Source organism: Nocardioides sp. GCM10028917 (assembly GCF_042666175.1).
Taxonomy (GTDB): Bacteria; Actinomycetota; Actinomycetes; order Propionibacteriales; family Nocardioidaceae; genus Nocardioides.
Genome location: NZ_JBHTFL010000004.1, coordinates 1 through 55,712, shown reverse-complemented (window position 1 = coordinate 55,712; position 55,712 = coordinate 1). Strand labels below are relative to the sequence as shown.

Below are 55,712 nucleotides of genomic sequence, written 5' to 3'. Positions count from 1 at the left end.
GCAGCGCCGTGTCGCCCGACTTCGCCTCGCCCTCGGCCATCATCCGGTCGAGCGCGAGGGGGACCGACGCGGCGGAGGAGTTGCCCTGGTCCGCGACGTCGCGGGCGATCTTCACCGAGGCCGGGAGCTTCATCGAGCGCGCCATGGCGTCGATGATGCGCATGTTGGCCTGGTGGGGCACGAAGACGTCGAGCTCGTCGAGCGAGACCCCGGCCGTGTCCAGCGCCTGCTGGCCGATCTTGGCCATCGCGAACGACGCCCAGCGGAAGACCGGGTTGCCCTGCATGGTGAGGTGCGGCATCACGCCGGAGCCCGGCTGGGTGTCGGTGCCGACGACGTCGCGCCAGTCCTCGCGCTGACGGATGAGGTCGAACTGCTCGCCGTCGGAGCCCCACACGACCGGGCCGATGCCGGGGGTGTCGCTGGGGCCGACGACGGCCGCCCCGGCTCCGTCGGCGAAGATGAAGGCGGTGCCGCGGTCGGTGAGGTCGAGGATGTCGGTGAGCCGCTCCACCCCGATGACGAGGACGTGGCGGGAGCTGCCCGCGCGGACGATGTCGGAGGCGAGGGCGATGCCGTGGCAGAACCCGGAGCAGGCCGCGGAGATGTCGAAGGCGGCCGCACCATCGGTGCCGAGCTCGTGCGCGACCGCGGTGGCCACTGCGGGCGTCTGGAGCAGGTGGCTCACGGTCGCCACCACCACGCAGTCGATCTGGCCGACGTCGAGCCCCGACCGCTCGATGGCGATCCGCGAGGCCTCGACGGACATCATCTGCACGGACTCCTCGGGACCGGCCCAGCGGCGCGTCTTGATCCCGGAGCGCTGCTGGATCCACTCGTCGCTGGAGTCGATGGCGTCGACGACCTCGGAGTTCGGGACGAGGCGGGTGGGGCGGTAGGCCCCGACGCCCATGATGCGCGCGTGCGGGGCGCCCGCGCCGCCGGTGATGGTGGCCATCAGAGGGTGGCCTCGGGGTGGAGGCGCAGGAGGGGCTGTCCGGGCGAGACGAGGTCGCCGTCCTCGACCAGCCACTCGACCACGGAGCCGCCGTGCGGCGCGGTGATGTCGGTGCGGTCGCGCAGGCTGGCCACGGCGCCGATGACGGCGCCGGGCGCGAGCAGGTGGAGCTGGGCCGCCTCGGCCGAGATGTGGAACGTGCCCTTCGCGGGGGAGACGACCATCCGCCACGTCGGCGTGGTCTCGATCATCGACGCCTCGCCGTGCTTGTCGCAGAACTCGCGGGCGTCGTCGAGCTGGTCGGGTGTCTTGAGCGCGAAGGTCTCGACGCCCTTGAGCGCACGCTTCGCGATGCCGGTGAGCGTGCCGGCGGGCGGCATCTCCAGGATGCCGGTGACGCCGAGGTCGCTCATGGTCTCGAGGCAGAGGTCCCAGCGGACGGGGTTGGAGATCTGCCCGACCATGCGGCGCAGCACGTCGCGGCCGTCGTGGACGACCTGGCCGTCGCGGTTGGAGATCACCGGGGTGCGCGGGTCGTGGGTGGAGACCGACCGGGCCAGCGAGGCGAGGCGGTCGACCGCGGGTGCCATGTGGACGGTGTGGAACGCGCCGGCGACGCTGAGCGGCATCAGGCGCGCCTTGGCGGGCGGGTCCTCGGCGAAGGCCGCGAGCTGCTCCGTCGTACCGGCTGCGACGACCTGGCCGGGGCCGTTGTCGTTGGCGGCGGTGAGGCCGTGGCGCTCGATGGCCGCGAGGACCTCGTCGCGGTCGCCACCGAGGACGGCGGTCATCCCGGTGGCGGTGGTGGCCGCCGCGTCCGCCATCGCGTTGCCGCGCTCGCGCACCAGCACCATCGCCTGCTCGGCGGTGATCACCCGGGCGCCTGCCGCGGCGGTCAGCTCGCCGACGCTGTGGCCGGCGACCGCACCGATGCGCGCGAACGCGTCGGCCGGGTGCGGGAAGAGGTCGAGCGCCGCGACCAGCCCGGTCGCGACCAGCAGCGGCTGGGCGATCTTGGTGTCGCGGATCGTGTCGGCGTCCGCCTCGGTGCCGTAGTGGGCGAGGTCGATGCCGGCGACGGTGGCCAGCCAGTCGAACCGCGCGGCGAAGGTCGGGTCCTCCAGCCAAGGCGCGAGGAAACCGGGGGTCTGGGCCCCTTGACCGGGGGCGACGATGACGAGCACACGTCCACTGTGACGGGTCGTGGCCCGTCGGCGCGGGTCCGGCGCCGACGAATCTGACCCCCAGATCTTTGTAGGGTTCCTACAGTTCCGTTCGACCCGACTGTCGCCCTAGGATCAGCGCCAGCTGGAGGGCGAACGCCTCGCGCGGGCGGGTCGGTGACCAGCCTGTGGCGTCGGAGATCTGGCGCAGCCGGTAGCGCACCGTGTTGGGGTGCACGAAGAGGGCGCGAGCCGTCGCCTCGATCGACGAGCCGTGCTCGAACCACGCCGACAGCGTCTCCAGCAGGGTGCCGCGGGCGGCCACCAGCGGGAGGTAGACCTCGTCGACGAGGTGGCGCCGCGCGTGGCCGTCGCCGGCGAGGGCGCGCTCGGGCAGCAGGTCGCGGCTCGCGACGGGGCGCGGGGCGTCCGGCCAGCCGCTGGCGGCCCGGTGGGCCGACAGGGCGGCGCGGGCGGACGCGTTGGCGTGGGCGAGGTCAGCGGTGACGGGCCCGACCACGACAGGCCCGTCGCCGAAGTGGTCCAGCAGCCGGGTCGCCGCCGGGAGCGGGTCGGAGACGCCGCCCAGCACGACGACGAGCCGGTCGCCCTGCGTGGCGCACAGCGCGTCCATCCCCCCGGCGCGCGCCGAGCGGCGTACGGACTCGAAGACGTCGAGCTCGGCCCGGTGCGGAGGCGTGGAGCCCAGCACCACGGCCACGTCGCCGTGGGCCCCCCAGCCCAGTGCGCTCGCGCGCGACAGCACGCTCTCGTCGGCCTCCGCGCGGACGACCGAGTCGACGACCAGTGCCTCGAGCCGGGCGTCCCACGCGCCGCGGGACTCGGCAGCGCGGGCGTAGACGGCCGCGGTGGCGAAGGCCACCTCCCGCGCGTAGAGCAGCACCGCGTCGTGCACCTCGCTGGCGTCCTCCGGGTCGAGGAGTGCATCGATCGTCGTCTCGACGACCCGGATGCTCAGCCGCACCAGCTCGACGGTCTGCTGCAGCGAGATGACGCCGGTCAGCTCGCGCGGCGCGGCGCCGAACACGACGACGTCGAGCGGGTCGTGGGCCGACGCCTCGACCTCGTGGTCGTACCAGTCCACGAAGCCACGGATGCCGGCCTGCACGATAAGGCCGACCCACGAGCGGTCCTGGGCGCTCAGGTCGTCGAACCACGGCAGGTCGGTCGACATCCGGCCCGTGGCAGCCGTGCTCAGCGCGCCCGTGGAGTTGCGCAGGGCCTCGGCTGCGCGACGACGGGACGGGGTCACGGGACGACTGTAGTGGGGTGCGTCACGTAGTGGGATTCCCACGAACCGATGCGCGTTCGAGTGAGGAGCGCCGGTCGACGCCGCAGGTCACGACTTGGCATCGTGCGGAGGCGCGTGGGGTACCGGGCAGCACGCTCTGGTTGAATCCCGAACAGTTCTCACCCCCGAGATCGAGGTGGAAGGTCGCGTGGCCCGTCGCAGCAGCCCCCAGGTCGAGCACGTGACCGTGCACGGGCACCGACGCACCTACGTCCGCGCCGGATCGGGGCCCGTCGTCCTCCTGCTGCACGGCCTGGGATGCGACCACACGACCTGGATGCCAGTCATCGACTCGCTCTCCCGGACGCACACCGTCATCGCGCCCGACCTGCTCGGGCACGGGTCGTCCGACAAGCCGCGCGCCGACTACAGCGTGGGCGGCTACGCCAACGGCATGCGGGACCTGCTGACCGTGCTGGGCATCGACACCGCGACGGTCGTCGGGCACAGCTTCGGCGGGGGAGTGGCGATGCAGTTCGCCTACCAGTACCCCGAGCGCACCGAGCGCCTCGTGCTCGTGGGCTCCGGCGGACTGGGGCCCGAGGTCAACCCCGTGATCCGCGCGATCACGACCCCGGGCTTCCACCAGGTGATGGGCGTGCTGGCGGCGCCGGGGCTGCGCCACGCGGCCACGACGACGATGCGGGTGCTCGCCCGGAGCGGGATCAGCCAGCTGCGCGACCTCGGCGAGGTCGCCACCATCTACGACTCGTTCAAGGACCCGCGTGCCCGCGCCGCCATCCGCCACGTGGTCCGTGCGGTCGTGGACTGGAAGGGCCAGATCGTGACGATGGCCGACCGGGCGTACCTCACCGAGGCCATGCCGATGTGCGTGATCTGGGGCGCCGACGACCTCGTCATCCCGGTCAGCCACGCGAGCAACGCCAGTGCCCTGGCCCCGACCGCGCGGGTCGAGATCATTCCCAACGCCGGCCACTTCCCGCACCGTGACCACCCCGAGCGCTTCGCCAAGATCGTGCGGGACTTCATCCGCAGCACCGAGCCGGCCTGCTACGACCGCGACCGCTGGCGCGACCTCCTCGACGAGGGGGCGCCGGTCCGTCCGGTCGAGGCGCGCGCCGGCGACGGACCGCTCGACCCGCTCGACGACGTACGACACGCAACACCCGCCTGACCCGGGCGGGTCAGGCGGGTGTCATCGCGTGGTGGCGCCGGTCAGGCGTCGCCGCCCTCCTGCTTGATGTCCTTGGTGGCGGTGGGGTCGTCGATCTTGTAGCGCTGCGCGGCCTCGACGACCTTCTCCACCGGGAAGTCGCCGGCGTCGGCCAGGGCCTGGAGGGCCTGGACGACGACGCTGACCGCGTCGATGTGGAAGAACCGGCGGGCGGCCGGGCGGGTGTCGGCGAAGCCGAACCCGTCGGCACCGAGCACGCGGTAGTCGGCCGGGACCCAGCGGGCGATCTGCAGCGGGACGGCCCGCATGTAGTCGGACACGGCGACGACCGGGCCTCGGGCGCCGGCCAGCTTGTCGCTGACGTAGGCCGTGCGGCGCTCCTCGCCCGGGTTGAGCAGGTTCCACTGCTCGGCGGCGGCACCGTCGCGGGCGAGCTCGTTCCACGAGGTCACCGACCACAGGTCGGCCTGGACGCCCCAGTCCTCGGCGAGCAGGCGGGCGGCCTCCTCGGCCCAGGGGAAGCCCACGCCGGACGCCATCAGCTGGACCCTCGGACCCTCGCCGTCGGCGGTGGCGACCTTGTGGATGCCCCGCAGGATGCCGTCGACGTCGACGTCGGCGGGCTCGGCCGGCATGGAGACCGGCTCGTTGTAGACGGTGAGGTAGAAGATGACGTCCTCGCCGGCGCCGTCGGGCCCGCCGGTGCCGTACATCCGCTCGAGGCCGTTCTGCATGATGTGGCTGATCTCGTAGGAGAACGCCGGGTCGTAGTGGACGATCGCCGGGTTCGTCGCGGCCAGCAGCGGCGAGTGACCGTCGGCGTGCTGGAGGCCCTCGCCCGTCAGCGTCGTGCGACCGGCCGTGGCGCCGATGAGGAAGCCGCGGGCCAGCTGGTCGGCCATCGCCCAGATGGAGTCGCCCGTGCGCTGGAAGCCGAACATCGAGTAGAAGATGTAGAACGGGATCATGTGCTCGCCGTGCGTGGAGTACGCCGACCCGGCGGCGGTGGCCGACGCCATCGCGCCCGCCTCGGAGATGCCCTCGTGGAGCATCTGGCCCTGCGCGGACTCCTTGTAGGACAGCAGCATCTTGCGGTCGACCGACTCGTACTGCTGGCCGCCCGGGTTGTAGACCTTGGCGCTCGGGAACATCGAGTCCATGCCGAACGTGCGGTACTCGTCGGGGGCGATCGGGACCAGGCGGTCACCGATCTCCGGGTCCTTCATCCAGTCGCGCAGCAGCCGGACGACGGCCATCGTGGTGGCGAACTTGTTCTTGCCCGACCCCTGCTTGAGCTCGGCGTACAGCTCGTCGCCGGGCAGCTTGAGGGCGGGGGCGCGGTTGACCCGGCGGGGGATCGAGCCGCCGAGGGCCGAGCGGCGCTCGAGCATGTACTCGATCTCCGGGGCGTCGGCGCCCGGGTGGAAGAACGGCGCACCGCCGGTCTTCTCGTAGGACTCCTCGAGGTCGCGGTCGCTGATCGGCAGGTAGAGCCGGTCGCGGAACTTCTTGAGGTCCGGGAGGGTCAGCTTCTTCATCTGGTGGGTGGCGTTCTTGCCCTCGAGGGCGTCGATCGTCCAGCCCTTGATGGTGTGGGCCAGGATCACCGTCGGCTGACCGGTGTGCTTGGACGCGGCGTCGAACGCGGCGAAGACCTTGCGGTAGTCGTGGCCGCCGCGGGGGAGCTTCTCGATCTGCGTGTCGGACATGTGCTCGACCATCTTGCGCAGGCGCGGGTCGCCGCCGAAGAAGTGCTCGCGGACGTAGGCGCCGTCCTCGGTCGAGTAGGTCTGGAAGGCTCCGTCGGGCGTGGAGTTCATCCGGTTGACCAGGACGCCGTCGACGTCGCGCGCCAGCAGGGCGTCCCACTCGCGGCCCCAGACGACCTTGATGACGTTCCACCCGGCGCCGCGGAAGTTGGCCTCGAGCTCCTGGATGATCTTGCCGTTGCCGGTGACCGGCCCGTCGAGCTGCTGCAGGTTGCAGTTGATGACCCAGGTGAGGTTGTCGAGCTCTTCGCGGGCGGCGACGCGGATCGCGCCCAGCGACTCGGGCTCGGCCATCTCGCCGTCACCCATGAAGGCCCACACGCGCTGCTGCTGGGTGTCCTTGATGCCGCGGTTGTCGAGGTAGCGGTTGAAGCGCGCCTGGTAGATCGAGCCGATGGCCGTGAGGCCCATCGACACGGTCGGGAACTCCCAGAAGTCGGGCATCAGGCGGGGGTGGGGGTACGACGGCAGGCCGGCGCCCTTGCCGTGCTGGACCTCCTGGCGGAAGCGGTAGAGCTGCTCCTCGCTGAGGCGACCCTCGAGGAACGCGCGGGCGTAGACACCCGGCGAGCCGTGGCCCTGGATGTAGATCTGGTCGCCGCCGCCCTCGTGGTCCTTGCCGCGGAAGAAGTGGTTGAAGCCGACCTCGTAGAGGCTCGCGGAGGACTGGTAGGTGGCGATGTGGCCGCCGACCTCGAGGCCCTTGCGGTTGGCCGACGAGACCATGACGGCGGCGTTCCAGCGGATGAACGCGCGGATGCGGCGCTCGACCTCCTCGTCGCCCGGGAACCACGGCTCGCGCTCCGGCGGGATCGTGTTGATGTAGTCGGTCGAGCGCAGCGCCGGGACGCCGACCTGCTTCTCGCGCGCGCGCTCGAGGAGGCGCAGCATCATGTAGCGGGCGCGGTCGCGGCCGCGGTCCTCGAGCATCGCGTCGAACGACGCGAGCCACTCCTGCGTCTCGTCCGGGTCGATGTCGGGCAGCTGGGTGGGAAGGCCCTCGTGGATCACCGACGCGATGGCCGGGTTCTTGCTGGTCTTCTCGTCGGACTTCTCGGCGTCACTCACCCGCTCATCGTGTCACGACCGTCGGCGCCACGAAATCTACCCGTGGGTAGTCCCACAGGCCGTACGGCGCCCGCGGCGACCGCGGTCCGCCACGGGCGCGCACGCGGACGGGGGGTGGACCGGGGTTGCGGCTCCTGCTGTGTTCCTGTGGACTGTGCGCATCGACGCCTGACCACCACCGGTCGGGCACCCGAACACAGGAGGCACTGCGTGAGCTCGACGGTGGGCGATTCTGCCCCGGTGACAGGAACGGGGGAGCGGCTCGGGCTCAAGCCCGGGATGGTCGTCCAGGAACTCGGCTGGGACAACGACACCGATGACGAGCTGCGCGTCGCGGTCGAGGACTGCATCGACGCCGACATGGTCGACGGCGACTACGGCAACGTGGTCGACGCCGTGCTGCTGTGGTGGCGCGCCGACGACGGTGACCTCGTCGACGGCCTCGTCGACGCCCTGACCGACCTCGTCGGCGGCGGGTCGATCTGGTTGCTCACGCCCAAGGTCGGTCGACCGGGCACGGTCGACGCGTCCGACGTCAGCGAGGCGGCGCCCGTCGCGGGCCTGTCGCAGACCACGACGGCGGCCGTCAGCAAGGACTGGCAGGCCACCCGGCTGGTCGCGCCGAAGACCCCCGCGTGACCGTTCGCGACCTCCCGTCCACGCTCGCCGCCCGGGCGTCGGGGGTCGCCACCACCGTCCGCGTGCTGGGTCGCGCGGGCGTGATCAGGCCCCACGCACCACGCACCCTGCTCGACATCGGCCGGCTGGTCGTGCGCTGGGGCACCGGACCGGCGGGCGGGTTCGCCACGTTGGCTGCCCGTGAGCCGCACCAGGTGGGCGTGGTGGACGAGCTCGGCGAGCTCACCTGGGGCGAGCTGCAGCGCCGCTCCAACTCCCTCGCGAGGGCCCTCGCGGAGCGCGGTGTCCGCGAGGGCGACTCGGTGGCGGTGATGTGCCGCAACCACCGCGGCTTCATCGACGCCACCATCGCGATCGCCAAGCTGGGCGCCGACATCCTCTACCTCAACACCGCCTTCGCGGGACCGCAGCTCGTCGACGTGCTCGAGCGGGAGGCGCCGAGCATGGTCATCCACGACGAGGAGTTCACCGGGCTGCTCGCCGGCGCCGACCTCGAGCGCCGGGTCCTGGCGTGGACCGACGGCAACCCCGGAGCCGACGGGACCCGGGACACCCTCGAGCGGCTCGTGTCGGCGTACGACGAGGGCGACCTGCAGCCGCCCGCCCGCCACGCCCGGATCGTGATCCTCACCTCGGGCACCACCGGCACGCCCAAGGGGGCACCGCGCAAGGAGGCCGGCATCGACGCTGCCGTGTCGCTGCTGTCGCGGATGCCGCTGCGTGCGGGGTGGCGCACCCACATCGCGGCGCCGCTGTTCCACACCTGGGGCTTCGCGCACCTGGCGCTGGCGATGCTGCTCGGCTCGACCGTGGTGCTGCGGCGCACGTTCGACCCGGTGGAGGCGCTGCGGACCACGCAGGCCGAGCGATGCCAGTCGATGGTCGTGATCCCGGTGATGCTCCAGCGCATCCTGGCGCTCGACCCCGGTGAGCTCGAGGGGATCGACCTCTCCCGCGTCGAGGTGGTCGCCTCGTCCGGGTCGGCGCTGCCGGCCACCCTGGCGCAGGCGTGGATGGACCGCTTCGGCGACAACCTCTACAACATCTACGGCTCGACCGAGGTGGCGTACGCCTCGATCGCCACGCCCGAGGACCTGCGGGCCGACCCGACGTCCGCGGGCAAGCCACCCCACGGCACCGTCGTGAAGATCCTCGGCGACGACGGGCACGAGCTGCCGCGCGGTGAGACGGGCCGGATCTTCGTGGGCAACGGGCTGCTCTTCGAGGGCTACACCAACGGCGGGTCCAAGGAGGTCGTCGAGGGGTTGATGTCCTCGGGTGACCTCGGCTGGTTCGACGAGGCCGGCCGCCTGCACGTCGCGGGCCGCGACGACGACATGATCGTCTCCGGCGGCGAGAACGTCTTCCCGCAGGAGGTCGAGGACTGCCTGGTCGCCCACGAGCGCGTGGGGGAGGTCGCTGCCGTCGGCGTCGTCGACGAGGACTATGGTCAACGCCTGCGCGCCTTCGTGGTGCGCACCGGCGAGGTGTCGGAGGACGACCTGCGCGAGCACGTGAAGGCCCACCTGGCCAGGTTCAAGGTGCCTCGCGAGATCGTGTTCCTCGACGAGCTGCCGCGCAACGCCACGGGCAAGGTGCTCAAGCGGGAGCTGGCCGGGTGGGACAGCAGGGACGACCAGAAGGACGGCGAGGGACCAGCGTGACGGGCAACGGACTGTGCATCGGTGACGAGGCACCCGACTTCACGCTCCGTGACCAGTTCGGCCAGGACGTCCGGCTCAGCGACTTCCGGGGCCGCAAGGCGGTCGCGCTGATGTTCTACCCGTTCGCCTTCACCGGGGTGTGCACCGGTGAGATGTCGGGGGTGCGCGACCGGCTCGACGAGTTCCTCACCTTCGACACCGAGGTGCTGGCCGTGTCGTGCGACTCGGTGTACGCCCTGCGCACGTTCGCGGAGACCGAGGGGCTCAACTTCCCGCTGCTCTCGGACTGGTGGCCCCACGGCGCCGTGTCGCGTGCCTACGAGGTGTTCGACGAGGTCAAGGGCGCGCCGCGCCGGTCGTCGTACGTCGTCGACCGGGAGGGCCGCCTGCGCTGGTCGGTGCACAACGCGAACCCCGACGGCCGCGACCTCGACGAGCACCTCCACGAGCTCCACGCGGCGCTCGAGACACACCTCGTGTGAGCCCTGGTCTAGACCGGTCCCGGGCAATTTCATGATTCGTCGCCCCTCCTTGGGGCCCGGTGTAATCTTGTGCTTGTTGAACCGCTGGTGACCCGAGACGCCAGCGGTTCAACTCATTTCCGGACCCGGTGTGCCGGCCCTGCAGGGGCTCGGCGAACGCTGGCCGACGGTTTGCCGGGCCGCGTGCGCGGTCCCGTAGTGTGTGCCCCTGCGCGTCGGTAGCTCAGCGGTAGAGCACTCGGTTTACACCCGAGCGGTCGGCGGTTCGAAACCGTCCCGACGCACCGTCTTCCACACGTCGGGGACCGCATGAGAGGCCTCTCATCCGCGCCTCACGGGCGGCTCACGCCGCCGCAGCACTCTTCTCGTGCACCGGGCCGAACCGGCCCCCGACGAGAGGAACCACGATGAGGAAGATCCTTCCCACCACCCTGCTGGGTGTCGCCGGCCTGACCGCCTTCGGCCTGATCGCCATGTCGACGCCCGTCGTGTCCGCCACACCGGACGAGGCCGCCAAGCGCGACGACGACGCGCCGTCGCTGGTCCTGGTCTCCGACGACGACGATGACGACACCTTCGACGACACCGACGACGACACGCGCACGAACAGCTCGTCGTACACCGGCCAGAGCCGCGACACCAACGACAACACCAACAGCCGGGTGACCGACGTCAGCCGTGACCGCGACAAGAGCCGCGGCGACAACACCCGCGACTGGACGCGCGACGGCGGCGACAAGACGCGCGACAAGACGGCCAACGGCACCAACGACCGCAGCCGCAACGACACCCGCGGCTGACCGCCGACGGCGAGGGAGGCGACATGGGCAGGAACGACGACCGCTGGCACCTCGACGAGGGCGAGCTCCTAGCGCCGGGCCTCAGCGCGCTGCGCCGCCTCGGTGGCGGGGCCGCCTACGAGGCCTGGCTGTGCTTCGACGAGGTGACCTGGTCGCCGGTCGTCGTCAAGGCGCTGCGTCCCTCGCAGCTCGAGCACGAGTCCTCCCGGCGTGGTCTGCGCCGGGAGGTCCTCGCCCTCGCCACGGTCAACCACCCGGTGGTCGTGCGCGGCCTCCGGGACGGGCAGGACGGCGACCGCCCGCACGTCGTCCTGGAGCACATCGACGGCCCGCGGCTCTCCAGCCTGGTCCGTCGCCACGGCCGCCTGCAGGAGCAGCAGTACCTGCCGCTGGCCATCGACGTCGCCGCCGCGCTGCACTACTTCCGCCACATCGGCTGGACCCACCTCGACGTCAAGCCCAGCAACGTCATCATGGGCGCCCCCGCGCGACTGATCGACCTGTCGGTGGCCCGCCCCGAGGAGGACGCCCGCCGCCTCCGCCACCCGATCGGCACCGACGCCTACATGTCACCCGAGCAGTGCGACCCGGGCGCCGCGCGCCACGGTGGCGGGCCTGTGCCGTCCTACGCCTCCGACGTGTGGGGACTGGGTGCGACGCTCTTCCACGCGGTCGCCGGCCGGCGCCCGTTCGAGCAGGGCGACCCCGACGCGGACGACGTACGCCGCCGCTTCCCGCAGCTCGTGGACACCCCCGCGGCGCTGCCGGACGACGTCCCGGCCGTGGTCGCCGAGACGGTGCACGCCTGCCTGCGCCGCGACCCGGACGACCGTCCCCTGCCCCACGAGGTGGCGGAGGCGCTCGAGCCGGTGCTGGCCGGGCTGCCGCGCGGCTCGCTGACGGCCTTCAACCCGAGGGCCTGAGCAGCATCAGGGGTTGAGCCGGTAGCCCACCCCGCGCACGGTCGCGATGGTGTCGGTGCCGAGCTTCTTGCGCAGGTAGCCGACGTAGACGTCCACCACGTTGGAGCCGGGGTCGAAGTCGTAGCCCCACACCAGGTCGAGCAGCTGCTCGCGGGTCAGGACCTGGCCGGGGTTGAGCAGGAAGATCTCGGCGAGCGCGAACTCGCGTGCGGAGAGCTCGGACTCACCCCGCGGCCCGGCGATGCGTCGCGTGCGCCGGTCGAGCCGCAGGCCGCCGACCACGAGGTCGTCCCCGGCCACCTGGGCGTCGGCCGGTACGAGCGCGCGGAGGCGCAGCCGGATGCGGGCCATCAGCTCGGCGAATCGGAACGGCTTGGCCATGTAGTCGTCGGCGCCGCTGTCGAGGGCGGTGACCGTGTCGGTCACCGAGTCGCGGGCGGTGAGGACGATGACGGGCATCCGGCTCCCCTGGGAGCGCAGCTGGTCGAGCACCTCGAAGCCGTCCATGCCGGGGAGCCCGATGTCGAGCACCATCAGGTCGAAGCGCCCCGACAGCGCCTCGTCGAGCCCGCTCGGACCGTCGCCCGCGACGGTCGGCTGGTGGCCCTCGGCGCGGAGGCCCTTGGCCACGAACGAGGCGATCCGCTCCTCGTCCTCCACGATCAGGATCTGGGCCATCGGGTGTCCTTCCTCGTCATATCGTCGGTCAGGTCGTGTGTCATCGCTCGATCTCCCGGTCGGGCAGGACGATCTCCACGTGCGCGCCGCGGGGCTCGGCGTCGGTGATGCATACGTCGCCCTCGTGCGCGTCGGCGATCGCGCGCACGATGCTGAGTCCGAGACCGAAACCGTCGTCCCCGGCACGCGCGTGGCTGCGGCCGAACCGCTCGAGGACGGCCTCGCGGTCCTCGGCCGGGATCCCGTCGCCGCAGTCGCGGACCCACAACCGCATCAGGCCGTCCTCGCGCGCCGAGCCGAGGGCCACGACCGTGCCGGGGTCGGTGTGCTTGACCGCGTTGTCGGCGAGCTGCAGGAGCGCCTGGGTGACCCGCTGCTCGTCGAGCACGGCGCGGCCGCCGGCGACGCCGTCGAGCTGCCACTCGCGGTCGCCGAGCGCGGTGGCCTTGGCCAGCACCGACTGGGTGAGCTCGGCGAGGTGCACCTCGCCCAGGACGAGGAAGTCGGGGCGGCGGCTCTTCGCGAGCAGGATGAGGTCCTGCACGAGTCGGGACATGCGGTCGACCTCGTCGAGGAGGAGCTCGCGGGTCTGGACCAGCTCGGCGGGGTCCTCGCCGTCCAGCAGCTCGAGGTGTCCGCGCAGGACGGTGAGGGGGGTCTTGAGCTCGTGGCCGGCGTCGTCGAGGAACTGCCGCTGTGCGGCGAAGCCGGAGTCGAGCCGCTCGAGCATGCTGTTGATCGTGCGGGTGAGTGCGGTGATGTCGTCGTTGCCGCGCTCCGGGATGCGGCGCGAGAGGTCGGTGGTGGTGATCTCGCGGGCGGTGCTCTCGAGGGTGCGCAGCGGCGCCAGGAGGCGCCCGGACTGGAAGGCGGCGATGGTGGTGATCAGCCCGAGCGAGAGCAGCGCGATGAGCGTGTAGGTCTGCAGCGTGCGGTCGAGCTCCTCGTGCTCGTCGCGCAGGAAGTTGACGATGACGAGCGAGCCCTCGCCCTGCGTGTTGGTGACGGGCACCAGCGTCACCCAGGTCTCGCCGAAGGTGGGCGACTCGATGACGCGGGTGCCGCCGACGCCGTCGAGGTCGGCGAGCGCGTCCTGGTAGGCGGGCTCGTCGAGGACCTCCTGGCCGTAGCGGTTGGCGGTGCGCTCCGGGGTCTCGCCGCGGACGTAGCCGACGAGCATCTCGTCGTCGTCAGGCACGTTGCGGGTCAGGAAGACGTTGAGCACGCGGCCGACGTCGTCGAACTCCTCGCCGGTGTTCGGGTCGATGCGGAGCGCGCGGAACTCGGCGATCTCCTGGCTGATCTGCGCGTTCACCTGGCGCTCGATGCGCGCCGACTCCAGCGCGTAGACCAGCAGCCCCGCGCCGGTCATCGCCACCGCCGTGAGGACCGCGATGACGACCGTGATGCGGGTGCGGACCGAGACGCGGGCGAAGCGTCGACGAGCACCGTCAGTCGTCCCCGTCGTCGTCCCGCTCGTCGGTGTCGTCATCGTCCGGCCCGTCGTCGTCCCACTCGTCGTCGTCATCCTCCCCGACCGGTGTCGGCTCCGGCGTCACCACCCGGGCCTCGCCACCAGCACCGCGCTGCGCGTCCTGTGCCGGGCCGTCGAGCGGTCCGTCCGGGTCCGGCCGGGGCGTGCGGGGGGACTGCCGGCCGGGCGGAGGAGCGGCCGGGTCGGCGGCCGGGTCGGTGGTCGGGTTGGTAGTCGGCGCGTCGGTCGGGGCGTCGCGCAGGATTACGGGACTGTGGTCGCCGGGCACCGGTGCTCCCGGCGAGGCGAGCGACCCGGCGACGTACGCCGTCACCGGCACCACAACCGCCAGGAGGAGGAGCACCCTGGTCACCTGTCCCATGGGCGTCATGGTGCGCAACCGGCGTGGCGGCAGCGTGAGACGTGGATGAGAGCCTTCTTAGAGTCGGCCGGCGGTCCGTTCGTCGACGCCCACGGGCCGTCCGTCGCACCCGCCGTCCGACCTCTCGCAGCGCCGCGTGACGCGTGCCACAGTGGGCGCATGATCGTCCCCTTCAGCGTCACCGACTTCATCGAGCGCGCTGCGGCCGTCTACGGCGAGCGCCCGGGGTTCATCGACGAGCCGGACCAGCCCGCCGCGTCGCTGGGCACCCTGACCTACGCCGAGGCGTACGAGCTGTCGCGCCGGCAGGCGGCCAGGCTGGACGAGCTGGAGCTGGAGGTCGGCGACCGCGTCGCGATCATCAGCCACAACTCTGCGCGCCTGCTCACGTCGTTCTTCGGCGTGTGCGGGTCGGGGCGGGTGCTGGTGCCGATCAACTTCCGGCTGCGGCCGGACGAGATCGCGTACATCGTGGCCCACTCCGGCGCGCGGGTGCTCTACGTCGACCCGGAGCTCGTGGACTCGCTGAAGGGCGTCGACGTCGAGCACACCTTCGTGCTCGGCGAGGACGGGTCGATGTTCGCCGAGCCCGGGGTCGAGCCCCGCGCGTGGGAGCCCGACGAGAACGCCACCGCCACGATCAACTACACCTCCGGCACGACCGCGCGGCCCAAGGGAGTGCAGCTCACCCACCGCAACCTCTGGACCAACGCGGTGACCTTCGGCCTCCACGCCGGGGTGAGCGACCGCGACGTCTACCTCCACACGCTGCCGATGTTCCACGCCAACGGCTGGGGGATGCCGTTCGCGATGACCGGCCTGGGCGTGCCGCAGGTGGTGCTCCGCAAGGTCGACGGGACGGAGATCCTGCGACGGGTCGAGCAGCACGGGGTGACCGTGATGTGCGCTGCCCCGGCCGTGGCCGCCGCGGTGCTGGAAGCCGCCCAGGACTGGGAGGGCGAGATCCCCGGTCGCGACCGCGTGCGCATCATCATGGCGGGCGCGCCGCCGCCCACCAAGACCGTCGTGCGGGTCGAGGAGGAGCTCGGCTGGGAGTTCGTGCAGATCTACGGCCTCACCGAGACCTCGCCGCTGCTGACCATCAACCGCAGCCGCGCCGAGTGGGACGACCTGCCGGCCGAGGAACGGGCGGCCCGGCTCGTGCGCGCCGGCGCACCCGCCATCGGCGTACGCCTGCGCACCGACGCCGAGGGGGAGGTGCTGGCGCGGTCCAACGTCATCCTCGAGGGCTACTGGGAGCGGCCCGACGAGACGGAGAAGGCGCTCGTCGACGGCTGGTTCCACACCGGCGACGGCGGGGTGATCGGCGACGACGGCTACCTCACGATCAGCGACCGCAAGAAGGACGTGATCATCACCGGAGGCGAGAACGTCTCGTCCATCGAGGTCGAGGACGTGCTCTTCTCGCACCCGGCGGTCGCCGAGGTCGCGGTCATCGGCGTGCCGAGCGACAAGTGGGGCGAGACCATCAAGGCGCTCGTCGTGCTGGCCGAGGGCGCGAGGACGGACGAGGCCGAGCTGATCGCGTGGTGCAAGGACAGGGCCGCCGGCTACAAGGCGCCGACGTCCATCGAGTTCCGCGACGAGCTCGCCCGCACGGCGACCGGCAAGCTGCAGAAGTTCAAGCTGCGCCAGCCGTACTGGGAGGGGCAGGCGCGGCAGGTCAACTAGCGCGGTCAACTAGCCTGCGCGCATGCCCAGCCTCGCCGACGTCGTCGACCTGCTGCACACCTGGTACCCGCCGGGCACCGCGGACTCCTGGGACGCCGTCGGGCTGGTGGCCGGGGACCCGTCCGCGGAGGTGGCGCGGGTGATGTTCGCCGTCGACCCGACGGTCGAGGTCGCCCGCGAGGCGGTGGAGTGGGGCGCCGACCTGCTCGTCGTGCACCACCCGCTGTTCCTCACGCCGGTCAGCTCGGTCGCCGCGGACACGCCCAAGGGGCGCACCCTCCACACGCTGACCGCTGGTGGCTGCGCGCTGCTGGCCGCCCACACCAACGCCGACCAGGCGGTCTCCGGCGTCTCGGAGTCGCTGGCCCTGGCGCTGGGACTCACCGACCTCGTGCCCATCCGGCCGCGACCGGCGGGACCGCTCGACAAGGTCGTGGTCTTCGTGCCGGTCGACTCGGCGGAGGCCGTCCGCACGGCCATGACCGACGCAGGCGCGGGTCGGCTCGGCGACTACGACTCGTGCACGTGGAGCGCGACGGGTGAGGGCCGGTTCCGCCCGCTCGACGGCGCGTCCCCCGCGATCGGTGCGGTCGGCGACCTCGAGGTGGTGGAGGAGGCCCGGGTCGAGGCGGTGGTGCCGCGCGGTCGTCGTACGGCGGTGGTGCGGGCGCTGCTGGCCGCCCATCCCTACGAGGAGCCCGCCTTCGACGTGGTCCCGCTCGCGGACCCGGGGCTGGCGTCCACAGGCACCGGACGGATCGGCACGGTCGAGGAGATGACGCTCGGGCAGCTCGCTGCCCGGGTCGCGGAGGCGTTGCCGGCGACGGCCCACGGCGTACGCGTGGCCGGCGACCCGCAGCGGCCGGTGCGGACGGTCGCGGTGTGCGGCGGGGCGGGGGACTTCCTGCTCGACGAGCTCGCCCACAGCGACGTCGACGTCTACGTCACGAGCGACCTCCGGCACCACCGGGCGGCCGAGTTCCTCGAGCACGACGGGCCGGCCCTGGTCGACGTCGCGCACTGGGCGGCCGAGTGGACCTGGCTGCCGGCGGTGGAGGCTCGGCTGCGCCGGGAGCTGGGCGATAGGGTCGACACCCGGGTCAGCACGCGGTGCACCGACCCGTGGACGTTCCGCCACTGAAAGCAGCAGGAGAGCCGTTGAAGGCCGATCCCACCCACCAGCACGCACTCCTCGACGTCGCCGAGCTCGACTCCCGTGCCGCCCAGCTCCGGCACCAGCGGGGCCACCTTCCCGAGACGGCCGAGATCAGCACGCTGGAGGCCGAACGGACCCAGCTGACCGACCAGGTGCGCGACGCGCGCATCGTCGTGGACGACCTCACCGTGGAGCAGGCCAAGGCCGACCGCGAGGTGGAGCAGGTCAAGGCCCGCCGTGAGCGCGACCGCACCCGGATGGACAGCGGGCAGATCACCAACCCCAAGGACCTCGAGCGGATGCAGCACGAGCTCGTGTCGCTCGAGCGCCGGATCTCGACGCTGGAGGACGCGGAGCTCGAGGTGATGGAGAAGCTCGAGGAGGCCCAGCAGCTGCTCGACGGCCTCGGCATCCGCGCCGAGGACATCGACGCCCGGCTGGGCGAGCTGGTCGCGGCGCGCGACGAGAAGCGCGTCGAGATCGACCGCTCGCTCGAGGAGGTGTCGGCCGCGCGCGGGCCGGCGACCGAGGGCATCCCCGAGGACCTGATGGCGCTCTACGAGCGGCTGCGCGAGCAGAAGGGCATCGGCGCCGCGCTGCTCCGGTCGCGCCAGTGCGGCGGCTGCAACATGACCCTCGACGCCTCCGAGCTGTCGCGGATCCGGTCCGCTCCGGCCGACGAGGTCATCCGTTGCGAGGAGTGCCAGCGCATCTTGGTGCGCACCGACGAGTCCGGCCTGTGAGGAGCTGACGCGTCGTGCGGTTCCCCGACGCGGAGGTCGTCGCCGAGCGCAGCCGCACGTCGCTGCGCGCCCGCGTGGCCCGGCTCCGGGCCAAGGGCTGGGTGATCGGCCAGTGCGCGATTGCCGCCGGCATCGCGTGGTGGCTGGCTGCCGACGTGTTCAACCACCGGCTGCCGTTCTTCGCGCCGATCGCGGCCGTGGTGTCCCTCGGGATGTCCTACGGCCAGCGACAGCGCCGCGTCGCGGAGGTGACCGTCGGCGTGGCGCTCGGCGTCTTCCTGGGCGACGCGGCCACCCATCTGATCGGTTCGGGTGGATGGCAGATCGCGGTGATCGTCGCCGCCGGCATGTCGATCGCGCTGCTGCTCGACGCGGGGCAGCTGATGGTCATCCAGGCCGCGGTGCAGGGGATCGTGGTCGCCGCTCTGGCGCCCGCCCCGGGCGACGCCTTCCTCCGCTGGACCGACGCGATCATCGGCGGATCGGTGGCGCTGGTGGCGGCGACCGTCGTCCCGCGCGCGCCGCTGCGCAAGCCGCGCGACCAGGCGGCCGTGGTGGTGCGCAAGATCGCCGAGCTGCTGCGCTCGTCCGCCGACCGCCTCGGGGACGGGGACGTCGACAAGGCGCTGGCCGTGCTGCGCGAGGCCCGGTCCACCGACTCGCTCATCGCCGAGCTGCGCGCGGCGTCGTCGGAGGGCTTGTCGGTCGTGAGCTCCTCGCCCTTCCGGCGCGGCCACGGCGAGCACCAGCGGCAGCTCGCCGAGCTCGTCGAGCCGCTCGACGTGGCCCTGCGCAACACACGCGTGGTCGTGCGCCGGGTCGCCGTGGCCTGCTACCGCCGCGAGCCCGTGCCGGCGTCGTACGCCTCCCTGATGCGCGACCTGGCGGACCTCTCCGAGCGCGTCGCCGACGAGCTGGTGGCCGACCGGATGGCGGTGGCCGTCATCGACGACCTCATCGCCCTCGGGCGCGCCACGGCGAAGGTCGAGCACAGCGACGACCTGTCCGCCGAGGTGATCCTCGCGCAGGTGCGCTCGATCGTCGCCGACATGCTGGCGCTGTGCGGGATGGACCCGCTCGAGGCGACCGACGTGATCCCGCTGCGCTAGACCTCGGTGACCACCACGTCGAGCTGGGTGCCCTTCGCCGTGGGCTCGCCCGTCTCGACGGTCCAGCCGAGCCGGGTGAGCGTGTCCGCGAGCGCCGCGGGGGTGCGGGGGTTGGCGCCGTTCTCGAGCAGCGCGCGGACGATGCGGCCCTTGGTCGCCTTGTTGAAGTGGCTCACGACGGACCGCTTGCCGGCCGACTCGTGCAGCACACGGACGGTCGCGACGCGGCGGGCCAGGGACGCGTCCGGCCGCCAGAAGGCGGCGTACGTCCCGGAGCGCAGGTCGACGAGCAGGCCGGTGCCGACCGCCTCGGTGACGGCCTCGCCGAGGACCTCGCGCCACGCCCCCGCGACCGAACCGGTGCCCGGCAGAGTGGTGTCGCCGGAGAGCCGGTAGGCCGGGATCCGGTCTCCTGGCCGCACGATGCCGAACAGCGAGCTCGTGATCGCCACCCGAGCGGTCGCCCGGCGGCGGGCCGCGGGGGAGAGGGTGTCGAAGCCGAGGGCGTCGTAGAGGACGCCGGTGTAGATGGCGTCGGCGCGGGCGGTCGGGGCGTCGTCGAGGTCGGCGTTGCGTTGCACCAGGTCGCGCTGGGCAGGGCCGAGGCCGAGCACGGCGGCGGCCTTGTCCGGGTCGTCGCCGCACAACCGAGCGAGCGACTCGAGCAGCGTCGTCCGCGTGGTGGTGAGGGACGGCGAGGACAGCGAGCCGAGGTCGAGGGCCTTGCCGCGACGCGGAGCGGTCTTGCCCTCGCTGGGCGGCAGCAGGATCAGCACGGGCGCAAGCGTAGGGAGCGCGGGCGTCCGCACCACGGCTAGGGTCGTGACATGCCCAGCAACCGTGTGGTGAAGGTCCGCTCCAGCGGGGACAGCGTGACGGCACAGGAGATGCGCGACGGCATCGCCGCGATCCAGGCGGAGCTAGACGTCACGCCGACCTTCCCCCAGGCCGTCGAACGGGCAGCCGCCGACGCAGCCGCGTCGCCCCGGCTGCCGGAGCTCGACCGCACCGACATCCCGTTCGTCACGATCGACCCGGAGTCGGCCCGCGACCTCGACCAGGCGATGCACATCGAGCGGGCGGGGAACGGCTACGTGGTGCACTACGCGATCGCCGACGTCGCGGCGTTCGTGACGGCGGGCGACCCCGTCGACGTCGAGGCCAACCGCCGGGGCGAGACGCTCTACGGCGCCGACTCGAAGATCCCGCTGCACCCGACCGTGCTGAGCGAGGGCGCTGCCTCGCTGCTCCCTGACGAGGTGCGTCCCGCGCTGCTGTGGACGATCAAGGTCGACGAGACGGGCGAGGGCACCGACGTCGAGGTCGAGCGGGCGCTGGTCCGCTCGCGCGCCAAGCTGTCGTACGAGGGGGTGCAGGCCGACCTCGACGCCGGGAAGGCCGACGAGCTCATCGGCCTGCTCAAGGAGGTCGGCGAGCTGCGGCTCGCCCGCGAGGCAGCCCGCGGCGGCGTCTCGCTGCCGCTGCCCGAGCAGGAGCTGGTCGAGACTGGCGACGGGCACTGGGAGCTGGAGTTCCGGCGGCTGACGCCGGTCGAGACCTGGAACGCCCAGATCTCCCTCCTCACCGGCATGGCCGCCGCCTCCCTGATGGTCTACGCCCGCGTCGGCATCCTCCGCACCCTGCCGCCGGCCGACCCCCGCGACGTGCAGCGCCTCCACCGCACCGCTCGCGCCCTCGGCATCGTGTGGCCCGCCGAGCAGCTCTACCCCGACTTCATCCGCACGCTCGACCCCTCGAAGCCGACCCACGCCGCGATGATCGTGGCGTGCACGCGCCTGCTGCGCGGCGCCGGCTACGTCGCCTTCAACGGTGAGCTGCCCGAGCAGGCCCAGCACTCGGCGCTCGCCTCGGAGTACGCCCACGTCACCGCCCCGCTGCGCCGGCTCGCCGACCGCTACGCCGGCGAGGTCTGCGTCGCCCTGTGCGCCGGGACCGAGGTCCCGTCGTGGGTCATCGAGGCGATGGGCCGGCTGCCCGAGACGATGACCGAGTCCGGGCGCCGGGCCAACCGCTACGAGAACGCCGTCGTCGACCTCTGCGAGGCCGAGCTGCTCCACGACCGGGTGGGTGAGCGCTTCACCGCGGTCGTCGTCGAGCTCGACGAGAAGAGCAAGCAGAAGGGCGACATCACCATCCAGGACCCCGCCATCGAGGCGCGGGTGACGAGCACCTCCGACCTCCCCCTGGGCGAGGAGGTCACCGTGGAGCTGGCGGCGGCCGACCCGAAGACGCGGACCGTGGAGTTCCGGCTGGTCTGAGCGGCGTACCTCGACGCGTCGGACGACCACAGGTCAGCCGGCGGCGGTCGCTCGAGCGTGGCTGGGGACGACAGCGTCGACTTCTGGTCGTCCGACGCGCCGGACGACCTCGGCCAGCACCCAGCGGACGTACGTCTGGTCGTGCATCACCTGCTCCCACGTGAACCGCAGGACCCGCCAGCCGTGGATCACCAGCAGGTTGTAGCGGGCGCAGTCGCGGCGGTGGGCCTTGCGAGAGGCGTGGTAGGACCACGAGTCCGCCTCGAACGCCAGGCGGAGCGCGTGGCACACCAGGTCAGGGTGGATGGTGCCGGTGCCGAGATCGACGGCAGCCTGGGGCTCCACGACGATCCCGACCTCGATACAGAGGGCGCGGAGCACCGACTCGAACGGGTTGGCCGCACGGCGATCGGCATGGCGGAGCACGCGGCGTACGGCGTCGGCGCCCGCGCCACGTACGTCGATCGCGTCGAGGTCGGTACGCGTCACCAGCCCGGACCTCAGGGCGGAGTCGGCGATGGCGAGCGCCTCGTCGAACGGCAAGGTCCGGGCGCAGTCGATCACCGTGCGCAGTGGCGTCGTCACGCCATCGACGACCTGGTCGTCGGCGACGTTCGCCCAGTGGATCGAGACCCCCTCGCGCTGCTCCGGTGCGAGCTTGCGCCCGCGCCTGACCAGCAGCTCCGGGACGGGTGGTTGCTCCTTGAGCGCCCATCCGTAGTGGGCCGCGGCACTCCGGAGGCAGACGATCGCGGTCAGTCGGGATGCCACGCGGCGCGCGTCGCCGGCCGTCGGCAGCGCGTACCGACCCCGGCTGAGCCGCACGACCGGGCCGCGAGCGACGGCCCGGCGGAGCCGACGACGGGTCGTGAGCCGGAGCAGGTCCCGAGCGCCGGCCGTCCCGCCGAGGCGTTCGAGTGCTGGAGCGGCGTCCATCCGGTCAGCCTGCCGCGAGGAGGCCTCGCCCCGCTCCCGTCGTCCACAGGCGCGCCGGACGACCACAACGTCGTACGCCTGACGCGACCCACGCCTGGAGCGCGGGGCCCCGGGGACTTGTGGTCGTCCGACGCGCCGGGAGGTGAACCGGGCGGAGATGAGCGCCGTACGCCCGGGGGAGGAGGTGTCCCGTGGTCGGAGTGCGGCGCGGTCTGGCCGTGTGCCTGGTCGGGCTGGTCGTCCTGCTCGCCGTGCTGCACGTCGGACCTGCCGCGGGGGCGGTGGGTCTGGGCTGCGCCGTCGTGCTGGCGGTCGCGGCCGGTCGCCGGGCCACAGCCGACGGGGTCGCGCTCCTCGGGCCGGCGGACCTGGTCACGCTCACCCGCGCGACCCTCGCCTGCGGGATCGCCGCGCTGGTGGCCGAGGCCTTTGCCGGGGCCGACGTCGTCGGCGTCCTGGTGCCGCTCACGGTCGTCGCGCTGGCGCTCGACCTCGTCGACGGCCGCGTCGCGCGTCGCACCGGCACCGCGTCGGCGTACGGCGGCCGCCTCGACGGGGAGGCCGACGCCTTCCTGATCCTCGTGCTCAGCGTCCTGGTCGCGCGGGAGGACGGTGCATGGGTGCTCGGGCTGGGCGTGATCCGCTACGCGTACGCGGTCGCGGCGCGCCTGCTGCCCTGGATGCAGCGGCCGTTGCCGCCCCGCTACTGGCGCAAGGTGGTGGCGGCCTACGTCGGCGTCGCCCTGGCGCTCGCGGCGTCCGGCCTCGCACCGGCAGTGACGACGTACGCCGTGCTGGTCGTCGCTGCGCTGCTGCTCGCCGAGTCGTTCGGCTGGGACGTGGTGTGGCTGTGGCGGCGCCGACTGAACCGGGCGGGCACCGCGGACGTACTCCCGGCAAAGGTCCTCGAACACGGCAGGTGAGTGGCATGCGCGTCATCGCAGCGTTGTCGGTGCTGGTCTCGGCGGCGGTACACCTCTACCTCTGGCTCGACTTCGCCCGGGACGACGACTTCCTCGGACCGTCGTTCATGCTCAACGCGGTCGCCGGCGCCGTGATCGCGGTCCTGCTGCTGGTCTGGCGGCACTGGGTGCCGGCGTTCCTCGCGCTCGGGTTCGGGGCGAGCACGCTGCTGGCCTTCGTGCTCGCCACGACGGTCGGGCTGTTCGGCGTCACCGCCAACTGGACCGGGTGGGCGGTGTGGGTCGCGGCCGCGTCCGAGGTCGTCGCGATCGTCGCGGGAGCGCGGCTGCTCGCCGCCGACAACCCGCTCGCCTCACGCGTCCAGTCGTAGGACCACCCGCCCGCTCGTGGTCCGCACCTCCACGCTGGCGATGTCGTCGCGGGGGACGGAGGTGGCGGCCGGGACCTCCATGGTGGCGCCGCTCAACGACGTCCAGCTCCCGACCTGCTCCGACCGGCCGTCGGAGGCGGTGACGAACAACAGGTAGTCGACCTGCTCGGGCAGCTCCACCGCGGCGGCGTCCTTGTCGTAGGTGCAGGTCAGCAGCATCCGGGTGCCCCAGGTGACCTGCTCGAGGCCGAGGCTGGCCTCGACGGGTACGTCGCCCAGCGGGGCCATCGCGTGCGTCTCGACCTCGTCGCCGCCGCCCGGCGATCCCGGCTGCGGCGACGACGTGCTCGTGCCCGGTCCGGAGACCGGCGTGTCGGCGCGGTCGAGGACCGCCGGCACGGCGAGCGCGACCACGGCCGCCGCTGCGGCCGCGAGCCCCGCGACGAGGAGCACGCGCCGGCGGCTGCGGACCTGGACCGCGCCCGTGAGCGAGGGCAGCAGGGTCGCCGGAAGGGGCGGGTCGACGGGCGGGTCCTCGAGGACGCCGGGGTCGACGAGGTCGAGCAGCCCGGGCATCCCGGCGAAGGAGCGCACGGAGCGCGAGCACTCGTCGCAGCTGTCGAGGTGTCGCTCGAAGTCCAGTCGCTCCGCGGGGCTGAGGGCACCGAGCACGTACGCCGCGTCGTCGTGGGCGTGGGGGCAGCTCGTCGGGGTGCTCATGCGGAGACCCCCATCTCCTCGAGCGCGAGCTTGAGCGCCCGCAGGGCGTAGTGGGTACGCGACTTGACCGTGCCGGGCGGGACGCCGAGGCGGCGCGCGACCTCGGCGACGGGACGGCCGCGGTAGTAGCACTCCAGCAGCACGGTGCGGTGGTCCTCGGACAGGTGGGTGAGCGCCTCGGCGACGACCCACGACAGGAGCAGCTCGTCGGCGTCGTCCTCGCTCGAGCGGCGCTGCTCGGGGACCTCGTCGACGGGCGTCTCGGGCCGGGCCTTCCGGCTGCGCCAGTCGTCGATGACGATGTGGCGGGCCACCGTGAAGAGCCACGAGCGGACCGCAGCCGGAGGGCTGTGGAGGATCGTGCCGTGCCGCCAGGCCCGCAGCAGCGTCTCCTGGGTGACGTCCTCGGCGTGTCCGCGGTCGTTGCCGACGAGGCGCAGGCAGAAGCGCCAGAGCACCTCGGCGTGCTCGTCGTGCACCCGCTGCATCAGCGCGACCTCGTCCTTCGGCATCCCACCCTCCTCCTCGGGAGGACGGCGGCGTCGTCCGGATGGTTCAACGCGTGACCGCCCGTGCCGTCCCAGTGTGGCCCTCGGGGCCGTAGGTGCGGAGGAGCTCGTCGCGGAAGGCGTCCATCCGCCACACCGGGGCGTCGGCCGAGGGCCGCATCCCGGGGTCCCAGCCCCACGGGTCGAGGGCCCCGACGACCGCCGGGTCCTTCGCGATCACCGTCACCGGCACGTCGTGCCCGGGAGCGCGGCCGGAGCCGCCGGACACGATGGTCGCCGGCTGGTGGTCCCCGAGCAGCACCACCACCAGGTCGTCGTCGCCGTACGCCGAGAGGAAGGAGACCACCGACTGCAGGGAGTAGACGATCGAATCGGCGTACGCCGCGCGCACCCGCCCCGCGTCCGGCCAGATGTCGGCCTCGGAGGGCAGCATATCCGGCATCCCGGCGTAGACGCTCCCGTCGCCGACGGACTCCTGCGGCAGCAGGTCGGGGGTGCGCGACCATGGCGCATGGCTGCTGATGAGGTCGATCTCGGCCATCACCGGCGGCCGGTCGCGCGGCGCGAGCTCGGCCCGCTGGAACGCCTCCAGGGTGAACTGGTCGGGCATCGTCGGGTAGCCGAAGCGCGGCCCGCGGTAGCCGACGTTGCGTGAGTCGTAGACGTGGTCGAAGCCGTAGAACGCACCCTGCGGCCAGTCGCGGTCGTTGGCCGGCACGGAGGCGACCGTCCGCCAGCCGGCCCGGCCGAACAGGCTCGACAGGGTCTCGCGGTCGGTGGTCACGAGGTGGTCGTAGCGCTGCTGGCTGTCGACCCAGAGCCCGGACTGGATCGTCGCGTGCGCGAGCCAGCTGATCGCGCCGAAGGTGGGGGAGGTGAGCCAGGCGCTGCGCGCACGGAAGCCGTCGTCGGCGAGGCGGCGGGTGCCGTCGTCGAGCGCGGCCACCACGCCGGGGGCGAGGTCCGGGTCGTCGAGCGCGACGCGGCCGTAGCTCTCGACGAAGACCACCAGCACGTCCTTGCCGCGCAGCCCGGTGAGCAGCTCGGCGGCCGGGGTGTCCCGGGCTGGATCGTCGGCCGCCGCCCGGGCGAACTCGCGCTGGTCGCGCAGCTGGGACGGCACCCGGGTCACCTGGGCGAGGACGTACGACGCCGCGGCGTCCGAGGCGATCGGGACGGTGCCGGCGCGGGTGCCGAGCAATGTGAGCACCAGCCACAGTGGCAGGAGCACCGCGACAGCGCGCACCGCGGCCGGTCGGTGCCGGACCGCTGAACGACACACCCGGCGAAGCGCGAGCGGCACGACGAGGAGGGCGGCGAGCAGCACGAGGCCGGCGACCACCAGCAGGACGACGCCGAGCGCCCCCGGGGCGGAGCCGCGAACCGTTCCGACGAGGTCGCTCGCGTAGCGCCAGTCGATCATCGGGTCGAAGGGGCGGTTGAGTGCCTGGCCGAAGCCGAGGTCGAGCAGCTTGAACACGGCGAGCACGCCGAGCACCAGGCCGGCCGCCGCCACGACGAGGCCGCGCACGCGCCGGGCGCGGTCGGGAAGCGCGAGCAGCAGCGCGACGAGGACGACCAGCTCCACCGGGAGCCGCAGGAACGCGCTCGGCGACATCTCGTCGAGCCGGTCGGGCGCCGTGAGGACCACCAGCACCAGCGCCAGGGCGAGCAGGGTGAGGCTCGTCGCGGCGAGTCCACGCCACCGTTGAACCGTCGGCACCTCTGCTCCGTTCACCCCGGGTAACGAGCACGTCGTCGAGGGATACGTGACCAGCGTCGTCGCGGTTCACCGGGCGAGGAGGAGCGGATGCGGGCACGGGCCTTCTGGCTCCGCGAGCCGGGCGCGGGCGAGATCCGTGACGTCGCGCTCCCCACCCCACGACCGGACGACGTGGTCGTCCGCACGCTGCGCTCCGCGGTGAGCCGCGGGACCGAGAGCCTCGTCTTCGCCGGCCGCGTGCCCGCGAGCCAGCACGACGCGATGCGGGCGCCGTTCCAGGACGGCGACTTCCCCGGGCCGGTGAAGTACGGCTACCTCAACGTCGGCCGGGTCGAGGGGGGCCCGGCCGACCTCCTCGGCCGCGAGGTCTTCTGCCTCCACCCGCACCAGACGGCGTACGTCGTCCCGGCCGAGGCGGTCGTGCCGCTGCCCGACGGCATACCCGTGGCGCGCGCCGTGCTGGCCGGGATCGTCGAGACCGCGGTCAACGCGCTCTGGGACGCGCCGCCCCTGCTCGGCGACCGGATCGCCGTCGTGGGCGCCGGCGTCCTCGGGTGCAGCGTGGCGCGGCTGGCCTCGCGCGTCCCGGGCACCGCGGTGACCCTGGTCGACGTCGACGCGTCCCGCGCCCCGGTTGCCGCCGCGCTCGGCGTGGACTTCGCGCTGCCGGACGACGCGCCGACGGGGCGCGACCTCGTCGTCCACACCAGTGCGACCTCGGCGGGCCTGCAGCGGAGCCTGGACCTGCTCGCGGGCGAGGGGACGGTGCTCGAGCTCAGCTGGTACGGCGACGAGCCGACGACCGTGTCGCTCGGGGGCAGCTTCCACTCCGGGCGGCTCGCGCTGCGTGCCAGCCAGGTGGGCCGCGTGGCGCCTGCGCGGCGTGACAGCCGCACGACCTCGCAGCGGCTCGCGCTGGCACTCGACCTGCTCCGTGACGACGCGTTCGACTGCCTGCTGACCGGCGAGTCGTCCTTCGAGGACCTGCCCGAGGTGATGCCGCGGCTCGTCTCCCGCGAGCTGCCGGCGCTGTGCCACTCGGTCACCTACCCGGCCGGTGATGAGGAGGTCCGGTGTTCGGCGTGACGGTCCGCGACCACATGATGGTCGCGCACAGCTTCCGCGGCGAGGTGTTCGGGCCCGCGCAGGCGCTGCACGGGGCGACGTTCGTGGTGGACGCGACCTTCCGTGGTGAGAGCCTCGACTCCGACGGCATCCTCGTCGACATCGGCCGGGCGGCCGCGGCGCTCGCGGAGGTCGTCGGGACGCTGTCCTACCGCAACCTCGACGAGGAGCCGGCCTTCTCCGGCACCAACACCACCACCGAGGTGCTGGCCCGCCACGTCGCCGACCGCCTGGCCGAGCGGATCGCCGCGGGTGACCTGGGACCCGCCGACCACGTCGACCGACTGGTCGTCACGCTGCACGAGTCCCACGTGGCGTCGGCGAGCTACGAGAGGTCGCTGTGACGGCGGGGGTCCTGCACGTGCTGGTGCCGCGGGGCGTCGACGACCCGCGGCGGCCGAGCGGCGGCAACACCTACGACCGACGCGTCTGCGCCGCCCTGCGCGACCTCGGCTCGCAGGTCGAGGTCGGCGAGGTCGAGGGCGGCTGGCCGTGGACGGCAAGTGTCGGCAGGGGCGGCCTGCGACGGGCTCTCGACGGCATCCCGGACGGGTCGGTGGTGCTCGTCGACGGACTGCTCGCGTCCCGGCTTCCAGAGGTGGTGGCGCCGGCGGGCAGGCGGCTACGGGTGGTGCTGCTGGTGCACCTGCCGGTCGGTGTCGACGACGTGCTGGCCCGGCTCGCCGAGCGGCAGGTGGTCGCGGCAGCCGCGTCGGTCGTCACGACGAGCGCCTGGTGCAAGGACTGGCTGGTGCAGGAGTACGACGTCGCGCCGTCCGACGTGCACGTGGCGGGCCCCGGCGTCGACCCTGCAGGACTCGCCACTGGCACGCCCGGGGGGACCGACCTCCTGTGCGTCGGGACGCTGAGCCCGGTCAAGGGACAGGACCAGCTGCTGGCGGCGCTCTGCGACCTGCGCGACCTGACGTGGCACTGCACCTGCGCAGGCGCCGACTCCGTCGACCTGGACTTCGCGGACCTGGTGCTCAAGACGAGTGCCGAGATGGGGCTCGCCGGCCGGTTCGTGCTGACAGGCGCGTTGGCCGGCGGCGCGCTCGAGGCGGCGTACGCCGGTGCGGACCTGCTGGTCCTGCCGAGCCGCGTGGAGACCTACGGCATGGTGGTGGCCGAGGCGCTGGCGCACGGCGTTCCGGTGGTGGCGACGGACGTCGGCGGGGTGCGTGAGGCGCTGGGGGAGGTGCCGGGAGGCGGCGTTCCGGGGATCCTGGTGGGTCCGGGGGACCCGGGCGCCCTGACCGCCGCACTGCGGCGGTGGCTCACGGACCCGGGCCTCCGCGTGGAGCTGCGGGCGCGGGCGGTCGAGCGACGCGGCGACCTGGCGGGCTGGTCGGTCACGGCCGCCCGCGTCGCCGCGGTCGTGCGGGGGGTGGCGGCGTGAGGAGGGCCTGGGGTCGGCTGGCGGGTGCGGCGATCCTCGGGGTGGTCGTCTGGCAGGTCGGCAGCGCCTCGGTCGTCGAGGGCCTGCGATCGCTCGACGCGGCCGTGCTCCTGCTCGGTCTGGCCATCGGCGCGGTCAGCACGGTCGCGTGCGCGTGGCGGTGGCACCTCGTGGCGCGCGAGCTCGGCGTGGAGATCGCCGTGCCCGCCGCCGTGGCGGCCTGCTACCGCGCGCAGCTCCTCAACACGGTCCTGCCCGGAGGGGTCCTGGGCGACGTGCACCGCGGGGTCGTGCACGGTCGCTCGACGGGGGAGACCGGGCGGGCGCTGCGTGCGGTCGGCTGGGAGCGGGTCGCGGGGCAGGCCGTCCAGGCCAGCGTCGCGGTGCTCGTGGTGGGCCTGGTGCCGTCGCCCGTGCGTCCCGCGCTTCCCTGGGTGCTGGCCGGCGTGGTGGTGGTCGCCGCCGTTGCGGGACTGGTGGTCCGGTCGGCGCGGGGCGACGGCTGGTGGAGTCGGCTGGCCCGCACGGCCCGCGACGACGTACGCCTCGGGCTGCTCGTGCGCCGGTCGTGGCCCGGGGTCCTCGTCGCCTCGGTGGTGGCGCTGGGGGGCTACGTGGCGACGTACGTCGTCGCGGCCCGCGCCGTCGGCGTCGAGGCTCCCGTCTCGACGCTGCTCCCGCTGGTGCTCGTGGTCCTCGTCGCCGCCGGGCTGCCCGTCAACGTCGCGGGCTGGGGTCCGCGGGAGGGGATGGCGGCGTGGGCGTTCGCGGTGTCGGGCCTCGGCGCCGCGACGGGGGTGGCGACCGCGGTGGCGTACGGCGCGATGGTGCTCGTCGCGAACCTGCCGGGACTCGTGGTGGTGCTGGCGTCGGGCAGGCCGGCGACGGCGCCTGCCGCGACTGGGGGGAGGGTCCGTGCCTGAGCGCCCGTACACGATCCTCAGCTGCAGCATCTCCCTCGACGGCTACCTCGGCGGCGCCACGCGGGAGCGGCTGGTGCTGTCCAACGACGCCGACCTCTGCCGGGTGGACCGGGTGCGGTCGGAGTGCGACGCGATCCTCGTCGGGGCCGGCACGGTGCGTGACGACAACCCCCGGCTGCTGGTGCGCGACCCCGTCCTGCGCGAGCGGCGGCGGGCGCGGGGGATGGCCGAGTCGCCGACGAAGGTGACGATGACCCGGCACGCCCGGCTCGACGCCGACAGCAACTTCTTCGCGACGGGCGACAGCGAGAAGATCGTCTACTGCGCCACCCCGTCGATCCGCACGGCCCGGAGCCGGCTGGCGCACGTGGCGACGGTCGTCGACGGCGGGCCGGACGTCGAGGTGGGGAGCCTCATCGCGGACCTCCACGACCGGGGCGTGCGACGGCTGATGGTCGAGGGCGGGGGACGGGTGCACACCCAGTTCCTCACCGCTGCTGCCGCCGACGAGTTGCACCTCGTCGTGGCCCCGTTCTTCGTCGGCAGCTCCCAGGCACGGCGTTTCGTCGGCGACGGCGCCTTCCCTTGGAACCCGGGCCACCGCGCGCGGCTCGCCGAGACCCAGCAGATCGGCGACGTGGTGCTGCTGCGCTACGCCCTCTCGTCGCGCTTCGAGGAGACTGCATGACCACCACCCCACGAAACTGCGGGCTTCCCCCGCTCCGCTCCTCCAGCCCGCACTTCCGCGGGGACCCCGGATGAGCGTCGATGCAGTGCCCGTCGAGCCGCCCGTCGCGTCCGTACGGCGCTCGGTGGACTTGCCGCTCCGCCTGGTCGACGGGACCCCGGTGCCCGCCCGGCTGACCACTTTCCACGGGCTGGTCGACGGTCGGGAGCACGTGGCCATCGGGCTGGGGAGCCGTGCGGTCGGCGACCCTCGCCCCGTCGGCGTACCCCTCGTGCGGCTGCACAGCGAGTGTCTCACCGGGGACGTGCTGGGCAGCGCGCGGTGCGACTGCGGACCCCAGCTGGAGGAGGCGATCCGCCGCGTGAGCCACGCAGGCGGCTACCTGCTCTACCTGCGGCAGGAGGGACGCGACATCGGGCTCTACAACAAGATCGACGCCTACGCCCTGCAGGACCGCGGGCTCGACACCTACGAGGCCAACCGGGCGCTCGGCTTCGCCGACGACGCGCGCGACTACACGGTCGCGGTGCAGATGCTCGAGGCGCTCGGCGTCGACCGGCTCGACCTGCTCTCCAACAACCCTGACAAGGGCGACCAGCTGGAAGCGGCCGGCATCCGGGTCGAGCGTCGGGTGCGCACCGGCCTGCACCTGAGCCCGGTCAACCACGGCTACCTCGCCACCAAGGCCGCCGGTGGCCACGTGCTGCGCCTGCCGGGGCTCTGACTGTCACACGGCGCGAAGACGCACGGGGATGTAGAGCAGGGCGGCCAGCACGACCGCGAGGGCCGAGGTCAGCGGGGCGATCATCGCCAGCAGTGATGCGCCGACCACGAGGACAGCGAGCGTGGCGGCCGCGTCGGCGGCGGTGCCGCGTCGGGTGGAGGGCTGGCTGCTCACCTCCTCACTGTGGGCGCCGACCCGACGTCGTGCACCCCACGGGCGCCCCAGATCAGACGGAGGTTTCACCCAGAGCCGTCGTCCCTGCGAGTCGCAGCCACGGGCCTGCCAGCACGTCAGGGTGGCGTACGACGTCGTGCCCTCCCGCACCCGGACGTAGGCTCTCGTCATGGAGCTGATCCTGGTCGTGGTCATCCTCGCGGTGCTCGGAGCCGTCGCGGTCGGTGCGTCGCGCCGCAACACGCAGCGTGAGCTGGCCCGGCGGGAGGACGAGCTCGCTCCGGTGAAGAAGCTCGCCTTCGAGGACATCACCGCCTTCGGCGAGGACCTGCAGCAGCTCGACCTGGAGATGAGCGGTCACGAGCTCGACGCCGGCGCCACGGCCGACTACCAGCGTGCGCTCGACGCCTACGAGTCCGCCAAGACGGCAGGTGACTCGATCAACGGCCCCGAGGACATCCGGCACGTCACGGCGATCGTCGAGGACGGTCGCTACGCCGTCGCATGCGTACGCTCCCGCGTCGCCGGCGAGCCGCTGCCGACCCGCCGCCCGCCGTGCTTCTTCGACCCTCGTCACGGCCCCTCGGTGGCCGACGTGCCCTTCGTCCCGCCGGACGGCGTCGAGCGGGACGTGCCTGCCTGCGCCCTCGACGTCGAGCGCGTCCGTGCCGGCGCCGAGCCGGACGTGCGCAAGGTGATGGTCGGACCGCAGCGAGTCCCGTACTGGCAGGGCGGCCGCGCCTACGAGCCGTACGCGATGGGCTACTTCGGCGCCTTCGGCCCCATGACCTGGATGTTCATGGGCGGCATGATGTTCGGCGACCTCGGTGGCGGTTACGACGGCGGCGGTGACGGCGGCGACAGCGGCGACAGCGGCGACGGCGGCGACGGCGGCGGGGGTGACGGGGGTGGCGACGGCGGTGGTTTCGACGGCGGCTTCGACGGCGGCGGCTTCGACATGGGCTTCTGAGTCATCCCGATGCCCTCGCGGTGCCGACACGCTGCGTGACCCCAGCGGTCAACCTCAGATGAGTCTCGTCCCCGGTTCACGGGAAAAACGCGGCCATCCGGCCTGACCCGGGCACGGGCGACCCAGGCTGGCTCTCACGCCGCTGGCGCTCGCACGGCGGGACTGGTGAGGAGGGGGTCCGCATGGCCGTCGCCATCGTGCATCCCGGGGCACGACTTCTCGCGCCCGCGCTGGACGCCCTGGCGGACGTCGTGGCCGGCGACTGGTCGTGCGCCGCACGGCTGTGTGCCGGCCGGCTGCAGGATCCCGGTGCCTGCGGGCTCGACCTCGACGCGGCCGCTGCCCGCGCCGGCGTTGCCCGCAGCCAGCGCCAGCCGTACCGGGTCCGGGTGCACCACCGGATGCTGGTCGTGGATGAGCACCCGGCTCTGCTGTGTGCCGCCCTCGAGCTGCAGATGAAGCTGTGGATGGGACAGTGGGACGCACTCGAGCTGGTCGCCCCGTCCAGTGGCAGACCGGTGCCGGGCTGGCGGCCTTCCGAGGTGCTCGACGTGCGCATCCGCCACCAGCGTCCCGACGCGTGGTCCAGCCGGCTGTACGGGTGCCAGAACCTGTCCGTGGCGCCCACGACCGCACGGTTGGCGCACCACGTCCTGACGAAGCTCGACGGCGGAGTCGTGCGCCATCGCTACGACGTGCCGGCCGGACCCGCAGCAGTGCACGTCGGCTGACCCGAGGACGTCCCGTTCTTCCCGGAGCGTTCGGGACTCCCGTCCCATGTGTGGCGCCCGGGTGGCGCTCATCCTGAATGGCATCGGATGCGGGGAAGGGACGAGGACATGGACACACACCGAGGCACAGCTGGACGAACCACGGGGCCTCGCCTGGCCCTGGCGGGCATCGCGCTCGTCGCGCCGCTGCTTGCCGCCGTCCCGGCGAGTGCAGCCGCGGGGACGTGCGAGGGCCGGCCCGCGACACATCTCGGCACGCCCGGGGACGACGTGCTGACCGGGACCAACGGCGACGACGTGATGGTCGGACTGGGGGGTGACGACACGATCTCCGGATTCCTCGGCAACGACGTCATCTGTGGCGATGAAGGCTCGGATCGCCTGGCAGGGTTCGCGGGTGACGACCGCATCCTCGGCGGGTTCAACAGCGATGCCGGCGGCGACGTCATCTGGCCGGGAGTGGGCGACGACCACGTCGACGGCGGCCTCGATCCCCTGACGCGCGACGACTACTCCGTCCCGGCGGACACCGTGGTCTACTCGGACCTCCTCGCCGCCGGCTTCCCGGGTGGCATCAGGGCCGACCTCACCCCGGTCGGTGGACTGGGCGTCGTGGCTGAGCCGTCGGGCACCGACCAGATCGTCGTGACGGAGGCCATGGGCATCGTCGGCACGCGCACCGCGGACGTCATGATCGGATCGCCGTACCTCGACGTGCTGACCGGTCGCGGGGGCGCTGACCAGATCGACGGCGCCGGTGGCAACGACTCGCTCTACGCCAACCTGACGGACGCCGACGTCGAGCCGGGTGCCGACGGCCCGGACGAGATCGACGGAGGGCCGGGCATCGACTCGATCCTGCTGGGGCGGGCCGGAGGTACGGCGCGTGGCGGGGAGGACACGGACCACCTCGAGGTCCATCCGGCGACCGACCCGGCCGTCCTGCGCGGTCAGGACGGGGCGGACGAGCTGCTGGTCGAGGCCGTGGCGGATGTCGAGGTCGACGGTGGGGGAGGCCATGACAGCATCTTCTTCAGGCTGGCCCCTTCGTCCCGCGGGATGTCGGTCGACGGAGGCGGTTCGAGAGACCTCGCCGTCCTCAACGTGCGCAAGGGAGGTTTCGGGAAGGGTTCGACGATCACGGTGGACCAGGGCCGCGGGATCCTCCGGACCAGGGAGCGGGCCGGTCGGGTGCGCGGCCTCGAAGTGATGGCGATATTCAGCAAGGACGAGCGCTGGCGGTTCCGCGGCACCCCCCGCAACGACGACCTGCTCATGCAGGGGGGACGCAGCCTGGAGGCGGTGATGCGCGGTGGCCGCGACTCCGTCGTCGCCACACGCGGGCCGGACGTCCTGGACCTGGGCCAGGGGCGCGGGGACTTCGCGAACGGCCGCAAGGGGCGGGACACCTGCCTCGGCGCGGAGCGGGTCAGGAGCTGCGAGGACCGGAGGTCCGGCCGGTCAGGTCGAGCCGCGCGGGATGCGGATGCGCAGGCACGAGTCGAGCACGAGCGACTGCAGCGCGGCGCGCAGGTCGTGCCCCGGCAGCCTCTCGGGCTCTCCTCGACCGCGGGGCTGCCGGGGGAGTGGGCCGGCCTGTAGGCCGGGTTCTGTCCCGCAGCTGCGGGGGCGACCATCCATCTGCGACGACCGTTGCCGGCCGCCTGGTGCGATCTACCCGGATGCTCGGGCGGGCCGCCCTCGAACGCATCCTGTCTGATCTTGCTCCGGGTGGGGTTTGCCTAGCTGCGCCGGTCGCCCGGCGCACTGGTGGTCTCTTGCACCACCGTTTCACCCTTACCGGTCCGAGGACCGGCGGTCTGTTCTCTGTGGCACTGATCCCGCGGGTTGCCCCGGGTGGCTGTTGGCCACCACCCTGCCCTGTGGAGCCCGGACCTTCCTCGACCCGCCACCGGAGCGGCGAGCCGCGGCCGCCCGGCCGACCCACTCGGGAAGAAGTCTAGGGGTGCGTCAGCACCTCGGCGCCATCCTCGGTGACGAGCAGGGTGTGCTCGAACTGCGCCGAGCGGCGGCGGTCCTTGGTGACGACGGTCCAGCCGTCGTCCCACATGTCGTAGTCGGGCGTGCCGAGGTTGAGCATCGGCTCGATGGTGAAGGTCATCCCGACCCGGATCTCGTCGTCGAAGCGCTCGTCGTCGTAGTGGGGGATGATCAGCCCGGAGTGGAACGACGTGCCGATGCCGTGCCCGGTGAAGTCGCGGACCACGCCGTAGCCGAAGCGCTTGGCGTACGCCTCGATCACCCGGCCGATGATGTTGACCCGGCGGCCGGGCTTGACCGCCTTGATGGCCCGGTCGAGCGCCTCCTTCGTGCGCTCCACGAGCAGCCGCGTCTCCTCGTCGACGTCGCCGGCGAGGAACGTGGCGTTGGTGTCGCCGTGCACGCCGCCGATGAAGGCGGTGATGTCGATGTTGACGATGTCGCCGTCCTCGACGACCCGCGCGTCGGGGATGCCGTGGCAGATGACCTCGTTGACGCTCGAGCACAGCGACTTCGGGAAGCCGCGGTAGCCCAGCGTCGAGGGGTAGGCGCCGTGGTCGCAGAGGAACTCGTGGCCGATGCGGTCCAGCTCGTCGGTGGTGACACCGGGCACGACGTGGGAGCCGACGAGGTCGCGGGCCTGGGCGGCGAGGCGACCGGCGACCCGCATGCGCTCGATGGTCTCGGCGTCCTTGACCTCCTCGCCCGTGAACCGCTGCGGCGCCGGCCGGTCGACGTACTCCGGGCGGGCGATGTGGGCGGGCACGGGACGACGCGCAGATACCTCTGCGGGGGATACGACAGGCACGGCGCGAGTGTAGTTTCGGCCCATGAGCGAGAACGAATACTGGTTCTGCCTGACGCACCACGCGGTGGAGGGCAGGGACGGCTGCAAGAACAGCGACCGCCTCGGCCCCTACGCCTCGGCCGCAGAGGCCTCGCGCGCCCTCGAGAAGGTCGAGGAGCGCAACGAGGAGTGGGACAACGACCCGAAGTGGAACGACGACGGCGCCGGCTCCGGCGACGGGGTCACCGACGGCACGCCGGACAACTGATCACTTCTTCCTGTTCTTCTTGCCCTTGACCGGGTTGGCCGCCTGAGCGACGTCGGCAGCCGCACGGACGCTCTTCAGTGCCCGCTTGGTGTTCTTGTCGAGGGTCTTGGTGAGCTCGGCGATCGCCGCCTCGTACTGCTTGCTCACGCGCGCGGCCGTCTCGGCCGCCACCCGCTCCGCGGTGTCCTGCGCGACCTTCTGGACCATCGCCGCCGTGGACACCGCCTGGGCCCCGACGTCAGCAGCCCGCTCGGCGTGCGAGCGGCGCGCCGCAGCAGCCACCGGCTTGTCGGACGCGGTCGTCCCCGACGTCGTCGCGCTCGCCGCCGTCCTGGCGACCGTCGACTTCGTCGTGGAGGTCTTCTTCGCCGTCGACCTCCGGGCCGGTGCCTTCTTGCCCGGTGCCTTCTTGCCCGGTGCCTTCTTGCCCGGTGCCTTCTTGCTGGGCGCCTTCTTGGCGGCGCTCGTCGTCGTCCTGGTGGCGGCCTTCTTGGTGGTGGCGGCCTTCTTGGTGGTGCCCGTCTTCTTCGCGGCGGCGCTCGTCGACTTCTTCGCGGTCGCCTTCCTCGCGGGGGTCTTCTTCGCGGTGGACGTGGTGCCTGTCGTCTTCTCGGCCGGGGTCTCGCTCACGGAGGGCTCCTCGCGTCGTCGGGATGCCTGATCCTGCCGTGCGCGGCGGACGTTGTCACCGGCCACCTGTCACCGACGGGCGGTCAGAACGTGTGCTCGGCCCCCGGGAAGGTGCCGCCGCGGACGTCGTCCGCGTACGCCCTCGCCGCCTCGAGCAGCACGCCGTGCACGTCGGCGTACTGCTTGACGAAGCGCGCCATCCGCCCGGTGCGCAGGCCGAAGGCGTCCTGCCACACCAGGACCTGTCCGTCGCAGCCGGCGCCGGCGCCGATGCCGATCGTCGGGATGGTCAGCTCCTTGCTGATCTGCTCCGCGACGTCGCCGGGGACCATCTCCATCACGACGGCGAACGCACCCGCCTCCTGCACGGCGCGCGCGTCGGCGATCACGCGGTCGCTGGCGTCGCCGCGGCCCTGCACGCGGTAGCCGCCGAGGGTGTGCTCGGACTGCGGGGTGAAGCCGATGTGGGCCATGACGGGGATGCCGCCCTGCGTGCACTTCGCGATGACGGGGGCCATCTCGGCGCCGCCCTCCAGCTTGACGCAGTGGGCGCCTGCCTCCTTCATGAAGCGGACCGCGGTGAGGTAGCCCTGCTCGGGCGAGGCCTGGTAGCTGCCGAACGGCAGGTCGCCGACCACCATCGCGCGCTTCACCGAGCGCGCCACGGCGCGGGTCAGGGGGAGGAGCTCGTCGACCGTGACCGGCAGCGAGGTCTCGTTGCCGAGGACGTTGTTGCTCGCGGAGTCGCCGACGAGCAGCAGGTCGATGCCCGCCTCGTCGAAGGTCGCGGCGGTGTACATGTCGTACGCCGTCAGCATCGTGATCTTCTCGCCGCGCTCCTTCATCTCCCGCAGGTGATGGGTGCGGACCCGCTTCACGGGGGCGGACTGCTGCGAGGCAGCCGGGCCGGAACCATAGGGGGCGGTCTCTTCAGGCATGCTCACTCCTCGTCATCTCGCGGCTCCCTCATGGAGTCCACGGACCACCTGTCAGGCTAGTGCCGACCCGTGGGTACGGCGCTGTGGCGACGGTCACGCTCAGCGCGGCGACACCCGTACGACGCGGTCGCGCACGCCATTGTCGGTGGTGAGCAGCAGGTCGCCGTCGCGGGCCGACGTGATCGACCGCAGTCGGCCGAACCGCTGCAGCCGGGACGGGCGGGTGACCGAGGTGAGGCCGCCGGACGCGTCGAAGCGCAGGAACAGGACCTCGGAGCCCTTCAGCGCAGCGACGGCGAGCGTGCCCTCGAGCGCGCCCCACCGCGGACCGCGGACCCACGCTGCACCCGACGTGGCGATCGTCGGTTCGCCGGAGGACCAGGCTGCTGCCTGCTGCTCGCCCGGCAGCGACTGGTCGGTCATCGGGACCGACTCGTCGTAGCCGGGGACGGGGTTCCAGCCGTAGTCGCCGCCGGCGACGAGCCGGTTGACCTCGTCGTCGCGGTCGCTGCCGTGCTCGACCGACCAGACCGAGCCGTCGTCGCGCTGGGCGAGGCCCTGGACGTTGCGGTGGCCGTAGGTCCACACGAAGCGCCGAGCACTGCTCGCGTCGGCGTAGGGGTTGTCGGCCATCGGTGCGCCGGTGTCGCGGTGGACGCGCAGCACCTTGCCGCCGAGCGAGTCGAGGTTGCGCGGGTTCGTCCCCACGGCGGCGTCGCCGGTGCCGACCAAGAGGGCGTCGCTGTCGCGGTCGAGGAGCAGCCGGCAGCCGCCGTGGCGACCCGAGGTCGAGGGAAGTCCGGTCAGGACGGTGCGGTGGCCGCTGAGGCGGGTCCACGTCGTGTCGACGCGCCAGCGGCTCACCTGGACGTGCCTGCCGCCCTTCCTGCTGCCGTGGCACGCCCACAGCGTCCGCGCGCCGGGGTCGACCGCGAGGGACATGAGGCCCGTCTCGCCGGAGACCCACACCAGCTTCGAGAGGCCGGCGAGGGTGCGCCGCTTGCCCTTGCGTACGACGCTGAGGCGGGCGCGGTCGCGCTCGGCCACGACGAGGCGGCCGCCCGTGGCCTGCTGGACGTCCCACGGGTGCTGGAGGGCTTGCGCGACGGTTCGCACCCGGAGCTGCGGGGCCTTTGCCTCCGGATGACCGGCGACGTCAACGGCTGCGACCGACGGAGGTGGCCCCGTCAGCAGGCCGCCGGCCAGGGCGGTCGCGAGGACCGTGGCGAAGGACAGGGACAGGCGGGTGGTGCGGAGGCGGTGGCGCACGCGGGCGACGCTACGGCGAGCGGCGCCGCCGGGTAAAGGTCCGTCCCGGTCAGGCGTGGCCGAGCAGGCCGGCGAGCGGCCGGGCGAGCTGGATCCCGACCATGGTCGTGTCGTAGCCGAGGCGCTCGTTGAGGGCGCGCATCGCGGCGTTGCCGTCCTGGGTCCAGGTGTAGACCTCCTCGATGCCGTGCTCGGCGGCCCAGGCGAGGGTGACCAGCTTGAGGTGCACGGCGAGTCCGCGACCGCGCCAGTCACGGCGTACGGCGGTGAGGCCGTTCTCGGCGCGGGTCGGCTGGTCGGGGTCGAGGCCGAGACCCGCGCACCCGACGACGTCCCCGTCGTGGACGGCGAGGAACATCGGGTCGCCCAGCCACGACCGCGTCCACCCCTCCGGGCTGACCTCGAGCGGGGCGTCGACGGCGAAGTCGGCGAGCGCCTCGAGGCCGAAGCCCTCGTAGGCGGCCTCCCACAGCCCGGGACGCTCCTGCGCGGTGACGACCTCGATGCCGGCGGGCGCGGGCGTCGGCTCGACCGGACCGGTGAGGCGGTAGGTCTGCTCGACCTCCCGGTTGACCTCCTCGAAGCCGAACCGGCGGGCGAAGGCGAGCGAGCCGTCGTCGTCGGCGCCCGCGCGCACGGTCGGGTGGCCGAGACCCGCGACGTGGTCGACCAGGCGCTCCAGCAACGCGGTGCCGTAGCCACGTCGGCGGTGCTCGGGCAGCACGCGCGGGATGACGGTGCCGGCCTTGCCGATCTCCGAGCGGGTGGCCATCCCCGACCCCACGACCACGCCGTCCTCGCGCGCCAGGACGAGCAGCCGCTCCGGCGTCGCGTCGGCCCTGATCTCCGCGATCGACTGGGTGCGCTCGTAGGGGATCACCGCGATCCGCACCCGGCGCCACGCCTCCAGGTCGTCGTCGGTGGCGCAGGGGCTGATGTCGAGGGCCATGGTGGCACCCTGTCCCGGCCGACCGGGGGTGGTCCAGTGAGTTTCTCGGCGGTCCGTGACAGGACTTCGTCCTTCCTCGACCAGCGACCGATCACGGCTTCCCTAGAGTGGCGGCGTGGACTTCTACTCGGCCTACGCCCAGGGCTTCGCCCGGATCGCGGCAGTGACCCTGCCGGTGCACCTCGCCGATCCCGTCGCCAACGCAGCTGCCGTGATCGAGCAGGCGCGGGCCTGCCACGACGACTCCGTCGCCGTCGCGGTGTACCCCGAGCTGTGCCTGACCGGCTACTCGGTCGACGACCTGTTCCTGCAGGACACGCTGCTCGCGACCGTCGAGGAAGCGCTCTCCGAGATCGTCGAGGCGAGCGCCGACCTGATGACGATGCTGGTGATCGGGGCGCCGGTCGTGCACGGCAACCGGGTCTTCAACGCGGCGGTCGTCGTGCACCGCGGCTCGATCCTCGGCGTGGCCCCGAAGTCGTACCTGCCCAACTACCGCGAGTTCTACGAGCGGCGATGGTTCGCACCGGGCGACGACCGCGAGCTGGAGTGGATCACCGTCGCCGGCCAGGACGTGCGCTTCGGGCCCGACCTGATCTTCCGGTGCCTCGACGTCCCGGGCCTCGACCTGCACGTCGAGGTGTGCGAGGACATGTGGGTGCCGGTGCCGCCGAGCGCGGAGGCCGCGCTGGCCGGCGCGACGGTGCTCGCCAACCTCAGCGGCTCACCGATTACGATCGCCCGCGCGGAGGACCGGCGGCTGCTGGTCCGCAGTGCGAGCTCGCGCTGCGCAGCGGCGTACGTCTACGCCGCGGCCGGGCAGGGCGAGTCGACGACCGACCTGAGCTGGGACGGCCAGACGATGGTCTACGAGTGCGGCTCGCTGCTCGGCGAGAGCGAGCGGTTCCCCGACGGTCCGCGCCGCACGGTCGTCGACGTCGACCTCGATCTCGTCCGCCAGGAGCGGATGCGTCAGGTGACCTTCGACGACAACCGCCGCACTCACCACGAGCGGGTCAACCGCTTCCGCACCGTCGAGTGGGAGCTCGAGCCGCCGACCGGCGACATCGGTCTGATGCGCAAGGTCGACCGCTACCCGTTCGTGCCCGACGACGCCGAGCGGCTCGCCCTCGACTGCTACGAGGCCTACAACATCCAGGTCTCCGGCCTTGAGCAGCGGCTCAACGCCATCGGCTCGCCCAAGGCCGTGATCGGCGTGAGCGGCGGCCTCGACTCCACGCACGCGCTGATCGTCGCCTGCAAGGCGATGGACCGGCTCGGCCGCCCGCGCAGCGACGTGCTCGCCTTCACGATGCCCGGCTTCGCGACGGGGGAGACCACCAAGTCGTACGCCACCCGGCTCTCGCAGGCGCTCGGCGTGACCTTCGAGGAGCTCGACATCCGGCCCGCGGCCGAGCAGATGCTCAAGGACATGGGACACCCCTACGGTCGCGGCGAGAAGGTCTACGACGTCACCTTCGAGAACGTGCAGGCCGGGCTGCGCTACGACTACCTCTTCCGGCTCGCCAACCAGCGCGGCGGCATCGTCGTCGGCACCGGCGACCTCTCCGAGCTCGCGCTCGGCTGGTGCACCTACGGCGTGGGCGACCAGATGTCGCACTACACGGTCAACGCCGGCGTCCCGAAGACGCTCGTGCAGCACCTGATCCGCTGGGTGATCAGCCACGGCGAGTTCGACGAGACCGTGGGCCGGCTGCTCGGCGAGATCCTCGAGCTGGAGATCACCCCCGAGCTGATCCCCGTCGAGGAGGGCAAGAAGCCGCAGGCGACGCAGGACACGGTCGGGCCCTACAACCTGCAGGACTTCACCCTCGCGCTGGTCGTGCGCCACGGCTTCCGGCCGCGCAAGATCGCGTTCCTGGCCTGGCACGCGTGGAAGGACCTCGACTCGGGGGAGTGGCCGCCCGGCTTTCCCGAGGACGCGCGGGTGGCGTACTCGCTGGAGGAGGTCCGCACCTGGCTGGTGGTCTTCGTCAAGCGGTTCTTCGCCAACCAGTTCAAGCGCTCGGCGCTGCCCAACGGACCCAAGGTCAGCCCCAGCGGCACGATGAGCCCCCGCGGCGACTGGCGGATGCCGAGCGACGCGAAGGGCACGGCCTGGCTGGCCGAGATCGACCGGGACGTGCCGGCCTCCTGAGCTCGTGGTCGGCGCGTCGTCCGGCCGACTTGTAGGGGTGTTCTGACACTTGGAGGGGGTTGCAAAGGCCTCCAGGAGTCGGAATCCCCGCTCGAGCGGGGAATCCGACAACACATGCACCCGCATGCACCCGCCCGCCCCACGCCTTTGCCTGCCCTTAACGACCGACTGGAGCGCGGTTAGCCGCGCTCGCGCGAACCTCCTTGCACGACGCCGCACCGGAGCGTCGGACGACGAGGAGGAACCGTGCAGAAGAAGAAGGCAGTCATCGGCGGCGTCGCAGCGACGGCGGTCGTGGTCGGGCTCGGGTCCTGGTGGGCCGTCGGCAACGCCGTCGAGGCCCAGACCACCGAGCGCGGCACCTGCGGTGGCGCGACCTGGGAGCTGAGCGCCGAGGCGGAGGACGGTGGCACCGAGGTGAGCGCCGAGCTGCAGTCGGCCGGCCCCGGAGAGGAGTGGCAGGTCGAGCTGACGCGCGACGACGCCTCCCTGCTCACCGGCACCCGCACCACCGACGAGGACGGCGAGATCGACGTCGACGCCCACAGCGACGGCAACCCCGGCGACGCGACGTACGCCGTCACCTTCACGCCCGCCGACGGCGAACCCTGCACCGCCACGCTCGGCTCCTGACCACACCCGCCCCGACACCCCGATCCACCCCACCTGAGGAGACACCCCATGAAGAAGACGCTCATCGCCACCACCCTCGTCGCCACCGCCGCCGCGGGCACCACCGTGCTCGTCGCCGGTCCCGCGAGCGCCGACGTCGAGCGACGCGGCACCTGCGCCGGGGCGACGTTCGAGCTCAACGTCGACCGCGAGCGCGGCGGGTACGACGTCGACGCCGACATCGAGAACGCCCGCGCGTTCAGCGAGTGGACCGTCGCCGTCCGCCACAACGGCAAGGTCGCGGTGTCCCGCACCCTCGAGGCCGACGACGAGGGCGAGCTCGACCTCGACACCTTCCGCCAGAACACCCGCGGAAAGGACACCTTCAAGCTCACGGTGACCCCGGCCGGCGGCGGCGCCTGCTCGCTGAAGATCTCCGTGGCCTGAGCCCGTGTCGCGGGCAGGAGCCCGGGTCAGTCCGTCCGCAGCGTGACGGAGACCCGGGCTCCTCCCATGTCCGAGGCGCCCGTCGCGACCGCGCCGCCACAGTCCTCGGCGGTGCGCGCCGCGATGGAGAGGCCCAGGCCGGTCGACCCCGAGCCGCTCTCGCCGCGGCCCGTCGCGTCAAGGCCGGGGGGCAGCCCGGGACCGGCGTCCTCCACGACGAGCTCGACCAGGTCGTCGGTGGCGTCGAGCGTGATGCGTACGGCGGCGTCGTCGGGGGTGTGGGAGAAGACGTTGTCGAGCAGCACGTCGACCAGCGCCTCCAGGTCGGCGCGGCTGGCCCGCAGCAGCGGCCCGGAGGCGGCGAGGTGCAGGTCGTAGGCACGGCCCTGCTCCTCGGCGAGCGCCTCCCAGTGGCGGACGCGCTCGGCGAGGACCGCGACCGCGTCGGTGCGCGGGTCGAGGCCCTCGCGCTCGGAGCGACGGGCCTCGCGGACGATCTCGTCCACGGTGGCCTGCAGTGCGTCGAGGTCGCCGGAGAGGCGCTCGCGCAGGACGGGGTCGTCGACGGTCTCGACGCGCAGCCGCAGCGCGGTGACGGGCGTCCGCAGGCGGTGGGAGAGGTCGGCGACGCTCTCGCGCTCGCGCGCGAGCAACAGCTGGATGCGGCCGGTGAGGCGTTCGACGGCACCGGCGAGCTCCTGCACCTCGGGCGGCCCGTCGATCGCCGCCACCGGGGTGACCGCGCCAGGGCGTCCGAGCGCCTGCGTGTGCTCGGCGAGCCGGCGGATGGGCATCACGAACGAGCGGCCGAGACGGTCGACGACCACCAGCGAGCCGGCCAGCAGCGCCAGGGCCAGCACGGCCAGCAGGCCCCAGGCGACACCGACCACCGAGGTGATCCCCGGCTCGTCGACGACCACGCGGATCACCGGCGTCTGGGAGGGCAGGGCGGAGTTGCCGCCGCGCGACACCGGCACGAGGATCTGCGACCCGCCAGCCACGTCGTCGACGCGGGCGCGACCGGTGTTGCGGGCGTCGAGGACCAGCTCGTCCTGCCCGCGGTCGGGTCCGATCTCGAGGCCGTCGGGGTAGAGCACGGTCACCTGCGTGTGCGGCTCCGCGTCGTTGAGCCGGTCGACGTACTGCCCGACGGCGCCGGCGTCCTGCCCGGACACGACCGTCTCGACGGCCTGCACCTCGAGGGCCGCCCGGGCCAGCCGGTCCTCCAGCGCATAGCTCCGCACGAGGATCGCCATCGGCACGAGCATCGCCAGCAGCACCATCGAGACGGCCGCGGCCGCGGTCACCAGGAGGCTGCGGCGCACCTCAGTCGTCCTCGGTCGGCGCGGGCACGTCGGACGGTGCCGCGAGACGTACGCCGACGCCGCGCACCGTGGTCAGGTAGCGCGGGGCGGCCGCGGTCTCGCCCAGCTTGCGGCGCAGCCACGACAGGTGCACGTCGACCGTCTTGTCCGACCCGCCCCACGGCTGGCGCCACACCTCGACGAGCAGGTCGCGCTTGGTCACCACCTCGCCCGGCCGCTCGACGAGGTGGGCGAGCAGGTCGAACTCGCGCGGCGTGAGCTCGACCTCGACGCCGTCGAGGTGCACCCGTCGCCCCGCGAGGTCGACGGCGAGGCCGCCGACGGTGATGGTCGAGGGCCGCTGCCGGCCCGCCTCTACCCGGCGCAGGACCGCACGGATGCGGGCGTCGAGCTGGGCGCTGGTGAACGGCTTGACGACGTAGTCGTCGGCGCCGGCGTCGAGCGCGCCCACCAGCGACGGGTCGTCGGCACGGGCGCTGGCGATGATCACCGGGACCTGGCTGACCGCGCGGAGCATGGAGAGCACCTGGGTGCCGTCGACGTCGGGCAGCCCGAGGTCCAGAACGACGAGGTCGGGACCGGAGTCGACCGCGAGCTGCAGGCCGCCCATCCCGGTGGGCGCAGAGGTCACGGTGTGCCCGCACTCGCGCAGGCCGCGCACGAGCAACGGCCGGATCCGGTCGTCGTCCTCGATGATCAGCACCTCGGCCACGCCGCGACCGTACCGTCCGCCACCCGCCTGGTACGCACGACCAGCGAGCCTTAGCAGTGCCTTAACCACCGCCTCACCTCACGCTGTCGTGCGGGCGGGCACCATGGACCCGTGAGACGTCGGATGCTGCTCGTCGGCCTGTGGGCCGCCACCACGGTGGTCGCCGTGCTCGTCGGCGTCTTCGCCGTGTCGACCGTCGGCGCCACGATCCGCGACCGCGGTCCCGTGGGCGACGAGGTCGCCCGCGACGTCTCGGTGCCGTCGGCGTCGGTGCCCGAGCCCGAGGGCCCGGCCGTGTCCGAGGAGATCTCGGGGGAGTGGGGGGCCTTCCTCGTCGAGTGCCGCGACACGTGGGCCTACGGCGTCGGCGTACGCCCTGACAAGGACGCCGGCTGGCGCATCGTCAGCTGGGAGAAGGGTCCGGACGACGACGTCGACGCGGTCTTCAGCGACGGACGCAACTCCGTCGACCTCGAGGTCTTCTGCAACCGTGGCCGCCCCACGCTCGCCGAGCTCGAGCGCAACACCCTGGGCGAGGACTGACGGCCCGCCGGACCGGGGTGCAACCTTCTCGACGGCAGGTGCGTCCAGTCAGCGACAGACCACCTCACGGGGAGACCGAGATGACCCACCGCACCGCCGTCCTGGCCCGCACCACCGCGCTCGCGAGCGCGGCCCTCCTGGCCGGCTCGCTGGCCTCGGCGCCTGCCCAGGCCCAGCCCGCCCGGGCCCAGACCGACGACCGCAGCGCCGCCGCGCGCACCACGCTGACCTTCACCGTCGACGGCTGCGAGGGCTGCGAGGTCCAGCTGGTCAACGCGCGCAGCACGCTCGACGCCGACGTCGTCCACGTCTGGCAGTCGCGCACCAAGGAGGTACGCGCCGGCGAGGTCACCTTCCGGATCCCGACCCGCCGCACCTGGGGCATGTCGGCCACCGTGGTCGCGCCCTGGGAGGGCTTCACCGGCTACCGCACCACCGTCGCGTGGCGCTACAACGGCGAGCGCGTCGGCGACACCGTCACCCTCGAGGAGGCGGTGACCAAGAAGAAGGCGTCGGCCTGCTGGGAGGGCGTGCGCGGCCGCGAGGTCGTCGTACCGCTCGTCGTGGAGAAGGTGCGCGTGCCCGGCCAGAGGAAGGAGGTCGACGGCAGCATCGCCTTCGTCCCCACCACCACGAGCTGGCTCCCGCCCATGCGTGAGGTCCACGAGGGCGTGCTGGGCTCGCAGGACGTCAACATCTGCCGCTAGACCTGCCGCTCGATGCGTCCGGATGCAACCCGGACGTTTCCGGGACGCGGGTGCGGGGGAGGATCCTCCGCATGAGCGACGACGTCACCGCGACCGGTCCCGCGGAGCCGCGCAGGCTTCCGCGGGACTACCCGCCCTTCCTGTACATCCCGTGCGTGTCCCACGTGACCGACGGGAGGTACGCCGAGGCGGTCTACCGCCAGACGAAGGACGGGCGCACCGCCCTGCTCGTCTACTCCTCGCTCGACCGGCTGCAGGCGTGCCAGGGTGAGGACCAGCCGTGGTTCGGGCTGCCGCTGCAGAACCTCCAGATGCTCTACGACGTGCGGCCGTTCGACATCGTCTACACCGATGTCTACGTGCCCGAGGAGCGTCGCGCACCGGAGGCCGGGGTGCGCGCATGAGCGCCGCGGACGGCGGCGGTGGCGGGGGCGGCGCCTCCAGCCTGGTCGTCGACCACGCCACCCTGACCCGGGTCGCCGAGCAGCTCGGGCAGGCGGGGTCGACCTTCGACTCCGTCGGCACCTCGCGCCCCGGTGCGGGCGGCACCGGACAGGCCGAGCCGCTGCTGCTGATGATCCTGGCCGCGGCCAGCGACGCGGCTGCCCGGCTCGCCTTCGAGTCGACGACCATCGCGGCCGCCGTGGAGGACTGCAACAGCACGGTCGCCACCGTCGACGCCCACGAGGCGGCGTCGTTCCTGATCAACGGGGTGGACGCCGATGGCTGACCTCGACACCGAGATCGAGGGCGAGGTCGCCAACGTCCGTGCCGTGGCCCGGTGGCTGCGCCAGGACCTGCGCGCCGGGTTCGACGACCTGGCCACCACGGTCGCGCAGCAGCGCACCGACGCGGCCGGCGACTGGCAGGGCGAGGCGGGCACGGCGTTCAGCGGGCGCGCCCGCGAGCTGGCGCGGTCCGGCGACGACGGCGCGTCGATCACCGGTCACGTCGCGACGCTCGTCGACGACCTCGCCGAGGACATGCGCACGGCCAAGGACGCCATGGCCGACGTGCGCACCGCTGCGCGCGAGGGCGACCTCGTGGTCGACGGCTTCACGGTGCGCAACCCCGGCGACGGGCCGCCCTCCGCCGGCCAGTCGCCTGCCCCCGACGCCACGCCCTCGGAGTGGGACGCCTGGGAGGCGCGGGACGCCGCCGTCCGGCGCCACAACGTGAAGGTCGAGGTCTGGAACCAGTGCGTCGAGGACGCCACCGCGGCGTGGGACGCCTGGCAGCGCGCCCTCGAGGCAGGGGCCTCGGCGTGGCAGCGCCACGACTCGGAGTACGTCGGCCTCTCGGGCCAGCTCATCTCGGCGGGCATCCAGCTCGAGCTCATCCGCCGCGCGACGCCCCACCTCACCGGTGAGGTCGACCGGATGCTGACGCGCGCTGCCGAGCTGCGTGCCCACGCGGACGCGCTGCGGACCCCCGACGGCCGGATCACCGACCCCGGTCACTTCTACGACCTCATGGACGAGGCCGACCGCCTCGACGACGCCCACCCGTCGGCGCGGCGGGCGCTGTCCAGCTGGGAGCTGCCCAAGGGCCTGACCCGCGGACTGTGGGTCATCGACATCGCCGCCGCGGGATACGGCATCGCGTCCGACTGGGAGGAGGAGGGCGCTACCCAGGCCATCACGTCCAATGCCGTTCCCGCCGTCGCCTCCATCGCGGCCGGCGCACTGTCAGGCGCCTACTTCGGTGGGATGATCGGCAGCTTCGTCCCCGTCCCAGGTGTCGGCACCGCTGCCGGTGTCGTCGTCGGCGCAGCCGTCGGTACGCTGGTGGGCGCCTTCACCTCCGGGGCGATCGACAGCCTCTTCGACTCCGGCGCCGACACCCTCGGCGACTGGGGCGGCGCGGTCGTCGACGGCTTCGAGGAGGTCGGCGAGACCTTCAGTGCCGTCGGCGAGGGAGTGGGAGACGTCTTTGACTCGATCTTCTGAGCGGATGGCGGGGAGCAACGCCTTCACCTCCCGTCCCGTCGGGATCTTCACCGCCCTGATCACCGGCCTGATCGGTGCCGCAGGGCTCTACCTGGCTGCCACGAGCGAGGAGCGGCGGCTCCTCAACCTCGTCATCGGTGCGTTCATGCTGTCCGTGGCGGTGATGGTCGTCCTCGCCCAGCGGCGCAGTGTCACGACCTGGCAGCAGGCACAGCTCCAGCAGCGACCGGCGTGGAGCATGCGCATCGGCGAGCGAGGACAGGTGCCGGCCGTCGCGATGGTGAGCACCACGCTCGGGATCGGGTTCGCCCTCGGTGCCGTGCTCGGCGGCAACCCAGGTGTGGCCGTGCTCTGCACTGCGCTCGCCCTGTTCATGTTGGTCCTGGCAGTCGAGTTCTGGAGGGTGGCGCTGCGTCGGCCCGAGCTGCGGATCTCGGCCGACCTGATCCAGCTCCACGGGCCGGGCATCGACTCCGAGCTGGGTTGGGACGATGTCGGCGCGGTGGTGCACGAGCACCTCGGCACCCGGTGGGGAGCGCTGGTGATCACGGCCACGCGCGACGCCTCGTCGTACCGCTGGAAGCTGTCCCGGCTCCTGCTGCCGATGGATCGCGAGCCCGACCCGCCGGGGATCCACCTGCGGTTCGGGTTGATCCCCGACGAAGCGCAGCTCCGTCGCATCCTGCGGGACATGCACGTCGGTGACCGCGCGGCGCGCGAGGCGATGATCAGCCGCGGCCTACCGGCCGATTCCGGCTACTAGCCCCCGCGTCCCGGCCCACTCCGCGGCCTACCGCAGGAGGGGGGCCGACCGTGCCCATAGGGTGGTGCCATGGGCAAGCAAGAGGACTTCGTGCTCCGGGCGCTCGAGGAGCGCGACGTCCGGTTCGTACGACTGTGGTTCACCGACGTGCTGGGCTTCCTCAAGAGCGTGAGCGTGGCCCCGGCCGAGCTCGAGAACGCCTTCGAGGAGGGCATCGGCTTCGACGGCTCGGCCATCGAGGGCTTCGCCCGCGTCTACGAGTCCGACATGCTCGCCCACCCCGACGCGTCGACGTTCCAGATCCTGCCCTGGCGCACCGGCGAGGACGGCGGCCCGGCCACGGCCCGCATGTTCTGCGACATCGTGATGCCCGACGGAAGCCCGTCGTACGCCGACCCGCGGCACGTGCTGAAGCGCACGCTGAGCGCGGCCGCGGACAAGGGGTTCACCTTCTACACGCACCCCGAGATCGAGTTCTACCTCTTCAAGGACGTGCCCGGGAAGGGTGACGAGCCGGAGCCGGTCGATCGCAGCGGGTTCTTCGACCACACCGCGCAGTCGCGTGGTGCCGACTTCCGCCGCGAGGCGATCACGATGCTCGAGGCGATGGGCATCTCGGTGGAGTTCAGCCACCACGAGGGCGGCCCGGGCCAGCAGGAGATCGACCTGCGCTACGCCGACGCGCTCACCACCGCCGACAACATCATGACCTTCCGCACCGTGATCCGCGAGGTCGCGCTCGGCCAGGGCATCTGGGCGTCCTTCATGCCCAAGCCGTTCACGACGCACCCCGGGTCGGGCATGCACACCCACGTGTCGCTCTTCGAGGGCGACCGCAACGCCTTCTTCGAGGCCGGCGCGCAGTACCAGCTCTCCAGGACCGGTCGGCAGTTCATCGCCGGCATCCTGCGCCACGCCAGCGAGATCAGCGTCGTCACCAACCAGTGGGTCAACTCCTACAAGCGGCTGCTCGGCGGCGGCGAGGCCCCGTCGGGCGTCTGCTGGGGCCACAACAACCGCTCCGCGATGGTGCGCGTGCCGATGTACAAGCCCAACAAGGGCCAGTCGACCCGTGTCGAGCTCCGCACGATCGACCCCGCCTGCAACCCCTACCTCGCCTTCGCCGTGGTCCTCGGCGCCGGCATGAAGGGGATCGAGGAGGGCTACGAGCTGCCGCGCGAGGCCGAGGACGACGTCTGGTCGCTGACCGAGCGCGAGCGCAAGGCGCTGGGGATCTCGCCCCTGCCGCGCAGCCTCTGGGACGCGATCGGCATCGCCGAGGACTCCGAGCTGCTGGCCGAGACGCTCGGGGAGCACGTCTTCGACTTCTTCCTGCGCAACAAGCGCGCCGAGTGGGAGGAGTACCGCACCCAGGTCTCCGCCTATGAGCGCGACCGGATGCTGCCGGTCCTCTGAGCCCGGCACTTCTCCGATGACGTCCGCTGGGACCTACGTCCGCAAGGGCTTCGTCGACGGAGCCGCGGCGGCCCGCGGGATCGAGCGCCTCGGCGACCCCGGCCCCCCGCTGACCGACGAGCTCGCCGCGGCCGCCGACCCCGATGCCGCGCTCGACGGGCTGCTGCGGCTGGTCGACGCCCTCGACGAGCAGGCGGCGGGTGCCGGGCGGGAGATGCTCACCGAGGTCGCCGACGACGAGGGCACCGCCATGCGGCTGTGCAGCGTGCTCGGCGCGAGCACCGCGCTCGCCCACCACCTCGTGCGGCACCCGGAGCACTGGCGTGAGCTGACCGACCCGACGCTGGGCAGCACCCGCACCCCGGCGTACGCCCTGCGCGAGGCGATGCTGACCGCGGTCGGCGCCGACCCCCACGCCGCCGAGCCGGTGGCCGGGCTGCCGGACAAGGAGGCGGTGGACGCGCTGCGGGTGGAGTACCGCCGCCACCTGCTTCGACTGGCCTCGCGCGACCTCGCCCACCACGTCGGTCTGGACGACGCCGCCGCCGAGATCTCCGACCTCGCCGCCGCGACCCTCGACGGCGCGCTCGCCGTCGCCCGTGCCCGGGTCGGCGAGCCCGCGCACGCCGTGCGCCTCGCGGTCATCGCGATGGGCAAGTGCGGTGGCCACGAGCTCAACTACATCTCCGACGTCGACGTGGTCTTCGTCCACGAGCCGGTGGAGTCCGGGTCCGGCGGTGCTGACGACGGCGTCGCCCTGCGGGCAGCCACCCAGCTGGCCTCGCACCTGATGCGCATCTGCTCCGACCACACCCGCGAGGGCACGATCTGGCCGGTCGACGCCAACCTGCGGCCCGAGGGCAGCCAGGGCCCGCTCGTGCGGACGCTCGCCAGCCACCAGGGCTACTACGAGAAGTGGGCCAAGACGTGGGAGTTCCAGGCGCTGCTCAAGGCACGGCCGGTGGCCGGCGATGCCGAGCTGGGGCGCCGCTACTGCGAGATGGTCGCGCCGATGGTGTGGAGCGCCGCCGGTCGCGACGGCTTCGTGACCGACGTGCAGGCGATGCGTCGTCGGGTGGTCGACCACATCCCGGCCCACGAGGCGGAGCGGCAGATCAAGCTCGGCTCGGGCGGGCTGCGCGACGTCGAGTTCGCCGTGCAGCTCCTGCAGCTCGTGCACGGCCGGTCCGACCCGTCGCTGCGGGAGGGAGCGACGCTGAGCGCGCTGGCTCGCCTCAGCGAGGGCGGCTACGTCGGCCGTGAGGACGGCGAGAAGCTCCACGAGGCCTACACCTTCCTCCGCATCCTCGAGCACCGGATCCAGCTGCACCAGCTGCGGCGGACGCACGTCCTTCCCGACGACGAGGCGTCCCTGCGCCGGCTCGGCCGGTCGATCGGCATCTTCTCCGAGCCGGCCGCCCAGCTCGACCGCCAGTGGCGCCACCACCGGCGCGAGGTGCGCCGGCTCCACGAAAAGCTCTTCTACCGCCCGCTGCTCGGCGCGGTCGCCAAGCTGCCTGGCTCCGAGGCGCGGCTGTCGCTGGAGGCGGCGGAGGCCCGGCTGTCCGCGCTGGGCTACGCCGACCCGCGGGCCGCGCTGCGCCACCTCGAGGCGCTGACCAGCGGCGTCTCGCGCACCTCCGACATCCAGCGCACGTTGCTGCCGGTCCTGCTGGAGTGGTTCGCGGACTCGCCCGACCCGGACGCCGGGCTGTTCGGCTTCCGCCGGATCAGCGAGAGCCTGGGCCGCAGCCCGTGGTACCTGACGATGCTGCGCGACGAGGGCGAGGTCGCCCAGCGGCTCGCCGTCGTCCTCGGCACGTCGCGCTACGCGACCGACCTTCTCGAGCGCGAGCCGCAGGGCGTGAAGATGCTGGGGGAGTCGCTCGTCCCGCTGAGCGCCGAGGCCGCGCTGGCGGAGATGCAGGCGCTGATCGAGCGGGCCGAGACGCCCGAGGCGGCGGTCGTGGCGGTGCGTGCCGTACGCCGTCGGGAGCTGCTGCGGATCGCGTGTGGCGACCTCGTCGCGGGCACCGACGTGGCGGTGGTCGGGCAGGGCCTGAGCCGGCTCACCGACGCGACGCTCCAGGCCACGCTCGACATCGCGACCGAGTCCGTACGCCGGCAGCGTGGGCTGGACGTCCCCGCCAGCCGGATCGCCGTGATCGCCATGGGGCGATACGGCGGCTTCGAGCTGTCCTACGGCAGCGACGCCGACGTGATGTTCGTCCACGAGCCGGCCGAGGGCGTCGAGGCCCAGGCCGCGTCGTCGTACGCCACCGCCGTGGTCGCGGAGGTACGACGTCTGCTGTCACTGCCGGCGAGCGACCCCCCGCTGGAGGTCGACGCCGACCTCCGCCCGGAGGGCAAGAACGGTCCGATGGTGCGCACCGTCGAGTCCTACGCCGCCTACTACAAGAAGTGGTCGCACGTGTGGGAGTTCCAGGCGTTGCTCCGGGCCGACGCCATCGCGGGCGACGCCGACCTGCGCGCCCGCTTCACCGAGCTCATCGACCCGTTGCGCTTCCCGGCGGAGGGAATCCCCGAGTCCGCGGTCGTGGAGGTACGCCGGATCAAGGCGCGCGTCGACGACGAGCGGCTCCCGCGCGGCGCCGACCGCCACACCCACCTCAAGCTCGGGCGCGGCGGCCTGGCCGACGTCGAGTGGACGGTGCAGCTGCTGCAGATGCGCCACGCCGGCAGGGTGCAAGGGCTGCGCACGCCCCAGACGCTGCCCGCGCTGCAGGCGGCGGTCGACGCCGACCTGATCTCCTCGGAGGACGCCGAGACCCTGGCGGAGGCGTGGCGGCTGGTGAGCCGGGTGCGCAACGCCGTGACCCTCGTCCGGGGCCGACCCGCCGACCAGCTGCCCCGCGACTCCCGCGAACGGGCGGCGGTCGCGCAGGTGCTGGGCTATCCGCAAGGAGCGTCGGACCAGATGGTCAACGACTACCTCCGGACGACGAGGCGGGCGCACGCGGTGGTGGAGCGGGTGTTCTGGGAATGAAGCATTTGGCTTCATCCATGGACAAATGAAGCAATAACCTTCATCATCGAGGGATGCCCGAGACCGCTGTCGCCACCCTGATCGGGGACCTCGTCGGGTCCCGATCATCGCAGGACCGCACCGTCCTGCACCAGCACCTCGAGGCGGCCCTCGCCGAGGTCAACGACCTGCTCCACCCGCTGCAGCCGATGAGGATCACCGTCGGCGACGAGCACCAGGGGTCGTTCACGACGGTCGCCGAGGCCGTGCAGGCCACGCTGCTCGTCCGGGTGCGGCTGCTGCCGGCGTACGACATCCGCCACGGCATCGGCTGGGGAGCGACGACCATCCTCGACGAGGAGGCGGGGATCGAGGACGGTCCGGGCTGGTGGGCCGCCCGCGCTGCCATCGAGGCGGCGGCGAGCGCCGGAGCCAGTGCCGCCCACCGCTGGCTCCGGACGGCGTACGTCGTCGCGGACGGCGCCCGGGGCGGGCCGGACGCCGGGCTGGTCAACGCCGGGCTCGTGCTGCGCGACGAGCGGGTCACCGGCCTGTCGGAGCGCTCGGTGTCGGTGCTGCGTGGTCTGCTGTCACACGTGACCCAGCGCGACGTCGCAGAGGCGTTGGGGATCAGCGCGTCCGCGGTGTCGCAGCGGGTGCGTGCCGACGGACTGGCGGCGATCGTCGCCGCACACGACCTGCTCACACCTGTCGAGCTCGGCGCGGGAACTGGGGGAGGAGATCGATGAGCTGGCTCGGGATCCTGCTGATCGGCTTCGCCGTGACCGACCTGACCCACTCGGTGCGCCGCACGCGCTACCTGCCCGAGTGCGTCGGCGCGCTGATGGCACTCTGCGTCGGCCTGCTCGCAGGCCTGACGTCCGGACGCGACGTCGCCGCTCTGGTCGTGATCGTCGCCGTCGTGCTGGTGTGGGGCCTCAGCGTCACGTGGGGCTTCGGCCACCCCGGGCCTAAGGCGGCCCGCCTGCCGCTCGCCGTCTTCGTGGCGTCACTGGTGGGAGCGATCGCCTGCTCCGGACTGGCGTCCTCCGCCGGCGGGCCGCTCGCGCGGTGGCTGGACTCGCTGGCCGTCGCCGACCTGAGCACCGTCTCGGCAGACCGGTTCCTGCTGCTCCTCGGCGCCTTCGCCATCCAGCTCTCCACCGGCAACGTCCTGGTCCGGCTGGTGCTGAAGGCGACCGGCACCATCAACCCGCGATCCGACGGAGGGATGCCGCCGACCCAGCTCAAGGGTGGCCGGCTCCTCGGTCCGCTCGAGCGGGTCTTCATCCTCGCCCTCGCCCTCGGCGGCCAGGTGACCGCCGCCAGCGTGGTCGTCGCGGCGAAGGGGCTGCTCCGCTTCCCCGAGCTGTCCTCCCGCCACGAGCAGCAGACCGTCCACGAGATGACCGAGTACTTCCTGCTCGGGTCGTTCGCCTCGTGGCTCGTGGCGTTGGGGTCGTTCGTCCTGGTGGCGTGACGCAAGCGTCGAACATGCTTGCGAATACTGTTTGGTGCGCGTAGACTGGTGGCACGTTCTCCCACAGATCCGGGCCACCAGGACTCAGTCACCAGTGCGCTCAACCCGGGCTCGGAGGGCGAGTTGCGAGGGTGAGTAATAGTCCGTGATCCGGGCCTCCAGGAGCGACGACCATCGATTCGACCGCGCGTGCGTGGTCGACCCGTACGTCGACGTGGAGGAGGCCCGTGGTGTCGCATCCGATCCTTGCTGCGGCCTGCGACGTCAGGTCGGTGCTGAAGGCGGTCGCCGACGCGAACCCGACGTTCATGTCGACCGGCGAGAAGGCGGCGGCGTTGCGGGAGCTGGTGGAGGCGGAGGGCCAGCTGGTGGAGCTGCGGTTGCGGATCCTCGCCGACGCCGGCGACCTGGCTGGGGACACGGCGGCGAA

55 protein-coding genes, 1 tRNA gene, 1 other RNA gene and 2 pseudogenes (1 of these 59 running past the window's edge) are annotated in these 55,712 nt (G+C 72.7%); 38 read left to right on the top strand and 21 right to left on the bottom strand.

Going from position 1 to position 55,712, the window contains the following annotated elements; all coding sequences use genetic code 11:
- The 3 genes from ACFQW6_RS07120 to ACFQW6_RS07110 all read right to left on the bottom strand — a co-directional run.
- Positions 1-958, bottom strand: the 5' portion of a protein-coding gene (locus tag ACFQW6_RS07120) for a beta-ketoacyl-ACP synthase III (protein ID WP_378542737.1). 56 nt of this gene lie to the left of the window's left edge; only the first 958 of its 1,014 coding nucleotides appear in the window; the start codon lies at positions 956-958; its stop codon lies off the left edge, out of view.
- Positions 958-2,142 (bottom strand): acyltransferase domain-containing protein, encoded by a 1,185-nt coding sequence (locus tag ACFQW6_RS07115; RefSeq protein ID WP_378542735.1) that lies wholly within the window; start codon positions 2,140-2,142, stop codon positions 958-960. The genes ACFQW6_RS07120 and ACFQW6_RS07115 overlap by 1 nt, the downstream gene beginning before the upstream one ends.
- 79 nt (positions 2,143-2,221) lie before the next feature.
- Entirely contained in the window at positions 2,222-3,394 is a 1,173-nt protein-coding gene (locus tag ACFQW6_RS07110; RefSeq protein ID WP_378542733.1) for a PucR family transcriptional regulator, read from the bottom strand.
- Positions 3,395-3,581: 187 nt separating this feature from the next.
- Between ACFQW6_RS07110 and ACFQW6_RS07105 the strand changes: the two genes are divergently transcribed.
- On the top strand, positions 3,582-4,568 hold the full coding sequence (locus ACFQW6_RS07105) for an alpha/beta fold hydrolase (protein ID WP_378542731.1): 987 nt from the start codon (positions 3,582-3,584) through the stop codon (positions 4,566-4,568).
- Positions 4,569-4,609: 41 nt separating this feature from the next.
- On the opposite strand, the gene aceE is transcribed toward ACFQW6_RS07105, so the two are convergent.
- Positions 4,610-7,357: a pyruvate dehydrogenase (acetyl-transferring), homodimeric type gene (gene aceE, locus ACFQW6_RS07100; RefSeq protein WP_378542747.1), complete on the bottom strand. Its 2,748-nt coding sequence runs from the start codon at positions 7,355-7,357 to the stop codon at positions 4,610-4,612.
- A gap of 258 nt (positions 7,358-7,615) precedes the next feature.
- On the opposite strand from aceE, the gene ACFQW6_RS07095 reads away from it, so the two are divergent.
- The 6 genes from ACFQW6_RS07095 to ACFQW6_RS07070 all read left to right on the top strand — a co-directional run bounded on the left by ACFQW6_RS07095 (position 7,616) and on the right by ACFQW6_RS07070 (position 11,913).
- A complete protein-coding gene (locus ACFQW6_RS07095) occupies positions 7,616-8,044 on the top strand; it encodes a DUF3052 domain-containing protein (RefSeq protein WP_378542729.1) in 429 nt (142 codons plus the stop codon).
- A complete protein-coding gene (locus ACFQW6_RS07090) occupies positions 8,041-9,708 on the top strand; it encodes an AMP-binding protein (protein WP_378542727.1) in 1,668 nt (555 codons plus the stop codon). The genes ACFQW6_RS07095 and ACFQW6_RS07090 overlap by 4 nt, the downstream gene beginning before the upstream one ends.
- Positions 9,705-10,190: a peroxiredoxin gene (locus ACFQW6_RS07085; protein ID WP_378542725.1), complete on the top strand. Its 486-nt coding sequence runs from the start codon at positions 9,705-9,707 to the stop codon at positions 10,188-10,190. The genes ACFQW6_RS07090 and ACFQW6_RS07085 overlap by 4 nt, the downstream gene beginning before the upstream one ends.
- A 212-nt stretch (positions 10,191-10,402) precedes the next feature.
- Positions 10,403-10,474 (top strand) — tRNA-Val (locus tag ACFQW6_RS07080).
- A 123-nt stretch (positions 10,475-10,597) separates the two neighbouring features.
- Positions 10,598-10,990, top strand: coding sequence for a hypothetical protein (locus ACFQW6_RS07075; protein WP_378542723.1), 393 nt, complete (start codon positions 10,598-10,600; stop codon positions 10,988-10,990).
- A 23-nt stretch (positions 10,991-11,013) separates the two neighbouring features.
- Complete coding sequence (locus ACFQW6_RS07070) at positions 11,014-11,913, top strand: serine/threonine-protein kinase (RefSeq protein ID WP_378542721.1); 900 nt, start codon at positions 11,014-11,016, stop codon at positions 11,911-11,913.
- A 6-nt stretch (positions 11,914-11,919) separates the two neighbouring features.
- On the opposite strand, the gene ACFQW6_RS07065 is transcribed toward ACFQW6_RS07070, so the two are convergent.
- Genes ACFQW6_RS07065 through ACFQW6_RS07055 form a run of 3 tightly spaced genes read right to left on the bottom strand, consistent with a single transcriptional unit; the run spans position 11,920 to position 14,447 of the window.
- Positions 11,920-12,591: a response regulator transcription factor gene (locus ACFQW6_RS07065; RefSeq protein WP_378542719.1), complete on the bottom strand. Its 672-nt coding sequence runs from the start codon at positions 12,589-12,591 to the stop codon at positions 11,920-11,922.
- Between the two features lie 40 nt (positions 12,592-12,631).
- Positions 12,632-14,083: an ATP-binding protein gene (locus tag ACFQW6_RS07060; protein WP_378542717.1), complete on the bottom strand. Its 1,452-nt coding sequence runs from the start codon at positions 14,081-14,083 to the stop codon at positions 12,632-12,634.
- Positions 14,043-14,447, bottom strand: coding sequence for a hypothetical protein (locus tag ACFQW6_RS07055; protein WP_378542715.1), 405 nt, complete (start codon positions 14,445-14,447; stop codon positions 14,043-14,045). Before ACFQW6_RS07055 ends, ACFQW6_RS07060 begins: the two co-directional genes overlap by 41 nt.
- 159 nt (positions 14,448-14,606) lie before the next feature.
- Here ACFQW6_RS07055 and ACFQW6_RS07050 point away from each other — a divergent pair, with 159 nt between their 5' ends.
- From ACFQW6_RS07050 to ACFQW6_RS07035, 4 genes are read left to right on the top strand one after another with little or no spacing between them, the layout of a single operon-like run.
- On the top strand, positions 14,607-16,139 hold the full coding sequence (locus tag ACFQW6_RS07050; RefSeq protein ID WP_378542713.1) for an AMP-binding protein: 1,533 nt from the start codon (positions 14,607-14,609) through the stop codon (positions 16,137-16,139).
- A 22-nt stretch (positions 16,140-16,161) separates the two neighbouring features.
- Entirely contained in the window at positions 16,162-17,280 is a 1,119-nt protein-coding gene (locus tag ACFQW6_RS07045) for a Nif3-like dinuclear metal center hexameric protein (protein ID WP_378542711.1), read from the top strand.
- A 17-nt stretch (positions 17,281-17,297) separates the two neighbouring features.
- Complete coding sequence (locus ACFQW6_RS07040) at positions 17,298-18,038, top strand: zinc ribbon domain-containing protein (protein ID WP_378542709.1); 741 nt, start codon at positions 17,298-17,300, stop codon at positions 18,036-18,038.
- A gap of 14 nt (positions 18,039-18,052) precedes the next feature.
- Entirely contained in the window at positions 18,053-19,147 is a 1,095-nt protein-coding gene (locus tag ACFQW6_RS07035; protein ID WP_378542707.1) for an aromatic acid exporter family protein, read from the top strand.
- Here the strand turns inward: ACFQW6_RS07035 and yaaA are convergent.
- Positions 19,144-19,923, bottom strand: coding sequence for a peroxide stress protein YaaA (gene yaaA, locus ACFQW6_RS07030; protein WP_378542705.1), 780 nt, complete (start codon positions 19,921-19,923; stop codon positions 19,144-19,146). The two genes, ACFQW6_RS07035 and yaaA, sit on opposite strands and share 4 nt — an antisense overlap.
- Before the next feature lie 51 nt (positions 19,924-19,974).
- On the opposite strand from yaaA, the gene ACFQW6_RS07025 reads away from it, so the two are divergent.
- Entirely contained in the window at positions 19,975-21,426 is a 1,452-nt protein-coding gene (locus ACFQW6_RS07025; protein WP_378542703.1) for an RNB domain-containing ribonuclease, read from the top strand.
- Between the two features lie 33 nt (positions 21,427-21,459).
- Here the strand turns inward: ACFQW6_RS07025 and ACFQW6_RS07020 are convergent, their stop codons facing one another.
- The gene (locus ACFQW6_RS07020) at positions 21,460-22,362 is read right to left on the bottom strand and encodes a DUF559 domain-containing protein (RefSeq protein WP_378542701.1); all 903 of its coding nucleotides are present in this window, start codon (positions 22,360-22,362) and stop codon (positions 21,460-21,462) included.
- 191 nt (positions 22,363-22,553) lie between these two features.
- Between ACFQW6_RS07020 and ACFQW6_RS07015 the strand changes: the two genes are divergently transcribed.
- Positions 22,554-23,285, top strand: coding sequence for a CDP-alcohol phosphatidyltransferase family protein (locus ACFQW6_RS07015; protein WP_378542699.1), 732 nt, complete (start codon positions 22,554-22,556; stop codon positions 23,283-23,285).
- Positions 23,286-23,290: 5 nt separating this feature from the next.
- On the top strand, positions 23,291-23,656 hold the full coding sequence (locus ACFQW6_RS07010; RefSeq protein WP_378542697.1) for a hypothetical protein: 366 nt from the start codon (positions 23,291-23,293) through the stop codon (positions 23,654-23,656).
- Here the strand turns inward: ACFQW6_RS07010 and ACFQW6_RS07005 are convergent.
- The 3 genes from ACFQW6_RS07005 to ACFQW6_RS06995 are packed head-to-tail and all read right to left on the bottom strand — an operon-like array spanning position 23,639 to position 26,623.
- A complete protein-coding gene (locus tag ACFQW6_RS07005) occupies positions 23,639-24,376 on the bottom strand; it encodes an anti-sigma factor family protein (protein ID WP_378542695.1) in 738 nt (245 codons plus the stop codon). The genes ACFQW6_RS07010 and ACFQW6_RS07005 overlap by 18 nt on opposite strands.
- Positions 24,373-24,888, bottom strand: coding sequence for a sigma-70 family RNA polymerase sigma factor (locus ACFQW6_RS07000; protein WP_378542693.1), 516 nt, complete (start codon positions 24,886-24,888; stop codon positions 24,373-24,375). The genes ACFQW6_RS07005 and ACFQW6_RS07000 overlap by 4 nt, the downstream gene beginning before the upstream one ends.
- 43 nt (positions 24,889-24,931) lie before the next feature.
- Entirely contained in the window at positions 24,932-26,623 is a 1,692-nt protein-coding gene (locus ACFQW6_RS06995) for a sulfatase-like hydrolase/transferase (protein ID WP_378542691.1), read from the bottom strand.
- Between the two features lie 72 nt (positions 26,624-26,695).
- On the opposite strand from ACFQW6_RS06995, the gene ACFQW6_RS06990 reads away from it, so the two are divergent.
- The 6 genes from ACFQW6_RS06990 (at position 26,696) to ribA (ending at position 31,467) form a co-directional block, all read left to right on the top strand.
- Complete coding sequence (locus ACFQW6_RS06990) at positions 26,696-27,694, top strand: zinc-binding alcohol dehydrogenase (protein ID WP_378542690.1); 999 nt, start codon at positions 26,696-26,698, stop codon at positions 27,692-27,694.
- On the top strand, positions 27,682-28,077 hold the full coding sequence (locus tag ACFQW6_RS06985) for a 6-pyruvoyl tetrahydropterin synthase family protein (RefSeq protein WP_378542688.1): 396 nt from the start codon (positions 27,682-27,684) through the stop codon (positions 28,075-28,077). The genes ACFQW6_RS06990 and ACFQW6_RS06985 overlap by 13 nt, the downstream gene beginning before the upstream one ends.
- Entirely contained in the window at positions 28,074-29,132 is a 1,059-nt protein-coding gene (locus ACFQW6_RS06980) for a glycosyltransferase family 4 protein (RefSeq protein WP_378542686.1), read from the top strand. The genes ACFQW6_RS06985 and ACFQW6_RS06980 overlap by 4 nt, the downstream gene beginning before the upstream one ends.
- Positions 29,129-30,055, top strand: a complete 927-nt coding sequence (locus ACFQW6_RS06975) for a lysylphosphatidylglycerol synthase transmembrane domain-containing protein (protein ID WP_378542684.1) — start codon at positions 29,129-29,131, stop codon at positions 30,053-30,055. Before ACFQW6_RS06980 ends, ACFQW6_RS06975 begins: the two co-directional genes overlap by 4 nt.
- Positions 30,048-30,743 (top strand): RibD family protein, encoded by a 696-nt coding sequence (locus ACFQW6_RS06970; RefSeq protein ID WP_378542682.1) that lies wholly within the window; start codon positions 30,048-30,050, stop codon positions 30,741-30,743. The genes ACFQW6_RS06975 and ACFQW6_RS06970 overlap by 8 nt, the downstream gene beginning before the upstream one ends.
- Before the next feature lie 70 nt (positions 30,744-30,813).
- Complete coding sequence (gene ribA / locus ACFQW6_RS06965; RefSeq protein WP_378542680.1) at positions 30,814-31,467, top strand: GTP cyclohydrolase II; 654 nt, start codon at positions 30,814-30,816, stop codon at positions 31,465-31,467.
- A 3-nt stretch (positions 31,468-31,470) separates the two neighbouring features.
- Here the strand turns inward: ribA and ACFQW6_RS06960 are convergent, their stop codons facing one another.
- Complete coding sequence (locus tag ACFQW6_RS06960) at positions 31,471-31,812, bottom strand: hypothetical protein (RefSeq protein WP_378542678.1); 342 nt, start codon at positions 31,810-31,812, stop codon at positions 31,471-31,473.
- Between ACFQW6_RS06960 and ACFQW6_RS06955 the strand changes: the two genes are divergently transcribed.
- The 3 genes and pseudogenes from ACFQW6_RS06955 to ACFQW6_RS06945 all read left to right on the top strand — a co-directional run.
- Positions 31,811-32,611, top strand: a complete 801-nt coding sequence (locus ACFQW6_RS06955) for a hypothetical protein (RefSeq protein ID WP_378542676.1) — start codon at positions 31,811-31,813, stop codon at positions 32,609-32,611. The genes ACFQW6_RS06960 and ACFQW6_RS06955 overlap by 2 nt on opposite strands.
- 182 nt (positions 32,612-32,793) lie before the next feature.
- Complete coding sequence (locus ACFQW6_RS06950) at positions 32,794-33,342, top strand: hypothetical protein (RefSeq protein ID WP_378542674.1); 549 nt, start codon at positions 32,794-32,796, stop codon at positions 33,340-33,342.
- An 87-nt stretch (positions 33,343-33,429) separates the two neighbouring features.
- Positions 33,430-34,104, top strand: a pseudogene (locus ACFQW6_RS06945) (calcium-binding protein); the annotation flags it as partial.
- 821 nt (positions 34,105-34,925) lie between these two features.
- Here the strand turns inward: ACFQW6_RS06945 and rnpB are convergent.
- Positions 34,926-35,289: RNase P RNA component class A (rnpB, locus tag ACFQW6_RS06940), an RNA gene on the bottom strand.
- Between the two features lie 13 nt (positions 35,290-35,302).
- Positions 35,303-36,175, bottom strand: coding sequence for a type I methionyl aminopeptidase (gene map / locus ACFQW6_RS06935; protein ID WP_378542672.1), 873 nt, complete (start codon positions 36,173-36,175; stop codon positions 35,303-35,305).
- On the opposite strand from map, the gene ACFQW6_RS06930 reads away from it, so the two are divergent.
- Positions 36,174-36,398 carry a hypothetical protein gene (locus tag ACFQW6_RS06930; RefSeq protein ID WP_191196149.1) on the top strand — a complete coding sequence of 75 codons (225 nt, stop codon included), beginning with the start codon at positions 36,174-36,176 and terminating at the stop codon, positions 36,396-36,398. The genes map and ACFQW6_RS06930 overlap by 2 nt on opposite strands.
- Here ACFQW6_RS06930 and ACFQW6_RS06925 read toward each other — a convergent pair whose 3' ends face one another.
- The 4 genes from ACFQW6_RS06925 to ACFQW6_RS06910 all read right to left on the bottom strand — a co-directional run bounded on the left by ACFQW6_RS06925 (position 36,399) and on the right by ACFQW6_RS06910 (position 40,184).
- Positions 36,399-37,028, bottom strand: a complete 630-nt coding sequence (locus tag ACFQW6_RS06925; RefSeq protein ID WP_378542670.1) for a hypothetical protein — start codon at positions 37,026-37,028, stop codon at positions 36,399-36,401. It lies immediately after the preceding gene.
- 83 nt (positions 37,029-37,111) lie between these two features.
- A complete protein-coding gene (gene panB / locus ACFQW6_RS06920; RefSeq protein ID WP_378542668.1) occupies positions 37,112-37,966 on the bottom strand; it encodes a 3-methyl-2-oxobutanoate hydroxymethyltransferase in 855 nt (284 codons plus the stop codon).
- A gap of 99 nt (positions 37,967-38,065) precedes the next feature.
- Positions 38,066-39,235, bottom strand: a complete 1,170-nt coding sequence (locus ACFQW6_RS06915; protein ID WP_378542666.1) for a PQQ-dependent sugar dehydrogenase — start codon at positions 39,233-39,235, stop codon at positions 38,066-38,068.
- A 49-nt stretch (positions 39,236-39,284) separates the two neighbouring features.
- A complete protein-coding gene (locus tag ACFQW6_RS06910; RefSeq protein WP_378542664.1) occupies positions 39,285-40,184 on the bottom strand; it encodes a GNAT family N-acetyltransferase in 900 nt (299 codons plus the stop codon).
- A gap of 115 nt (positions 40,185-40,299) precedes the next feature.
- Here ACFQW6_RS06910 and ACFQW6_RS06905 point away from each other — a divergent pair, with 115 nt between their 5' ends.
- The 3 genes from ACFQW6_RS06905 to ACFQW6_RS06895 all read left to right on the top strand — a co-directional run bounded on the left by ACFQW6_RS06905 (position 40,300) and on the right by ACFQW6_RS06895 (position 43,401).
- Positions 40,300-42,342, top strand: a complete 2,043-nt coding sequence (locus tag ACFQW6_RS06905) for an NAD(+) synthase (protein ID WP_378542663.1) — start codon at positions 40,300-40,302, stop codon at positions 42,340-42,342.
- Between the two features lie 246 nt (positions 42,343-42,588).
- Positions 42,589-42,975 carry a hypothetical protein gene (locus ACFQW6_RS06900; RefSeq protein ID WP_378542661.1) on the top strand — a complete coding sequence of 129 codons (387 nt, stop codon included), beginning with the start codon at positions 42,589-42,591 and terminating at the stop codon, positions 42,973-42,975.
- A 48-nt stretch (positions 42,976-43,023) separates the two neighbouring features.
- Complete coding sequence (locus ACFQW6_RS06895) at positions 43,024-43,401, top strand: hypothetical protein (RefSeq protein ID WP_378542659.1); 378 nt, start codon at positions 43,024-43,026, stop codon at positions 43,399-43,401.
- A gap of 26 nt (positions 43,402-43,427) precedes the next feature.
- On the opposite strand, the gene ACFQW6_RS06890 is transcribed toward ACFQW6_RS06895, so the two are convergent.
- Together ACFQW6_RS06890 and ACFQW6_RS06885 are read right to left on the bottom strand one after the other, a co-directional pair.
- Positions 43,428-44,726 (bottom strand): sensor histidine kinase, encoded by a 1,299-nt coding sequence (locus ACFQW6_RS06890; RefSeq protein WP_378542657.1) that lies wholly within the window; start codon positions 44,724-44,726, stop codon positions 43,428-43,430.
- 1 nt (position 44,727) lies between these two features.
- Complete coding sequence (locus tag ACFQW6_RS06885; protein ID WP_378542655.1) at positions 44,728-45,438, bottom strand: response regulator transcription factor; 711 nt, start codon at positions 45,436-45,438, stop codon at positions 44,728-44,730.
- Between the two features lie 111 nt (positions 45,439-45,549).
- Between ACFQW6_RS06885 and ACFQW6_RS06880 the strand changes: the two genes are divergently transcribed.
- From ACFQW6_RS06880 to ACFQW6_RS06830, 11 genes and pseudogenes are all read left to right on the top strand, one after another.
- Complete coding sequence (locus tag ACFQW6_RS06880; protein ID WP_378542653.1) at positions 45,550-45,981, top strand: hypothetical protein; 432 nt, start codon at positions 45,550-45,552, stop codon at positions 45,979-45,981.
- 80 nt (positions 45,982-46,061) lie between these two features.
- Positions 46,062-46,688 (top strand): hypothetical protein, encoded by a 627-nt coding sequence (locus tag ACFQW6_RS06875; protein ID WP_378542651.1) that lies wholly within the window; start codon positions 46,062-46,064, stop codon positions 46,686-46,688.
- A 71-nt stretch (positions 46,689-46,759) separates the two neighbouring features.
- Positions 46,760-47,092: an SAV_915 family protein gene (locus ACFQW6_RS06870; RefSeq protein ID WP_378542649.1), complete on the top strand. Its 333-nt coding sequence runs from the start codon at positions 46,760-46,762 to the stop codon at positions 47,090-47,092.
- Entirely contained in the window at positions 47,089-47,418 is a 330-nt protein-coding gene (locus ACFQW6_RS06865) for a hypothetical protein (RefSeq protein ID WP_378542647.1), read from the top strand. Before ACFQW6_RS06870 ends, ACFQW6_RS06865 begins: the two co-directional genes overlap by 4 nt.
- Positions 47,411-48,637: a hypothetical protein gene (locus tag ACFQW6_RS06860; protein ID WP_378542645.1), complete on the top strand. Its 1,227-nt coding sequence runs from the start codon at positions 47,411-47,413 to the stop codon at positions 48,635-48,637. The genes ACFQW6_RS06865 and ACFQW6_RS06860 overlap by 8 nt, the downstream gene beginning before the upstream one ends.
- A 4-nt stretch (positions 48,638-48,641) precedes the next feature.
- Positions 48,642-49,400, top strand: a complete 759-nt coding sequence (locus ACFQW6_RS06855) for a hypothetical protein (protein WP_378542643.1) — start codon at positions 48,642-48,644, stop codon at positions 49,398-49,400.
- 69 nt (positions 49,401-49,469) lie between these two features.
- Complete coding sequence (locus ACFQW6_RS06850) at positions 49,470-50,816, top strand: glutamine synthetase family protein (RefSeq protein ID WP_378542641.1); 1,347 nt, start codon at positions 49,470-49,472, stop codon at positions 50,814-50,816.
- Between the two features lie 16 nt (positions 50,817-50,832).
- Entirely contained in the window at positions 50,833-53,823 is a 2,991-nt protein-coding gene (locus ACFQW6_RS06845; protein WP_378542639.1) for a bifunctional [glutamine synthetase] adenylyltransferase/[glutamine synthetase]-adenylyl-L-tyrosine phosphorylase, read from the top strand.
- Positions 53,824-53,876: 53 nt separating this feature from the next.
- Positions 53,877-54,551, top strand: coding sequence for a SatD family protein (locus ACFQW6_RS06840; protein WP_378542637.1), 675 nt, complete (start codon positions 53,877-53,879; stop codon positions 54,549-54,551).
- A complete protein-coding gene (locus tag ACFQW6_RS06835) occupies positions 54,548-55,282 on the top strand; it encodes a hypothetical protein (protein ID WP_378542635.1) in 735 nt (244 codons plus the stop codon). The genes ACFQW6_RS06840 and ACFQW6_RS06835 overlap by 4 nt, the downstream gene beginning before the upstream one ends.
- A 230-nt stretch (positions 55,283-55,512) precedes the next feature.
- Positions 55,513-55,712 (top strand): annotated as a pseudogene (locus tag ACFQW6_RS06830) (HNH endonuclease); the annotation flags it as partial.

Excerpts from the sequence above, each read along its gene's own strand:
- ACFQW6_RS07075 (WP_378542723.1), top strand. The coding sequence starts at position 10,598 with ATGAGGAAGATCCTTCCCACCACCCTGCTGGGTGTCGCCGGCCTGACC.
- ACFQW6_RS07070 (WP_378542721.1), top strand. The coding sequence starts at position 11,014 with ATGGGCAGGAACGACGACCGCTGGCACCTCGACGAGGGCGAGCTCCTA.
- ACFQW6_RS07065 (WP_378542719.1), bottom strand. The coding sequence starts at position 12,591 with ATGGCCCAGATCCTGATCGTGGAGGACGAGGAGCGGATCGCCTCGTTC.
- ACFQW6_RS07060 (WP_378542717.1), bottom strand. The coding sequence starts at position 14,083 with ATGACGACACCGACGAGCGGGACGACGACGGGGACGACTGACGGTGCT.
- ACFQW6_RS07055 (WP_378542715.1), bottom strand. The coding sequence starts at position 14,447 with ATGGGACAGGTGACCAGGGTGCTCCTCCTCCTGGCGGTTGTGGTGCCG.
- ACFQW6_RS07050 (WP_378542713.1), top strand. The coding sequence starts at position 14,607 with ATGATCGTCCCCTTCAGCGTCACCGACTTCATCGAGCGCGCTGCGGCC.
- ACFQW6_RS07045 (WP_378542711.1), top strand. The coding sequence starts at position 16,162 with ATGCCCAGCCTCGCCGACGTCGTCGACCTGCTGCACACCTGGTACCCG.
- ACFQW6_RS07025 (WP_378542703.1), top strand. The coding sequence starts at position 19,975 with ATGCCCAGCAACCGTGTGGTGAAGGTCCGCTCCAGCGGGGACAGCGTG.
- ACFQW6_RS07020 (WP_378542701.1), bottom strand. The coding sequence starts at position 22,362 with ATGGACGCCGCTCCAGCACTCGAACGCCTCGGCGGGACGGCCGGCGCT.
- ACFQW6_RS07010 (WP_378542697.1), top strand. The coding sequence starts at position 23,291 with ATGCGCGTCATCGCAGCGTTGTCGGTGCTGGTCTCGGCGGCGGTACAC.
- ACFQW6_RS07005 (WP_378542695.1), bottom strand. The coding sequence starts at position 24,376 with ATGAGCACCCCGACGAGCTGCCCCCACGCCCACGACGACGCGGCGTAC.
- ACFQW6_RS07000 (WP_378542693.1), bottom strand. The coding sequence starts at position 24,888 with ATGCCGAAGGACGAGGTCGCGCTGATGCAGCGGGTGCACGACGAGCAC.
- ACFQW6_RS06990 (WP_378542690.1), top strand. The coding sequence starts at position 26,696 with ATGCGGGCACGGGCCTTCTGGCTCCGCGAGCCGGGCGCGGGCGAGATC.
- ribA (WP_378542680.1), top strand. The coding sequence starts at position 30,814 with ATGAGCGTCGATGCAGTGCCCGTCGAGCCGCCCGTCGCGTCCGTACGG.
- ACFQW6_RS06955 (WP_378542676.1), top strand. The coding sequence starts at position 31,811 with ATGGAGCTGATCCTGGTCGTGGTCATCCTCGCGGTGCTCGGAGCCGTC.
- ACFQW6_RS06960 (WP_378542678.1), bottom strand. The coding sequence starts at position 31,812 with ATGACGAGAGCCTACGTCCGGGTGCGGGAGGGCACGACGTCGTACGCC.
- ACFQW6_RS06950 (WP_378542674.1), top strand. The coding sequence starts at position 32,794 with ATGGCCGTCGCCATCGTGCATCCCGGGGCACGACTTCTCGCGCCCGCG.
- ACFQW6_RS06930 (WP_191196149.1), top strand. The coding sequence starts at position 36,174 with ATGAGCGAGAACGAATACTGGTTCTGCCTGACGCACCACGCGGTGGAG.
- map (WP_378542672.1), bottom strand. The coding sequence starts at position 36,175 with ATGGGCCGAAACTACACTCGCGCCGTGCCTGTCGTATCCCCCGCAGAG.
- panB (WP_378542668.1), bottom strand. The coding sequence starts at position 37,966 with ATGCCTGAAGAGACCGCCCCCTATGGTTCCGGCCCGGCTGCCTCGCAG.
- ACFQW6_RS06910 (WP_378542664.1), bottom strand. The coding sequence starts at position 40,184 with ATGGCCCTCGACATCAGCCCCTGCGCCACCGACGACGACCTGGAGGCG.
- ACFQW6_RS06895 (WP_378542659.1), top strand. The coding sequence starts at position 43,024 with ATGAAGAAGACGCTCATCGCCACCACCCTCGTCGCCACCGCCGCCGCG.
- ACFQW6_RS06875 (WP_378542651.1), top strand. The coding sequence starts at position 46,062 with ATGACCCACCGCACCGCCGTCCTGGCCCGCACCACCGCGCTCGCGAGC.
- ACFQW6_RS06870 (WP_378542649.1), top strand. The coding sequence starts at position 46,760 with ATGAGCGACGACGTCACCGCGACCGGTCCCGCGGAGCCGCGCAGGCTT.
- ACFQW6_RS06865 (WP_378542647.1), top strand. The coding sequence starts at position 47,089 with ATGAGCGCCGCGGACGGCGGCGGTGGCGGGGGCGGCGCCTCCAGCCTG.
- ACFQW6_RS06860 (WP_378542645.1), top strand. The coding sequence starts at position 47,411 with ATGGCTGACCTCGACACCGAGATCGAGGGCGAGGTCGCCAACGTCCGT.
- ACFQW6_RS06855 (WP_378542643.1), top strand. The coding sequence starts at position 48,642 with ATGGCGGGGAGCAACGCCTTCACCTCCCGTCCCGTCGGGATCTTCACC.
- ACFQW6_RS06850 (WP_378542641.1), top strand. The coding sequence starts at position 49,470 with ATGGGCAAGCAAGAGGACTTCGTGCTCCGGGCGCTCGAGGAGCGCGAC.
- ACFQW6_RS06845 (WP_378542639.1), top strand. The coding sequence starts at position 50,833 with ATGACGTCCGCTGGGACCTACGTCCGCAAGGGCTTCGTCGACGGAGCC.
- ACFQW6_RS06840 (WP_378542637.1), top strand. The coding sequence starts at position 53,877 with ATGCCCGAGACCGCTGTCGCCACCCTGATCGGGGACCTCGTCGGGTCC.
- ACFQW6_RS06835 (WP_378542635.1), top strand. The coding sequence starts at position 54,548 with ATGAGCTGGCTCGGGATCCTGCTGATCGGCTTCGCCGTGACCGACCTG.